Annotated in this window: 51 protein-coding genes and 1 tRNA gene (2 of these 52 only partly in view); 20 read left to right on the top strand and 32 right to left on the bottom strand. The window is 71.7% G+C overall.

The features are described from left to right. Window positions 1–291, bottom strand: the beginning of a protein-coding gene (locus EG812_RS22990; RefSeq protein ID WP_126712716.1) for a YxiH-YxzG fusion protein. Its footprint begins 624 nt before the window's first position; the window shows 291 of its 915 coding nt (coding positions 1–291); its start codon is at window positions 289–291; its stop codon lies off the left edge, out of view. 171 nt (window positions 292–462) lie between these two features. Beyond that, a tRNA-Thr gene (locus EG812_RS22985) sits at window positions 463–536 on the bottom strand. A gap of 125 nt (window positions 537–661) precedes the next feature. Between EG812_RS22985 and EG812_RS22980 the strand changes: the two genes are divergently transcribed. After that, window positions 662–2,482 carry a metallophosphoesterase family protein gene (locus EG812_RS22980; protein WP_233579591.1) on the top strand — a complete coding sequence of 607 codons (1,821 nt, stop codon included), beginning with the start codon at window positions 662–664 and terminating at the stop codon, window positions 2,480–2,482. A gap of 79 nt (window positions 2,483–2,561) precedes the next feature. On the opposite strand, the gene EG812_RS22975 is transcribed toward EG812_RS22980, so the two are convergent. From EG812_RS22975 to tmk, 7 genes are all read right to left on the bottom strand, one after another. After that, complete coding sequence (locus EG812_RS22975) at window positions 2,562–3,002, bottom strand: Rv0361 family membrane protein (protein WP_126712715.1); 441 nt, start codon at window positions 3,000–3,002, stop codon at window positions 2,562–2,564. 48 nt (window positions 3,003–3,050) lie between these two features. After that, a complete protein-coding gene (locus EG812_RS22970; RefSeq protein ID WP_126712714.1) occupies window positions 3,051–3,920 on the bottom strand; it encodes a PSP1 domain-containing protein in 870 nt (289 codons plus the stop codon). Window positions 3,921–4,027: 107 nt separating this feature from the next. Continuing rightward, complete coding sequence (locus EG812_RS22965; protein ID WP_126712713.1) at window positions 4,028–4,723, bottom strand: hypothetical protein; 696 nt, start codon at window positions 4,721–4,723, stop codon at window positions 4,028–4,030. Further along, window positions 4,723–5,025 (bottom strand): hypothetical protein, encoded by a 303-nt coding sequence (locus EG812_RS22960; RefSeq protein WP_013731078.1) that lies wholly within the window; start codon window positions 5,023–5,025, stop codon window positions 4,723–4,725. The genes EG812_RS22965 and EG812_RS22960 overlap by 1 nt, the downstream gene beginning before the upstream one ends. 1 nt (window position 5,026) lies before the next feature. After that, window positions 5,027–5,356: a YbaB/EbfC family nucleoid-associated protein gene (locus EG812_RS22955; protein ID WP_013731077.1), complete on the bottom strand. Its 330-nt coding sequence runs from the start codon at window positions 5,354–5,356 to the stop codon at window positions 5,027–5,029. A 132-nt stretch (window positions 5,357–5,488) separates the two neighbouring features. Beyond that, window positions 5,489–6,697, bottom strand: coding sequence for a DNA polymerase III subunit delta' (locus EG812_RS22950; protein WP_013731076.1), 1,209 nt, complete (start codon window positions 6,695–6,697; stop codon window positions 5,489–5,491). Beyond that, window positions 6,697–8,790: a dTMP kinase gene (gene tmk, locus EG812_RS22945; protein WP_126712760.1), complete on the bottom strand. Its 2,094-nt coding sequence runs from the start codon at window positions 8,788–8,790 to the stop codon at window positions 6,697–6,699. Before tmk ends, EG812_RS22950 begins: the two co-directional genes overlap by 1 nt. A 316-nt stretch (window positions 8,791–9,106) precedes the next feature. Between tmk and EG812_RS22940 the strand changes: the two genes are divergently transcribed. After that, entirely contained in the window at window positions 9,107–10,315 is a 1,209-nt protein-coding gene (locus EG812_RS22940) for an amino acid deaminase/aldolase (RefSeq protein WP_013731074.1), read from the top strand. 91 nt (window positions 10,316–10,406) lie between these two features. Here the strand turns inward: EG812_RS22940 and EG812_RS22935 are convergent, their stop codons facing one another. Next, entirely contained in the window at window positions 10,407–11,051 is a 645-nt protein-coding gene (locus EG812_RS22935) for a TetR/AcrR family transcriptional regulator (protein ID WP_013731073.1), read from the bottom strand. 222 nt (window positions 11,052–11,273) lie between these two features. On the opposite strand from EG812_RS22935, the gene EG812_RS22930 reads away from it, so the two are divergent. After that, complete coding sequence (locus EG812_RS22930; protein WP_013731072.1) at window positions 11,274–12,587, top strand: D-arabinono-1,4-lactone oxidase; 1,314 nt, start codon at window positions 11,274–11,276, stop codon at window positions 12,585–12,587. A gap of 325 nt (window positions 12,588–12,912) precedes the next feature. Next, complete coding sequence (locus EG812_RS22925; RefSeq protein ID WP_199743929.1) at window positions 12,913–13,833, top strand: DUF559 domain-containing protein; 921 nt, start codon at window positions 12,913–12,915, stop codon at window positions 13,831–13,833. Window positions 13,834–13,894: 61 nt separating this feature from the next. On the opposite strand, the gene topA is transcribed toward EG812_RS22925, so the two are convergent. The 6 genes from topA to EG812_RS22895 all read right to left on the bottom strand — a co-directional run bounded on the left by topA (window position 13,895) and on the right by EG812_RS22895 (window position 22,001). Continuing rightward, a complete protein-coding gene (gene topA, locus EG812_RS22920; RefSeq protein WP_013731070.1) occupies window positions 13,895–16,699 on the bottom strand; it encodes a type I DNA topoisomerase in 2,805 nt (934 codons plus the stop codon). Between the two features lie 377 nt (window positions 16,700–17,076). Continuing rightward, window positions 17,077–17,865, bottom strand: coding sequence for a hypothetical protein (locus tag EG812_RS22915; protein ID WP_126712712.1), 789 nt, complete (start codon window positions 17,863–17,865; stop codon window positions 17,077–17,079). Beyond that, a complete protein-coding gene (locus EG812_RS22910; protein ID WP_043722676.1) occupies window positions 17,856–18,398 on the bottom strand; it encodes a hypothetical protein in 543 nt (180 codons plus the stop codon). The genes EG812_RS22915 and EG812_RS22910 overlap by 10 nt, the downstream gene beginning before the upstream one ends. A 120-nt stretch (window positions 18,399–18,518) precedes the next feature. After that, entirely contained in the window at window positions 18,519–20,900 is a 2,382-nt protein-coding gene (locus EG812_RS22905) for a sodium-translocating pyrophosphatase (RefSeq protein ID WP_126712711.1), read from the bottom strand. Window positions 20,901–21,225: 325 nt separating this feature from the next. Further along, window positions 21,226–21,660 carry an ATP-binding protein gene (locus EG812_RS22900; protein ID WP_013731065.1) on the bottom strand — a complete coding sequence of 145 codons (435 nt, stop codon included), beginning with the start codon at window positions 21,658–21,660 and terminating at the stop codon, window positions 21,226–21,228. After that, the gene (locus EG812_RS22895; protein WP_013731064.1) at window positions 21,660–22,001 is read right to left on the bottom strand and encodes an STAS domain-containing protein; all 342 of its coding nucleotides are present in this window, start codon (window positions 21,999–22,001) and stop codon (window positions 21,660–21,662) included. The genes EG812_RS22900 and EG812_RS22895 overlap by 1 nt, the downstream gene beginning before the upstream one ends. 133 nt (window positions 22,002–22,134) lie before the next feature. Here EG812_RS22895 and EG812_RS22890 point away from each other — a divergent pair, with 133 nt between their 5' ends. The 4 genes from EG812_RS22890 (at window position 22,135) to EG812_RS22875 (ending at window position 26,197) form a co-directional block, all read left to right on the top strand. Beyond that, the gene (locus tag EG812_RS22890) at window positions 22,135–24,591 is read left to right on the top strand and encodes a DEAD/DEAH box helicase (RefSeq protein WP_126712710.1); all 2,457 of its coding nucleotides are present in this window, start codon (window positions 22,135–22,137) and stop codon (window positions 24,589–24,591) included. A gap of 126 nt (window positions 24,592–24,717) precedes the next feature. After that, entirely contained in the window at window positions 24,718–24,924 is a 207-nt protein-coding gene (locus EG812_RS22885; protein ID WP_013731062.1) for a hypothetical protein, read from the top strand. Window positions 24,925–25,016: 92 nt separating this feature from the next. Next, the gene (locus tag EG812_RS22880) at window positions 25,017–25,595 is read left to right on the top strand and encodes an LURP-one-related family protein (protein WP_013731061.1); all 579 of its coding nucleotides are present in this window, start codon (window positions 25,017–25,019) and stop codon (window positions 25,593–25,595) included. Between the two features lie 185 nt (window positions 25,596–25,780). After that, window positions 25,781–26,197 (top strand): hypothetical protein, encoded by a 417-nt coding sequence (locus EG812_RS22875; protein WP_233579589.1) that lies wholly within the window; start codon window positions 25,781–25,783, stop codon window positions 26,195–26,197. An 89-nt stretch (window positions 26,198–26,286) separates the two neighbouring features. Here EG812_RS22875 and EG812_RS22870 read toward each other — a convergent pair whose 3' ends face one another. Genes EG812_RS22870 through ssd form a run of 7 tightly spaced genes read right to left on the bottom strand, consistent with a single transcriptional unit; the run spans window position 26,287 to window position 31,569 of the window. Then, window positions 26,287–26,640, bottom strand: coding sequence for an Rv3654c family TadE-like protein (locus tag EG812_RS22870; protein ID WP_126712708.1), 354 nt, complete (start codon window positions 26,638–26,640; stop codon window positions 26,287–26,289). Further along, complete coding sequence (locus EG812_RS22865) at window positions 26,637–26,954, bottom strand: TadE family type IV pilus minor pilin (protein WP_050814681.1); 318 nt, start codon at window positions 26,952–26,954, stop codon at window positions 26,637–26,639. The genes EG812_RS22870 and EG812_RS22865 overlap by 4 nt, the downstream gene beginning before the upstream one ends. A gap of 47 nt (window positions 26,955–27,001) precedes the next feature. Continuing rightward, window positions 27,002–27,160 (bottom strand): DUF4244 domain-containing protein, encoded by a 159-nt coding sequence (locus tag EG812_RS22860; RefSeq protein WP_013731057.1) that lies wholly within the window; start codon window positions 27,158–27,160, stop codon window positions 27,002–27,004. A gap of 32 nt (window positions 27,161–27,192) precedes the next feature. Next, window positions 27,193–27,951: a type II secretion system F family protein gene (locus EG812_RS22855; protein WP_126712707.1), complete on the bottom strand. Its 759-nt coding sequence runs from the start codon at window positions 27,949–27,951 to the stop codon at window positions 27,193–27,195. Beyond that, window positions 27,951–29,219 (bottom strand): type II secretion system F family protein, encoded by a 1,269-nt coding sequence (locus tag EG812_RS29735; protein ID WP_233579587.1) that lies wholly within the window; start codon window positions 29,217–29,219, stop codon window positions 27,951–27,953. Before EG812_RS29735 ends, EG812_RS22855 begins: the two co-directional genes overlap by 1 nt. Then, a complete protein-coding gene (locus EG812_RS22840; RefSeq protein WP_013731054.1) occupies window positions 29,216–30,475 on the bottom strand; it encodes a TadA family conjugal transfer-associated ATPase in 1,260 nt (419 codons plus the stop codon). Before EG812_RS22840 ends, EG812_RS29735 begins: the two co-directional genes overlap by 4 nt. After that, window positions 30,472–31,569, bottom strand: a complete 1,098-nt coding sequence (ssd, locus tag EG812_RS22835; protein ID WP_126712705.1) for a septum site-determining protein Ssd — start codon at window positions 31,567–31,569, stop codon at window positions 30,472–30,474. The genes EG812_RS22840 and ssd overlap by 4 nt, the downstream gene beginning before the upstream one ends. Before the next feature lie 455 nt (window positions 31,570–32,024). Here ssd and EG812_RS29730 point away from each other — a divergent pair, with 455 nt between their 5' ends. Together EG812_RS29730 and EG812_RS22825 are read left to right on the top strand one after the other, a co-directional pair. Further along, the gene (locus EG812_RS29730) at window positions 32,025–32,732 is read left to right on the top strand and encodes a VHL beta domain-containing protein (RefSeq protein WP_233579586.1); all 708 of its coding nucleotides are present in this window, start codon (window positions 32,025–32,027) and stop codon (window positions 32,730–32,732) included. Between the two features lie 661 nt (window positions 32,733–33,393). Beyond that, the gene (locus EG812_RS22825; RefSeq protein WP_013731051.1) at window positions 33,394–34,200 is read left to right on the top strand and encodes an HAD family hydrolase; all 807 of its coding nucleotides are present in this window, start codon (window positions 33,394–33,396) and stop codon (window positions 34,198–34,200) included. 72 nt (window positions 34,201–34,272) lie between these two features. Here the strand turns inward: EG812_RS22825 and EG812_RS22820 are convergent, their stop codons facing one another. Beyond that, window positions 34,273–35,019 carry a Fic family protein gene (locus EG812_RS22820; RefSeq protein WP_013731050.1) on the bottom strand — a complete coding sequence of 249 codons (747 nt, stop codon included), beginning with the start codon at window positions 35,017–35,019 and terminating at the stop codon, window positions 34,273–34,275. Between the two features lie 423 nt (window positions 35,020–35,442). Between EG812_RS22820 and acs the strand changes: the two genes are divergently transcribed. The 3 genes from acs to EG812_RS22805 all read left to right on the top strand — a co-directional run bounded on the left by acs (window position 35,443) and on the right by EG812_RS22805 (window position 41,199). Continuing rightward, a complete protein-coding gene (gene acs, locus EG812_RS22815; protein ID WP_126712704.1) occupies window positions 35,443–37,437 on the top strand; it encodes an acetate--CoA ligase in 1,995 nt (664 codons plus the stop codon). A 285-nt stretch (window positions 37,438–37,722) separates the two neighbouring features. Next, window positions 37,723–40,128, top strand: coding sequence for an immune inhibitor A domain-containing protein (locus EG812_RS22810; protein WP_126712757.1), 2,406 nt, complete (start codon window positions 37,723–37,725; stop codon window positions 40,126–40,128). A gap of 138 nt (window positions 40,129–40,266) precedes the next feature. Continuing rightward, window positions 40,267–41,199: an alpha/beta fold hydrolase gene (locus EG812_RS22805; protein WP_126712703.1), complete on the top strand. Its 933-nt coding sequence runs from the start codon at window positions 40,267–40,269 to the stop codon at window positions 41,197–41,199. On the opposite strand, the gene EG812_RS22800 is transcribed toward EG812_RS22805, so the two are convergent. Further along, window positions 41,200–41,565, bottom strand: a complete 366-nt coding sequence (locus EG812_RS22800) for a UCP033725 family protein (protein ID WP_126712702.1) — start codon at window positions 41,563–41,565, stop codon at window positions 41,200–41,202. After that, window positions 41,562–44,534 (bottom strand): SseB family protein, encoded by a 2,973-nt coding sequence (locus tag EG812_RS22795; RefSeq protein ID WP_233579585.1) that lies wholly within the window; start codon window positions 44,532–44,534, stop codon window positions 41,562–41,564. The genes EG812_RS22800 and EG812_RS22795 overlap by 4 nt, the downstream gene beginning before the upstream one ends. 191 nt (window positions 44,535–44,725) lie before the next feature. On the opposite strand from EG812_RS22795, the gene mycP reads away from it, so the two are divergent. Beyond that, window positions 44,726–45,940: a type VII secretion-associated serine protease mycosin gene (gene mycP / locus EG812_RS22785; RefSeq protein WP_233579584.1), complete on the top strand. Its 1,215-nt coding sequence runs from the start codon at window positions 44,726–44,728 to the stop codon at window positions 45,938–45,940. Between the two features lie 100 nt (window positions 45,941–46,040). Here mycP and EG812_RS22780 read toward each other — a convergent pair whose 3' ends face one another. Further along, window positions 46,041–46,334: a WXG100 family type VII secretion target gene (locus tag EG812_RS22780; protein WP_013731043.1), complete on the bottom strand. Its 294-nt coding sequence runs from the start codon at window positions 46,332–46,334 to the stop codon at window positions 46,041–46,043. Window positions 46,335–46,355: 21 nt separating this feature from the next. Beyond that, entirely contained in the window at window positions 46,356–46,676 is a 321-nt protein-coding gene (locus EG812_RS22775; RefSeq protein WP_013731042.1) for a WXG100 family type VII secretion target, read from the bottom strand. A 321-nt stretch (window positions 46,677–46,997) separates the two neighbouring features. Here EG812_RS22775 and eccE point away from each other — a divergent pair, with 321 nt between their 5' ends. The 4 genes from eccE to rarD all read left to right on the top strand — a co-directional run bounded on the left by eccE (window position 46,998) and on the right by rarD (window position 50,722). Beyond that, window positions 46,998–48,758, top strand: coding sequence for a type VII secretion protein EccE (eccE, locus tag EG812_RS22770; protein WP_126712700.1), 1,761 nt, complete (start codon window positions 46,998–47,000; stop codon window positions 48,756–48,758). Window positions 48,759–48,771: 13 nt separating this feature from the next. Beyond that, a complete protein-coding gene (locus tag EG812_RS22765) occupies window positions 48,772–49,158 on the top strand; it encodes a phage holin family protein (protein WP_043719382.1) in 387 nt (128 codons plus the stop codon). Window positions 49,159–49,304: 146 nt separating this feature from the next. Further along, entirely contained in the window at window positions 49,305–49,784 is a 480-nt protein-coding gene (locus tag EG812_RS22760) for a GNAT family N-acetyltransferase (RefSeq protein ID WP_013731039.1), read from the top strand. Window positions 49,785–49,801: 17 nt separating this feature from the next. Then, the gene (gene rarD / locus EG812_RS22755; RefSeq protein ID WP_126712699.1) at window positions 49,802–50,722 is read left to right on the top strand and encodes an EamA family transporter RarD; all 921 of its coding nucleotides are present in this window, start codon (window positions 49,802–49,804) and stop codon (window positions 50,720–50,722) included. A 7-nt stretch (window positions 50,723–50,729) separates the two neighbouring features. Here rarD and EG812_RS22750 read toward each other — a convergent pair whose 3' ends face one another. Both EG812_RS22750 and EG812_RS22745 read right to left on the bottom strand, forming a co-directional pair. Beyond that, window positions 50,730–51,422: an anti-sigma factor family protein gene (locus EG812_RS22750; protein ID WP_013731037.1), complete on the bottom strand. Its 693-nt coding sequence runs from the start codon at window positions 51,420–51,422 to the stop codon at window positions 50,730–50,732. Next, window positions 51,419–51,913 carry a sigma-70 family RNA polymerase sigma factor gene (locus EG812_RS22745; RefSeq protein ID WP_232510732.1) on the bottom strand — a complete coding sequence of 165 codons (495 nt, stop codon included), beginning with the start codon at window positions 51,911–51,913 and terminating at the stop codon, window positions 51,419–51,421. The genes EG812_RS22750 and EG812_RS22745 overlap by 4 nt, the downstream gene beginning before the upstream one ends. A gap of 243 nt (window positions 51,914–52,156) precedes the next feature. Between EG812_RS22745 and EG812_RS22740 the strand changes: the two genes are divergently transcribed. After that, on the top strand, window positions 52,157–54,268 hold the full coding sequence (locus EG812_RS22740) for a PhoX family protein (RefSeq protein ID WP_126712698.1): 2,112 nt from the start codon (window positions 52,157–52,159) through the stop codon (window positions 54,266–54,268). Window positions 54,269–54,343: 75 nt separating this feature from the next. On the opposite strand, the gene EG812_RS22735 is transcribed toward EG812_RS22740, so the two are convergent. After that, window positions 54,344–55,126 (bottom strand): IclR family transcriptional regulator, encoded by a 783-nt coding sequence (locus tag EG812_RS22735; protein ID WP_013731034.1) that lies wholly within the window; start codon window positions 55,124–55,126, stop codon window positions 54,344–54,346. A gap of 154 nt (window positions 55,127–55,280) precedes the next feature. Here EG812_RS22735 and EG812_RS22730 point away from each other — a divergent pair, with 154 nt between their 5' ends. Next, window positions 55,281–56,483, top strand: a complete 1,203-nt coding sequence (locus EG812_RS22730; protein ID WP_126712697.1) for an MFS transporter — start codon at window positions 55,281–55,283, stop codon at window positions 56,481–56,483. 25 nt (window positions 56,484–56,508) lie between these two features. Here EG812_RS22730 and EG812_RS22725 read toward each other — a convergent pair whose 3' ends face one another. After that, window positions 56,509–57,245: the 3' portion of a polyprenyl synthetase family protein gene (locus EG812_RS22725; protein ID WP_126712755.1), read on the bottom strand. The gene runs 331 nt beyond the window's last position; 737 of the gene's 1,068 nt are visible here — the last part of the coding sequence; its start codon lies beyond the right edge, outside the window; its stop codon occupies window positions 56,509–56,511.

Genomic DNA, 57,245 nt, shown 5'->3' with positions numbered 1-57,245 from the left:
CTGGAGCTTGCAGAACGGGAGGTCCAGAGCGGCGATGGTGGTGACCGTCGTCGTGCTCGCGCCTTGGACGACCACCCGGGCGGAGACGGGTTGTCGGGCGCAGGACTCGGCCAAGCCTGCACCGGCCAGCAGCGCCCTCCGGCTGGCGGGATCAGCCCACAGCGAGATCACCTCGCCGGATGGGCCCACCGATGCCGTCACCAGGACGTCGTCAGCGACCGGGGACGCCAACCGCCCGTGGGCACGCAACCGGACCAATGGCGGACCACTGTGCCCTGCGGAGATCGTCATCGTCAGACGATAACCAGGGCTCCGCGGGCACGCCTCGCCGCTCGATGGCCATCACGGCGAGGCGGTCGCGGCGCGGGATGCGGGCTATTTGCGGACTGGCACGTCCGGCGGTGAGGTTGTCGACCTTGGGAAACGGCGAAGCCCAGGCCAATGACCTGGGCTTCTTCACCGAGCCGCCTGACGGAATCGAACCGTCGACCTACGCATTACGAGTGCGTCGCTCTAGCCGACTGAGCTAAGGCGGCAACGATCGCCTAGTGTACGGCACGCGCCGACGCCCAGCGGAGCGGGAGTACCCGCGTCGGCATACCGGACAGCCCGGCCCTTGCGGCTCGGCAGGTTCGAATCATCGCCCGCTACGCTGCGATGGATGGCCGACGATCACATCCCCCGCGACGAACCGGTCGACAGCCCGCCGGGCGGTACCCCGCAACCTCCGGCCGACCCGGCCGCCGCCACCGGGCGCGCCGCGCCCCTGGGTCCGTACGCCGAGGAGGCAGCCGGTGGGCGGGCGGCGCGGCGACCGCGCAGTACCGATCCGCTGGAGTTGGGGTTCACGCCGCGCAAGCCGGTGCCGTGGCTCGCGCCGCTGCTGCTGATCAGCACCGGTCTGCGTACGCTGCTGGCGATGTTGTTCGGGGCGTACCTGGACAAACGGGAGTTGCAGAAGGCCCTCGACTCGGAGATCGCCAAGCAGGTCGGCCCGGACGGCGGGCTCTGGCTGGATTATGTCGCCGACCTGGGTGACGGGTTCAATGCCACGTACTCGGTCGCCTACCTGCTCGCCCAGCCGGAGTTGACGGTGGACGGGCATCGGCTGCCGCGGGCGCAGACCCTGGTGATGGGCGGCGACCAGGTGTACCCGTCGGCCGCCTACGAGGCGTACGAGGACCGGTGCAAGGGGCCGTACCAGGCCGCGTTGCCGACCACCCCGCCGGAGCAGCCCAGTGTCTTCGCGGTCCCCGGCAACCATGACTGGTACGACGGACTCACCGCGTTCCTGCGGCTGTTCGTGCGTACTCGGGACCGGCACTTCGGCGGTTGGCGTACCGGGCAGTCCCGCTCGTACTTCGCCGCCGAGCTGCCCGCCGACTGGTGGCTGCTCGGCCTCGACGACCAGTCCGGCTCGTACGTCGACGATCCGCAGTTGACCTACTTCGACACGGTGGCCAGGAAGCTGGGGCCGCAGAGCAAGGTGATCCTGGCAGTGCCGGCACCCGCCTGGGTCAAGGCCGTCGACAGCCCTTCGGCGTACGACTCGATCGACTACTTCATCCGGACCATCATCGCGCCCACCGGGGCCCGGGTCCGGGTGTTGATCTCCGGTGACCTGCACCATTACGCCCGGTACACCGGCCCGAACGACCGCCAGCTGATCACCTGCGGCAGCGGGGGCGCGTACCTCTACCCCACGCACAAGTTGCCCGAGCAGATCGAGGTGCCGCCGCGCGACACCCTGGCCCGACGGTCCAGCCCTTCCCGGTCGTACGCGCTGGCCGCCCGTTACCCCGACGCGGCCCGCTCCCGCCGGTACGGCTGGGGGATCTTCGGTCGGCTGCCTCGCCGCAACCCGGGGTTCGCCACCCTGCTCGGCGTCCTGCACACCCTGTTGATGCTCTCCATCGCCGGGGTGGCCGACTTCCGGATCGAGGCGTCCGAGCAGCGTCTGTTCAGCGTTCCGCTGGTGTTGATGGTGCTGGTGACCGTGCTCGCGGCGGCCCTGTTCGCCAAGCCACCCAGCACCACCGGACAACGCAACGTGCGACATTGGGTTCTCGGCGTCATACATGGTCTGGCCCATGTCGGGCTGGGCGCGGCCGGCACCTGGGTCTGGTTGGCTTTGCCTTTCCACAACTGGTCCTGGCCGCTGCCGGCGGCTGCCGCAGCGGTGCTCTACCTGCCGGTTATCGGTCTGGTGGCCAGTCAACTGGTGGCCGGGTACCTGCTGATCGCCAGCGCGTTCGGGGTGAACGTCAACGAACTGTTCGCCGGTCAGGGCATCGAGGATGCCAAGGGTTTCGTCCGGATGCGTATCGACCCGGACGGCACCCTCACGATCTATCCCGTCGTCGTCGACCGGGTGGCCCGCCGGTGGCAGGTCAACCCCGACCACGCCCCGGAAGCCTCCTGGCTGACCCCTGCGACGCCCCTGACTCCCCGCCTGGCGGAACCGCCCGTCTCCCTCACCTGACCACTGCACCCGGGCGACAGCGGGCCGGCACCCGTAGGTGCCGGCCCGACAGCTGACCCGGGGCCTGCCGGCAGGCGACTCACTCGCAGATCCGCCAGTTGCCCTCCTCCTTGATCAGCGGGTAGACCCGGTTGGTGGCGCCGCCCTCGCTCGGGGTGTAGCGGACGGTCGCACTGCCACTGACATGGCCGTTCTGGTTGGAGAGGCTCAGCCCGACGATCTTGTGTCCGGTCAGGTCCGGCTGGGTTTCCTGCTGCCGCGTGAAGTCCGCCTCGCTGACCCGATCCCGGATCCGGGTGCAGAGTTGCTGATAGGCGGTCGGATAGTCGCGTTCCACAAGCGCACCGGCGAATGTGTTCACTGTGGAGCGGACCGGTCCGGTGGCATCCATCGCCACCCGGTAGATCAGGAAGGCGCCGACCGCCCCACCTGAGCAACAGAGTGCGAGCACCACACCCAACACGATGAACAGAACCCGCTTGGACTTCTTCGGCGGCACCATGGCCGGCTGATATGCCATGCGGGCAGGGTAGGAAGCCCGGACAAGCCCAAGATCGCAGCGGCCCGGTCACTCCCCTTGCGGCGACAGACCCCCCGGCTCTGCGGAGGAGGGCCTTTCGTCGTGTGCCATGCGGGGGCGACAGACATCGGCCAGCGAGCAGCGGTTGACCGACCCGTCACTGAGCTGCCGGACGGTGACGGTCTCGCTCGGCGGATGCCGGGACACGACTTTGCCCAGGCCGGAGGGGGTCTCGACGCGCTGCCCGCTCGCGGGGTACGTGCCGCTTGAGGCGTACAGCGGGTGCTCGTACTTCAGGCAGCACATCAGTCGACCGCAGGCGCCGGAGATGCGCAGCGGATTGAGGGGCAGATCCTGCTCCTTGGCCATCCGGATGGTCACCGGCTCGAAGTCGTTCAGGAAGGTGGCGCAGCACAGATCGCGCCCGCAGGAGCCGATGCCACCCTGCACCCGTGCCGAGTCCCGCGCGGAGAGTTGCCGCAACTCCACCCGACAGTGCAGGGTCGCGCCGAGGTCGCGGACGAGTGAGCGGAAGTCGACCCGGTGCGGGGCGGTGAAGTAGATGGTGCTCCGCTCACCGCCGTCGTCGCCCCGGCTGAGCACGTGGTCGACCGCCACCACCTTCATCGGCAGGCCGTGCTCGCGGATCAGCCGCTTCGCCGCGACCTTCGCGGCGGCCTTGCGGCGGCGCAGGTCCTCGTCGCGGCGCAGGTCCTCATCCTGCGCCAGGCCGGCGAGCTTGGGGAACCCGTCGGTGTCCTCGGTGACCCACTGCGCCGCCCACACGCACTCCGCCACCTCGGGTCCGTCGTCGGTGGGCACCAACACCTTGTCGCCCACCTGGGGGCGCAACTCGCCCGGATCGAGGTAGTAGAGGCGCCCGTAGCGCTGGAAGCTGACCGCACAGAGCATCCCCATGTCATCACCCTACGACGCTTCGGCGGGACCGTGCCGGTTCGGCGTCGCGATCGACCACCCGGTACGACCATCCATGGCTGGCCGGCCCCGGCCGGCGCGCGCCCCGCCTACCAACTGGCACGGATCGTGCGGGGGCCGTCGTGGAAGCCGGGTCGGGCCTGGGCGGCCGGCGGGCGCAGCACGGACTCGGCCATGCTCGGCCCCCACTGGCGGACCAGGGTCTCCGCCCCGTCGTACGCCACGCAGAGCACCGCCAGCAGGCGGGCGGCGATCTCGGCGGCGGCGACGGCACCCGGCGACGACGGCCCGGAGTGGCTCACCACCCGGGTGACCGAGGTGGCCGTGACGACAGTCACCGCCTCGGCCGAGCCGATCACCTCGGCGAGGGCCCGGGCGACGGCCAACCGGCTGCCCTCCACCCAGTCGGCGAGCGCCTCGGCGTAACCAGCGGTCGCCTCCAGCCTTCCCACCAGACTTTCGGGCCCTTCGTCGAGGTGGCGCAGCAGCACCGCCCGGGTCTCGCCGTACGCCGCCGCGGCCGGCCCGGACCAGAGCAGCGGGTCGGTCAGCGCGGCGCACGCCCGGTCGTACCCGTGGACGTGCCGGCGCACCGCCTGCCCGGCAGCGGCCAGCGGCCCGGGACGCAGGTCGAGGAAGTGTCGCAGCGCCTCGCCCGGCAGCACCTGCATCCGCCGCAGCAGCGGCCAGACCCGGTGCCCCTCGGGTGCGCCCGCGGCGAGCAGGGTGTCGACCCGGCGCAGCAGGTCGAGGCCCGGTTCGGCGAGCCGGTCGAGGGCGTCCATCAGGGCTCTCCGGCCAGCCGGCGGCTCACCGCGACGTCGGTGTCGGCGTACTGGTCCGCAGCTCGGCGTAGGGCGTCCGCGGTGGCCGCCAGGTGACCGGCGGCGGCGTACGCCTCCCGGGCCCGGTCGCCCGTGGCCGTCGTCCACTGCCGCAGCAGTGCCCGGCCGATCTCGCCTGGCCGGCCCGGCGCGTCAGCCCCGAAGGCCCCCTGGGCGGGATCACTGGCGGTGACCGAACGGGAGAGCGCGGTGAGGGTGGCGCTCGCGTCGTCGAGCCGGCTGGCCAGGGTACGCAGATCCATCTCAGGCCCCCGTCAGTGGCCGGTAGGCGGTGAAGGTCTCGTTGTGCAGCTTCTCCCGGGCCCACTGGGCGGCGTCTGCTGCGGCGGTGACCGCAGCCCGCACCGAGCCGGCCACGTCACGCGGCGCACGGTTGTGCAGCGGGCCGAGGAAGCGTACGTCGGTGATCCGGCCGCTGGCGGTGACGACCACCTCCACCAGGCCGTCCGGCGACCGGACGGTGACCTCGACCGTCGCCACGGCCTGGTCGAACTCGGCCTGGAGCGACTCGATCCGGCGGTAACGCCGGACCGCCTCCTCGATCCATGCCTCGTCGATCTCGCCCCGCGGCATCAGCGGACTCCTCCCCGGCTGCCCTCACTCTGCGTGCCGCCGCCGTCACCACGGCACACCGGACCGTACCGCACGTGAATTGCGCGTGTCGATGCCTGTGGATAACGGTCCGGCCGACAAGACCTGCCGCGGTCAGCCCTTCCAGAGGGCGAGCATCATGGCTTCGACGGCGATCCGGGGCTTGACGTTCGCCTCGATGGCGGTGCGGCAGGCCAGTACGGCTTCCAGTCGCCGCAGCGCCCCTTCCGCCTGCCAGCTGCGCGCGCCGGCGTCAGCCAGTTCGGCGGTGTCGGTGTGCACCGGCGGCACCGGTGCACCCATCGCCATGGTCAGCGCGTCCCGGTAGAAGGCGGCCAGGTCGACAAGCGCCCGGTCCAGCGCGTCCCGCTGGGCCCGGGTGGCTCGGGACTTCTGCCGCCGCTCCAGGTCCTTGAGTTGGCCGGCGGAACCCCGGGCGGCGCTTGCCGCGCCTCGACCGGTACCGCCCGCACCGAGCGCCGTCTCCAGCGCCGCGCGCTCCGCGGCGTCGATCTCCACGACCGCCGCCTCGGCTTCGGCCTCGGCCGCCTCGATCAGCGCGGAGGCCGCGTCGAAGGCGGCACCCACGCTTGTCAGCCGGCGCGGTACGGCGAGCACCGCCTCCCGCCGGGCCCGGGCCTGGGGGTCGCCGGCCAGCCGCCGGGCCCGTCCGACGTGACCCTGCGTGGCCGCCGCCGCCCATCGGGCCACGTCGGGTGCGATCCCGTCCCGCCGGACCAGCACCTCGGCCACCGCGTCCGCCGCCGGCTGCACCAGGGGTACGACCCGACACCGCGACCGGATCGTCACCGAGATGTCGTCCGGGTGGGTGGAGGGCGTGCAGAGCAGGAAGACCGTTCGGGGTGGCGGCTCCTCGACCGCCTTGAGCAGTGCGTTGCCGGCCGCCTCGGTCAACCGGTCGGCATCCTCGATGATCACGACCTGCCACCGGCCGCCGGACGGTGTGCTGGCCGCCCGCAGCACCAGCGCCCGCATCTCGTTGACCCCGATGGAGAGCCCGTCGGGAACCACCAGCCGTACGTCGGCGTGGGTGCCGGCCAGGGTGGTGTGACAACCGGGGCACTGCCCGCACCCGGTGCCGTGCTCACACTGCAACGCGGCGGCGAAGGCCCGCGCCGCCACCGACCGTCCCGAGCCGGGTGGCCCGGTGAAGATCCAGGCGTGCGTCATCCCGGCACCCGGGTCGGCTCCGCTCACCGCTTCCTGGGGCGTACGCAGCACGGCGGCTGCGGCGGCCGCGGCCCGGCGTAACGTGTCCACCGCCTCGTCCTGCCCGACCAGGTCGGCAAAGGCGTCCGGCATCAAGTCCGCTCCGTCGTCACCAGCTCCGTTGGGGATAACTCAGGCTGCACCGAGGTGTCCGGGCCACTCGCCGGCCCCGGGTGGTCGGCACCGCCGGGGGCGAGCAGTTCCGTCACCCGGTCGGCGACCCGCTCGGCGATCTGCTCGACCGGGTGGCCGGCGTCGAGAACCAGGTAGCGGTTCGGGTCGGCGGCGGCGAGGTCGAGGAAGGCGTACCGGACCCGCTCGTGGAAGGCCAGCGACTCGGCTTCCAGCCGGTCGGCGGCTCGGCTGCGCTCGGCCACCCGGGACAGCCCCGCACGCGGGTCGATGTCCAGCAGCACCACCAGGTCGGGCTTGAGCCCGCCGGTGGCCCAGGAGGAGAGCCAGGAAAGCTCGTCGACCGGCAGGGTGCGCCCGGCGCCCTGGTAGGCCAGGGACGAGTCGACGTACCGGTCACTGATCACGACGGCCCCCCGGGACAGGGCGGGCCGGACCACGGTGGCCACGTGATGCGCCCGGTCGGCGGCGTAGAGCAGGGCCTCGGCGCGTGGTGAGGGCGCCTCGTCGTCGGTGTTGTTGTCCAGCACCAGGGACCGGATGCGGGTGCCGACGCCCGTTGCGCCCGGCTCCCGGGTGACCACCACGTCCCGCCCTTCGGCGCGCAGCCGCTCGGCGAGCTGGGCCAGCTGGGTCGACTTGCCGGCGCCTTCGCCGCCCTCGAAGACCACGAAGAGCCCCGCCGAGACGAACGGCTCCGCCGGCATCAGCGGACGGCCCCGGATCGAACCCCACAGGTCGGCCAGGACCGGGACGCCCTTCTTGTCGTCCATCTGGCCGAACGCGCTGATCCCGGCGAAGATCCCGGCCGCGCCGGCGACGAGCAGCAGCAGGCGGGTGGCGGAGATCGAGATCCCCAGGTCGGCGATCTCCAGCTTCCGGGAGCCACCGACACCGGCGAGCAGGCTGCCCAGCGCGATCGCCAGGATCAGCACCAGTCGGGTGCCGATCTGCACCACCGCGAAGACCCGGCCGCGTACCTCGTCGGCGACCTCGCCGCCGAGCAGGGTGGTGCCGGAGAGGAAGGCCATCCCGGCGCCGGCGCCGACCAGGACCGCGCCGACCAGCGCCATGGACAGGTGGATGGCGAAGGCCAGGGTCATCACCGAAGCGCTGGCCAGCACGATGCTCATGCCGAACCAGCGACGCCGGGACATGTCCCGCACGATCATCGGGCCGAGCCCGATGCCGATCGCCAGGCCGAAGAAGATCGCCCCGAAGAGCAGGGAGAAGGCGGCGTCACCGGCACCGAGCGAGTTGGCGAAGAACCGGGACGTACCGATCACGATGCCGCCGCCGGCGAAGGCACCGAAGATGCCCAGCACCAGGCCACGGACCAGTGGCGTCTTCCCGATGTACCGCCAGCCCTCGTTGAACTGGCGCAGCATGCTCTGCTCGGACTGTTCCTGCCGCTGGCGCTGCCCCTGGCTGATCTCCTTGATGCCGAAGGCGACGACCAGGGCGGTGGCGAGCCGGGAGAGCGCGTTGAACCAGAGCGCGAGTTGGGCCGGCTCGGCCCAGGACGGCATCTCGCCGCCGGTGGCACCCCGGACGATGCCGTCCAGCGAGGCGAGCACGATCGCGGCGAAGATCGGCGTCAGGCCGTACGTGGTGATCAGGGTGAGCTGGTTGGCGGTTTCCAGCCGGGCGCGCGGGATGAGGTTCGGTACCGCCGCTTCCTTGGCCGGGATCCAGAGCAGCGTGACCGTCTCGATCAGGAAGGTGGCGATGGCCGCCCAGCTGACCACCCGGGCACCGCTGGCACCGGTCAGCGCGTACAGCGGGATGGAGGCGAACAGCACGAACCGCAGCAGGTCGCAGATGACCATGGTCCAGCGTCTGTCGAACCGGTCGGCGAACACGCCGGCGATCGGCCCGAGCAGCAGTGCGGGCAGCAGCCGGATGGCGATCACGCCACCGAAGGCGGCGCCCTTGGCGGTGCTGCCCTCCACCTGGGCGGCGGCGAAGATGCTTGTGGCGAGCAGGCCGAGCCAGTCTCCGAAGGAGGCCGCGCTGAGCACGATCCAGAGCCGGCGGAAGGGGCGGATGCGCAGTACCGAGCGGATGGCGGGGTAACCGGTCAGGTCGGCCTGGCCGGTCGTGCCGCCGGATCGGCCGGCCTGGCCGGTGGGTTGGTTCGTGGACGGCGACACGCCGGACGACTCGCCGTTGAATTGGCTTTCGATGGCCGTACCTCCACGTGCCGGCCCATCGCTGGGCACCCCCGGTGGAACACTCTAGACCTGCGGGGATCTGTCCCCGTCACGCCTCGCCTTGCCCGCCGAGCCTAGGCCGCTGTGGCCAACTCATGGCGCGCAGGCAGGACGCGAGGGTGTTTCGCATTCACCGTTTCACAGTTAGCGTGCACACGTGGCCACCGACAGCGAGAATCTGCGCCACCGGCTGGACCGGGCGACCCGGCACCTCGATCCCCCGTACGCCGTGGTCGACCTGACCGCCTTCGATGCGAACTCCGCCGCGCTCGTCGACCGGGCCGGCGGCAAGCCCCTGCGGGTCGCCAGCAAGTCGCTGCGCTGCCGCGAGTTGATCGCCCGTGCGCTGGCCCGCCCCGGTTGGCACGGGGTGATGGCGTTCACGCTGCCCGAGGCGATCTGGCTGGTGCGCACCGGCGTCACGGACGACGTGCTGGTGGCGTACCCCACCGTCGACCGGGGCGCGATTGCCGAGCTCGGCGCCGATCCGGCTCTGGCCGCCGCCATCACCCTGATGGTCGACGACCCCGATCAGCTGGACTTCCACGACACCGTGCGGTCGCCGGGGAGCCGGGCTGAGCTGCGGATCTGTCTCGACCTGGACGCCTCGTGGCGGCTGTTGGGCGGACGGGTGCACGTCGGCGTCCGCCGCTCACCGGTGCACAGCGCCCAGGCCGCCGGCCGGTTGGCCGCCGCGATCACCGCCCGGCCCGGCTTCCGGCTGGTCGGCCTGATGTCGTACGAGGCACAGATCGCCGGGGTCGGTGACGCGCCGCCCGGGCAGACGGCGCTCGGCGCGGTGATCCGGCTGGCCCAGCGCGGGTCGTACCGCGAACTGCTGGCGCGCCGCGCTGCGGCGGTGGCCGCCGTGCGCGACCACGCCGACCTGGAATTCGTCAACGGCGGCGGCACCGGCAGCGTGGCTACGACCAGCGCCGATCCCGCGGTCACCGAGGTCACCGCGGGATCAGGACTGTACGGGCCGACGCTGTTCGACGCCTATCGCGACTGGCGTCCCACCCCGGCGGCCTTCTTCGCCTGTGCGGTGGTCCGCCGGCCGGCACCCGGGCTCGCCACCGTGCTCGGCGGCGGCTGGATCGCCTCCGGATCGGCCAGCCGCAGCCGGCTGCCCCGACCGTGGCTGCCCGCCGGACTCAAGCTGGTCGGCACCGAGGGGGCCGGCGAGGTGCAGACCCCGCTGGCCGGTCGCACGGCCGCCACGCTGCGCATCGGCGACCGGGTCTGGTTCCGCCACGCGAAGTCGGGCGAGCTGTGCGAACACGTCAACGAACTGCACCTGGTGGACGGCGACGAGGTGGTGGCCACCGTGCCGACCTACCGGGGCGAGGGCCACGCCTTCCTGTGAAACCCGCCGCCAGCCGCTGGGGTACGCACCTGACGGGTTCGGCGGGCGGAGCGGGGTGACCGCAGGGCCGCGCCGGGCGGGAGGGCGGGTGTCAGGCGGGCTGGGCCGCGGGTTCCGCGGAATCGATGATCTGATCGTCGGCCGGCTTCGCGGGCTGCACGACCGGCCGGTGCCCGGCATCGCCCCGAGCGTCCACCTGGCGGTGCAGGTAGTCGCGGATGAGCGCCTTCGCCTCGACCAGCACCCGCTCGTCGCCGTCGGACGTACGCCGGAACGCGAGCTTGATCAGCGCGTCGGCCACCTCCACCGCGATTTCCAGATGGAATTGCAGGTCGGGCACGTCGGCGAGGCCGAAGCGCTCGGTGAGCACGCGCGCCAACTGGTCGGCGATCACCCCGTTGTTGTCGCGCTGCTCATCGAGCAGATGCAGGTCGACCACGTCGCCGAAGTGCAGGGTACGGAATCCGGGAACGGTGCGGTGCATGGTGATGTACTCGTCGATGCCCGCGTCGACCCCGTCCCACCAGTGGGTCAGGTCGTCCGAGGCGAAGCGCTCGTCGAGCCGCTGGAGGTACGCCTCCATCGTGCGCAGCGTCAACGCCTGCACGATCGCCCGCTTGTCCGGAAAGAACTGATAGACCGACCCGATCGCCACCTCTGCCCGCTCGGCGAGCAGGGTGGTGGTCAGCCCTTCGTACCCCACCTCGTCGACGAGTTCGGCGCAAGCGTCCAGCATCCGCTGGACCCGCGCGACACTACGACCCTGCACCGGAACCCGGCGCAGCGGCCCAGTCGTGGCGGCTGAAGTGGACACTCGCCACCCCCTCTCGACGGATGAACATATCTACAAGTCACCGGTTCGTGACTACCGGTACAACGAGCGAATCTCGATTGCGGTGTTTACCAGGAACAACGTTCCTGATATGAACTCGGTTCATATCCCTCTGAAGGAGCGCCGATGCCGGGAAGCAGCGCCAGCGACGCCACCGCCTGGTCGAACTGGGCCGGCAATCAGCACAGCACGGCGACGGTTCTGCGCCCCACCAGCGTCACCGAAGTCGTCGAGCAGGTCCGCTCCGCCGCCGAGACCGGTGCCCGGATCCGCCCGGTCGGCAGCGGCCACTCCTTCACCCCCGTCGCGGTCGGCGACGGTAGCCGGATGGACCTGGCCGGACTCGCCATCGACGTACAGGTGGACGTCGATCGGCGCCTTGTCACCGTACCGGCCGGGATGACCCTGCGGCAGCTCAACGCGCTACTGGCGAGTCACGGGTTGGCGCTGCCCAACCTCGGCGACATCGACGCGCAGACGGTGGCCGGGGCGATCTCCACCGGCACCCACGGCACCGGCGCGGCGTACGGCGGGCTGGCCACCTTCGTCGCCGCGCTGACCCTGGTCACCGGCACCGGCGAGGTGCTGCACTGCTCCGCCGACGAGCACCCCGACGTGTTCGACGCGGCCCGGATCTCGCTCGGCGCGCTCGGCGTACTGGTCGAGGTGACGCTGCGCTGCGTGGACGCCTTCGTGCTGCGGGCCCACGAACGCCCGGCCGCCCTGGACGCCGTACTGGCCGACCTGCCCGACCTGATCGGCACCCACGATCACGTCGAGTTCTTCTGGTTCCCGTACAGCAGCCAGGCCCAGCTGAAGGTCAACGACCGGGTGCCCGACGACGATCGCCCGCTGCCCCGCTGGCGCGGCTGGCTCGACGACGACTTCCTGGCCAACACCGTTTTCGCCGGCGCCTGCCGGCTCGGCCGGGCGATGCCGGCCCTGGTCCCGACGATCAGCGCCGTCTCCGCCCGCGCGCTCAGCGAACGCGTCTACACCGGCCGCTCCGACACCGTCTTCTGCACCCCACGCCGGGTCCGCTTCGTGGAGATGGAGTACGCGCTACCGCGCGACGCCCTGCCCGAGGCGCTGGACGCCCTGCGCCGGATCATCGACCGCCTGCCGTTCCGGGTGCTCTTCCCGGTCGAGGTCCGCTTCACCGCCGCCGACCAGATCTGGCTGTCCCACTCGTACGGGCGCGAATCGGCGTACGTCGCCCTGCACCAGTACGTCGGCATGCCCTACGAGCCGTACTTCCGCGCCTTCGAGCAGGTGGCGACCGAGCTGGGCGGCCGCCCCCACTGGGGCAAACTGCACTGGCGCGACGCTGCCTCCCTGGCCGACGCCTACCCCCGCTGGCACGACTTCCACCGCATCCGCACCCACCTGGACCCCCACCGCACCTTCACCACCCCCCACCTCACCGCACTCCTCGGCTGAGCCGATCTGAATCTTGGTACGAAACCGCCCTTGGAGGGGCACTTTCGTACCAAGATCTCGTGGCTGTCCACAGGGGCAGCGCGACGGGAGCGTGGGTGGGCAGGGTGGGGGTGTGTGGGGACAGGGTGAGCAGCGGGGTGGGAGTGGGGCCGGATGGGCGAGGCGTGGACCCGGGGCGGCAGAGGGCGGGGCGGCAGGGCACAGGGCGGCAGGGCACAGGGCGGCAGGGCACAGGGCGGCAGGGCACAGGGCGGCAGGGCGCGGATCAGCAGAGGGCGGGGCGGCAGCAAGCAGGTGGGCGGGAGACAGGTGGGCGGGGAGTGGGTTGCCGGGGGATGAGGCGGGTGAGCTGAACTGGTTGTTGTTTCATCAGGAGCAGGTGGTCAGCCTCGACCAGGCTCGGCGGTACCTGTCGCCGAAGGCGATTCGGCACCGGGTCGACGTCGGCCGCTGGCGGCAGGTGCACCGGGCTGTCTATGTCACTCACAACGGGCCGATCGTGCCGGCGCAACTGCCGTGGATCGGCGTTCTCTGCGCCGGACCGGCGGCGGTGCTCGGCGGCCTGACCGCGGCACGTGCGTGGGGCCTGCGCAGGTACGACGACAAATTCGTGCACATCCTGCTGCCGGCGAACCACCGGACCCGGAGCATGCCGCCCGGTGTCCGCGTACACCGCACCACCCTGCTGCCGGCCGCGGACATCCTCGACGTGGGGCAGCCCCGCCGGACGATGCCGGCCCGGTCGTTGGTGGACGCGGCGCAGTGGGCACCGAGTGATCAGGAAGCTCGGGCGATCATCGCTGCCGGATTCCAGCAGCGCCTCGTCGGTGGTGACGACGTACGCCAGGTGCTGGATCGTCTTCCCCGCGCCCGCCGCCGCGCCCTGATCGCGCAGACCGCCACCGATGCGGTGGGCGGTGCGCACTCCCTGCCCGAACTCGACTTCCTGCGCCTGGTCCGGCGCGCCGGGCTGCCCGAGCCCACCCGACAGGCTGTCCGCCACGACGCCACTGGTCGACGCCGCTACCTGGACGCCTTGTTCGAGGAGTGGCGGGTGCATGTGGAGATAGACGGCAGCCAGCACCTCGACCCGGCCACCGCCTGGGCAGACATGCGCCGACAGAACGATCTGTGGCGCAGCGGCGACCGGGTGCTCCGCTTCCCCGCCTGGGCCATCCGCCACCACCCCGCCGACGTCATCGCCCAACTCCGCGCCGCCCTGCTCGCCGCCGGCTGGCGCCCTTGACGGGAGATCTTGGTACGAAACCGCCCTCCCAGGGGCATTTTCGTACCAAGATCGCCAGTGGTCACTCCGAGCGCGCGGAGGTGGCCTTCTTGGGGGCGGCCTTCTTGGCGGGGGTGGCCTTCGCGGCCTTCGCGGCGGTGGCCTTGGTGGCCTTGGCCGGGGCTTTCTTCGCGGTGGTCTTCTTGGCGGTGGTCTTCTTCGCTGCGGTCTTCTTGGGGGCGGGGCCCTTGGCTCGCTTTTCGGCGAGCATCTCGGAGGCTTCCTCCAGGGTCAGTTCCTCCGGAGTCTGGCCGCGCCGCAGGGAGGCGTTGGTCTCCCCGTCGGTGACGTACGGGCCGAACCGGCCGTCCTTGATGACAAGCGGCTTCTCGGTCAGCGGGTCGGCACCCATCTCCCGCAGCGGTGGGGCGGCGGCCCGACGCTGACGGGTCTTCGGGGCGGCCAGCAGGGCCAGCGCCTCGTCGAGGGTGACGGTGAACATCTTGTCTTCCGAGTCCAGCGAACGGAACTCGTCGCCCCGCTTGACGTACGGGCCGTAGCGGCCGTTGTTGGCGAACACCTCGGCGCCGTCCGGTGCCACGCCGATCAGGCGCGGCAGGCTGAGCAGCTTGAGCGCCTCGTCGAGGGTGAGCGAATCCGGTGACTGCGAGCGCAGCAGGGACGACTTGCGGTCCCCGCTGGCCACGTACGGGCCGAAGCGGCCGGACTTGAGCAGGATCGGCTCGCCGGTCGCCGGGTCGTCGCCGAGCTTGCGCTCGCCCCCACCGCCGAGGAACAGCTCGTGCACCTTCTCCGGGGTCAGCTCGTCCGGCGCGAGGCCCTCGGGGATCGGCGCCCGGTCGCCCGGGGTGCCGCCCTCCTCGCCCTCCGCCTTCGGGGCGGGCTGCTCGCCGGGCAGCGCCCGCTGCAGGTACGGCCCGAACCGGCCGACCCGCACCACCACCTCACGACCTTCGTCGTCGGTGAACAGCGGGATCGAGTTGACGCTGCGCGCGTCGATGTCGCTGAGGTTCTCGGTGACCAGCTTCTTCAGCCCACCGGAGCGGGCGATGTCCTGGTCGCCGGCACCGTTCGTGGTGCCGAAGTAGAACGCGGTGAGGAAGTCGACAGCCGCGTGATCACCACCGGCGATCTCGTCCAGCTCGTTCTCCATGCTGGCCGTGAAGTCGTAGTCGATCAGGCGCGGGTAGTGCCGCTCCATCAGCCCGATCACCGCGAACGCCAGGAACGACGGGATCATCGCCTGGCCGCGCTTGAAGACGTACCCGCGGTCCTGGATGGTCTGCATGATCGAGGCGTACGTGGACGGACGCCCGATGCCCAGCTCCTCCAGGGCCTTGACCAGCGACGCCTCCGTGTAGCGGGCGGGCGGCTGGGTGTGGTGGCCCTGGGCGGCCAGCTCGTCGGCGGTCAGCGGCTGGTCCTTGACCAGGTTGGGCAGTCGACGCTCGGCGTCCTCGGCCTCGGCGTTCTCGTCGTCGCTGGACTCGACGTACGCCCGCAGGAAGCCCGGGTCGGTGATGGTCTTGCCGGTGGCGCCGAAGTCGGCCTCCTCACCGGCGGTGGTGGTCGCCCGGATCCGCACCGACACGCTGGAGCCGACCGCGTCGGTCATCTGCGAGGCGATGGTGCGCCGCCAGATCAGCTCGTAGAGCTTGTACTCCTCGGCGGAGAGCTCCTTGGCCACGTCGCCCGGGGTGCGGAAGTTGTCCCCGGCCGGGCGGATCGCCTCGTGCGCCTCCTGCGCGTTCTTCACCTTGCCGGTGTAGCGGCGCGGCTCCGGCGGCACGCTGCGCTCGCCGTACAGCTCGACGATCTGCCGGCGGGCCGCCGCGATGGCGGTCTCCGACAGGTTCACCGAGTCGGTACGCATGTAGGTGATGTAGCCGTTCTCGTAGAGCCGCTGCGCGGTGCGCATCGTCTGCTGCGACGAGAACCGCAGCTTGCGGGCCGCCTCCTGCTGGAGCGTGGAGGTGATGAACGGCGCGTACGGGCGGCGCCGGTAGGGCTTCTCCTCGACCCGGGTGACGGTGAACGGTCGCCCTTCGAGACGGGCGGCCAGCCCTCGCGCACCGCTGGAGTCGAGGTGGACAACGCCTGCCCCGGCGCGCACCTTGCCGGTGGTCGGCTCGAAATCCTTGCCGGTGGCGATCCGGTCGCCGTTGAGCGCCACCAGGGTGGCGTTGAAGGTGCGCGGGCCCTCGCCCGCGTTCGCGACCGCCAGGGTGGCCAGGATGTCCCAGTACTCGGCGGTGCGGAAGGCCATCCGCTGCCGCTCACGCTCGACCACGATCCGGGTCGCCACGGACTGCACCCGGCCCGCCGACAGCTTCGGCATGACCTTCTTCCACAGCACCGGGGAGACCTCGTAACCGTAGAGCCGGTCGAGGATGCGTCGCGCCTCCTGGGCGTCGACCAGGCTGCGGTCGATCTCGCGCGGGTTGGCCACCGCCGCCTGGATGGCCGGCTTGGTGATCTCGTGGAAGACCATCCGCCGGACCGGCACCTTGGGCTTGAGGGTCTCCACCAGGTGCCAGGCGATCGCCTCGCCCTCGCGGTCCTCATCCGTGGCCAGGAAGATCTCGTCGACCTCCTTGGCCAGCTTGGTCAGCTTGCTGATCTGCTGCTTGCGGTCGGCGGAGACGACGTAGAGGGCGTGGAAGCCGTTGTCCACGTCGACGCCGAGCCGGGCCCACGGCTCGCCCTTGTACTTGGCGGGCACATCGGCGGCGTTGCGCGGCAGGTCGCGGACGTGCCCGAAGCTGGCCTCCACGACGTACCCCGGGCCGAGGTAGCCCGAGATCGTCTTGGCCTTCGCCGGCGACTCGACGATGACCAGACGGGTGGTTCCAGCGTTGCTCGGCACTTCGGTTTCGACCTCATTCCCACTCGATGGCCGCGCCTGTCCGGTTCGGGGCACGCTCGACCCCCCGATACCCGGCGGTCCGGATGTCCAACGTAACGCGCCGTCCGTGTTTCGGGTTTCGCGGGCGGCAATCCGCTACGGACGATCCATGCTCACGCCGAACGGCGTCACCGTACACCCTGGGTAGGGTGTAAAGCGTGCCACTGTGACCATGGCAGCCCCTCGGTGGAGGTGGAACCCGGCCGTTTCTCCCGGTGTGCGCTGACGCCCGGCTGTCCCAGATCGGACAGCTGTCGGCCGCCCGGTCCGGACCGGCCGGACTTCGAGGAGCCGGTCAGGTCCGGCGAAAGCGGGGCCCGGCCGGGACGCACGGACGGTCAGTCGCGGACCGGCCAGGCGCCGGGCGGCGCGGCGGGTGGCGGTTCGCCGACCAGTTCCGCCAGCCGCAGCACCCGGCGTCGACCGCTGATCCGGTACGCAGGCCCGCCCGCGCCCGGTTCGACAAGTTCGCCGACCAGCCCGGCCGCGGTCAGGGCCGCCCCGACCACCGACCAGCGGCCCGGATCGACACCCCCGAGGTGCAGCAGGATCTCCGGCGGGTCGACCACCCCGGCCGCGGCGAGCCAGAGCCGCAGCCGTCGGCCGTCCAACTGGAAGCCGGCCGGTGGCTGCTGCGTCGGGCCGCGCAGCCACGCCGCCGCGAGCGGCACGATCGCCCGGGTGTACGCGGTCCGCACGGCGTAGCGCTGGTCCTCGGTCGGCGTCCAGGTGGCCCGGACCCCGCGCTGGGCCAGTTCGGCGACGAGCACGTGCACCCGCCACCCGGCGTCCACCACCACCGACAACCGGGCGGTACCGCCCATCCGGTGCACCTCGCCGGGCCCGGCGAGCAGGCCGGCGAGGTCGGCGACCGAGGGTTCGGCGGTCTCCGCGCCGAAGAAGACCAGTTGCCGGTCCCCGACCGGCGTCCGTGTCTCCCGGGTCCGCGCCTCCCCGGCCCGTGTTTCCTCGTCCGGTGCCTCCCCGGCGGGTGTCTCCTCGGTCGGATCGGAAGCGACCGCCCGTGCGCGGGGGCGTCGGGCGGTCGGTGGTGCCGCAGCAGGCAGCGGGAAGGACATCGGCAGCGGTTGCGCCGCCGATGTCTCACCGGAGCCGCTCAATGGCATTCGGGCACCTCGTCGAAAGCGCGCTTCAACTCCTCCGAGTTCAGCCGGCTGGTGTCCAGCGCGCTGGCGTCGTAGTCCTGTTGCAGTGTCTCCACCGCCGTCTGCACGCCGTCGTAGAAGACGCGGGGCTCACCGGTGCTCAGCCCGTCGATCGTGGCCCGGGCCCGGCCGTAGGCGTCGCGCATGGACGCGAGGGAGGCCCGGAAGCCCTCGGATATCTCCGCGCCGTTCTCGACCGTGGGTACCCCGGCCTGCTCCACCTTGCGGCGAGCATCCTCACTGGCCTGTTCGGCACCGCCGAAGAGCCGGACCAGGTTCTCCTTTGCCTGCGCGGGAGTGGTCTGCGCGGTCATCTGCTGGTCGGTGCTGCTGGTCAGTTTGCTGATCTCGGCCCGCCACGGGGTCAACGCCGAACACACCGAGGCGGCCCACGCCCGGGGACTGGGACCGCTGGACCCACAGCCCGCCAACAGAACCGACGTAGCCAGGACCACCGTCAGCATTCTGGCGGCGTCCGCCCGGCACGTACGCATGCGTTGCAGCGTACGGCCTCCGCTGCCGGTCGGCACCGGTCAGGCGGACCGCCCCGCAGCGACGACCGGTCCCCGGGCGACGGTGTCGCCGCCCGGGGACCGGTGATGCCGACCGCAGGGTCAGGCCTTGATCTCCGCCGGGCGCGGGTCCGCGGTGCCGGATCCGCTGTCGGAGCCCTCGTCGAGCGCGATGCTCTTGCGCTTGCTGAACACCACCGCCGCGACCACGATCAGCGTCGCCACCACCGCGATGGTGACCCGCAGACCGACGTTGCGGTCGTCGCCGATGCTCCAGGCCACCACGGCCGGCGCGATCAGCAGCGACACCAGGTTCATCACCTTCAGCAGCGGGTTGATGGCCGGGCCGGCGGTGTCCTTGAACGGGTCACCGACGGTGTCGCCGATGACCGTGGCGGCGTGCGCGTCGGAGCCCTTGCCGCCGTACGCGCCGTCCTCGACCATCTTCTTGCTGTTGTCCCAGGCGCCACCGGAGTTGGCCAGGAAGACCGCCATCAGCGTGCCCGCCCCGATCGCACCGGCCAGGTACGACGCCAGCGCGCCGGGCCCGAGGCCGAAGCCGACCGCGATCGGTGCCATGATCGCCAGCAGACCGGGGGTCATCAGCTCGCGCTGCGCGTCCCGGGTGCAGATGTCGACGACCTTGCCGTACTCCGGGCGCTGCGTGCCGTCCATGATGCCGGGCAGCTCACGGAACTGGCGGCGGACCTCCATCACCACGGCACCGGCCGAGCGGGAGACCGCGTTGATGGCCAGGCCGGAGAAGAGGAACACCACCGCCGCACCGATGATCAGACCGACCAGGTTCTGCGGGTTGGCGACGTTCAGCGCACCCAGAATCTCGGCACCGACGTCGGTCACCCCGGCGTCGGCGTACGCGATGCGCAGCGTGTCGGTGTACGAGCCGAACAGCGCGGTCGCGGCCAGCACCGCCGTGGCGATCGCGATGCCCTTGGTGATCGCCTTGGTGGTGTTGCCCACCGCGTCCAGCTCGGTGAGCGTACGGGCGCCGTGCTCGTCGATGTCGCCGGACATCTCGGCCACGCCCTGGGCGTTGTCGGAGATCGGGCCGAAGGTGTCCATCGCCACGATCACGCCGACGGTGGTGAGCAGACCGGTACCGGCCAGCGCCACGGCGAACAGCGACAGGGTGATCGAGCCGCCACCGAGCAGGAAGGCACCGAAGACACCGGCGGCGATGAGCAGCGCCGAGTAGACCGCCGACTCCAGGCCGACGCTGATGCCGGCGAGGATGACCGTCGCCGGGCCGGTCTGCGAGCTCTTGCCGATGTCCTGCACCGGACGGCGGTTGGTCTCGGTGAAGTAGCCGGTCAGCGCCTGGATGGCGGCGGCCAGCACGATGCCGATGACGACCGCGCCGATGACCACACCGCGCGGGCCGAACGGCGGGTCGCCGCCGTCCACGCCGAGCGCGGTCCGCCAGTCGTCGCCGAGCTGCGCGGCCCAGGACGGCTGCAGGTAGACGAAGGTGGCCACCCCGACCAGCACCGCCGAGATCAGCGCGGACAGGTAGAAGGCCCGGTTGATGGCAGTCAGACCGTTGCGGTCGGAGGCACGCAGCTTGGTGATGAAGACGCCGATGATGGCGACCAGCACACCGATGGTGGAGATGATCAGCGGCAGCACCAGGCCGTCGGTGCCGAACGCGGCGCGACCGAGGATCAGCGCGGCGACCAGGGTGACCGCGTACGACTCGAACAGGTCGGCGGCCATGCCGGCACAGTCACCGACGTTGTCACCGACGTTGTCGGCGATGGTGGCCGCGTTGCGCGGGTCGTCCTCGGGGATGCCCTGCTCGACCTTGCCGACCAGGTCGGCGCCGACGTCGGCGGCCTTGGTGAAGATGCCGCCGCCGACCCGCATGAACATGGCCAGCAGCGCGGCGCCGAAGCCGAAGCCCTCCAGCACCGTCGGCGCGTCACCCCGGAAGATCAGCACCACCAGCGCGGCACCGAAGAGGCCGAGCCCGACGGTGAGGAAGCCGACCACGCCACCGGTCCGGAAGGCGATCTTCATGGCCGCTTCCCGGCCGCCCTCCCGCTCCCGGGCGGCGGCGGCCACCCGCAGGTTGGCCCGGGTGGCCAGCCACATGCCGGCGCCGCCGATGAAGGCGCTGAACAGCGCACCGACCACGAAGAAGAGCGAACGGCCGATCTTCACCGCGGTCTCGCTGCCGTCGGTCTGGTGCACCGGCAGCAGGAAGAGCAGTACTACGGCGATCACCACGAAGATCGCCAGGGTCCGGAACTGCCGGATCAGGTAGGCCGAAGCGCCCTCCTGCACGGCCCCGGAGATTTCCTGCATTTTCTCGGTGCCCTTGCCGGCGGCCAGCACGGCCTTCGTCAACGCGGCGGCGAAGGCGAGCGCTACCAGCGCGATCACCGCAGCGATGACGACGTACGTGACATTGGCTCCGGTGAGGGAGATCGCGCCGCCGCCCTCGGCGGCCAAGCTGTCGGACATCTGTGTCCTCCTGTGCCGAACAACGCGCCGGCCGGTGGAGACGCACCGACCTGCGCCTGGATGCGAATTTCGCAAGTGCGCGCTGAGCCACCCCCGGTGGACCCGCGCCGCCAGGCCCAGCCGCGCTGGTTGTCCGAGGGATCACTTGCTGACAACCCGCGTACTCTAGCCCTCCGCAGTGTCCGAGGTCACAGCGAGGTGGCGGCGCGCCGCGATGATCTTCGTCGCTGTGTTATGAGGCGGAATCTGATATAGGGCCGGATCCATGACGAAGCCGCCGCATTCCCTGCTCAGGGAAGGCGGCGGCGTCAGCGAATCAGTTCGGCTAGCGGTTCAGCGGCCAGACCATCCGGACTTCGGTGCCGATGCCGTCGTCGACCGGGCGCACCTGGAGGTCCTCGACGAAACCGGCGAGCAGGGCGAAGCCCACCCCGGTGGTGAGGTCGTCCTCGTTGAGCGACTCGTTTGCCAACTGGTCGGCATCGAGCGCGGCCAGGCCGATGCTCGCCTCGATCGGCGCCCGGTCGACCACCCGCACCGCGTACGTCCCGGAGTCGGACATCTCCACAAGCACCGGTTCGGCCACTCCGTACTGGCGGTGCAGGGCGACCGCGCGGGTGCACGCCTCACCGATGGCCAGGCGTACCTCGTCGAGCAGATCCTCGCGGACCCCGGCCCGCCGGGCGACCGCCACCCCGACCAGGCGAGCGGTACGCACGTGCACCGGCGCCGGGGAGAAGGAGAGCCGTACCGTCGCCATCACGCGCCGGCGCCGGTCGCTGCTTCGACCGTGGGATGCAGTGGGAACACCTGGTCCAACGCGGTGATCCGGAAGATCTTGAGCAGCGGCTCCTTGTCGCAGACCAGGGAGAAGGTGCCGTCGGCGGTCCGCAGTCGCTTCAGCGCGCCGACCAGCACGCCCAGCCCGGTGGAGTCGAGGAAGTCGACCCGTCCCAGGTCGACCACCACGTGCCGGGCACCGGAGTCGATCAACTCCAGCAGCCGCTCGCGCAGCCGAGGGGCGGTGTAGACATCCACCTCACCGCCGACCTCGAGCACCGTGTGCTCGCCCACGGTGCGGGTCGCCAGCGACAGCTCCATCGGTCCTCCCTCGACGCGGCCGTAAGCTCATTGGGCATCTAACCACTACCCCCGAGGCCTCCCGACGACTCACCGGGGGCCGGACTCGCCGCACCGGTGGGTCAATTTCCCATTTCCGAACACCAGTGCGAGAGTGCAGGACGTGACCTCGGCAGCCAGCGTATCCGCCGGCCGGGACCGTGAGCCGGGCCCCGCCCCGATTCCGGCCGCCGCGCCCGGCGACCTACTACGCCAGCTGCGGCGACGGCACGCCACCGATCCGGTCACCCATGTCGAACGGGTGCCGTCCCGGGCCGGGACGCCGGCACCGTGGCCGGGCTGGGCTCCGGAGGAGCTGCGCACCGCGTACGCCCGACGCGGGGTGAGCGCGCCCTGGCGGCACCAGGCCGAGGCGGCCGAGCTGGCCCACGACCGGCGACACGTCGTCGTCGCCACCGGCACCGCCTCCGGCAAGTCGCTGGCGTACCAACTGCCCGCGCTGGCCACCCTGCTCGCCGATGCCCGCGCCACCGTGCTCTACCTGGCACCGACAAAGGCGCTCGCCGCCGACCAGTTGCGCGCCGTCGCCGAGTTGGAGATCGAGGGCGTACGCCCGGCCTGCTACGACGGTGACACCCCCCGCGCCGAGCGGGAGTGGATCCGACGGCATTCCCGGTTCGTGCTGACCAACCCGGACATGCTGCACCACGGCATCCTGCCCGGCCACGCGCAGTGGTCGGGATTCCTGCGCCGGCTGCGGTACGTGGTGATCGACGAGTGTCACGTCTACCGGGGCGTGTTCGGCTCGCACGTCTCCCACGTGCTGCGTCGGCTGCGCCGCCAGTGCGCCCGGTACGGCAACACCGCCGGCCCCACATTCGTGCTGGCCTCGGCGACCTCGGGCGATCCGGCGGCGACGGCCGGTCGACTGGTCGGCCTGCCGGTGACGGCGGTCACCGAGGACACCTCGCCCCGGGCCGGGGTGACCTTCGCGCTCTGGGAACCGCCGCTGCTGCCCGCCGAGGCCTCCGCGTCGTCACCCACCACCGCCGCGCCCGCGCCGCGCCGTGCTCCGGACGCCCCCCGACCCACCGCGCCGCCCGGTCCCGACGCCGAGCCGGGCGACCTCACCCAGGTCCGTCGGTCGGCGCTGCGGGAGACCGCCGACCTGCTCGCGGACAGCGTCGCCGCCGGCGTGCGGACGCTGGCGTTCGTACGGTCCCGGCGGGGCGCCGAGGTGGTGGCGACCAGCGCCCGGCGCAGCCTCGACGAGGCGGTGCCCGGGCTCGGCGACCGGGTGGCCGCCTACCGCGGCGGCTACCTGCGCGAGGAACGGCGGGCGCTGGAACGGGCGCTGCTGCACGGCGACCTGCTCGGCCTCGCCTCGACAAATGCCTTGGAGCTGGGCGTCGACCTGGTCGGCCTGGACGCGGTGTTGATCTGCGGGTACCCGGGCACCCGGGCGTCGCTGTGGCAGCAGGCCGGCCGGGCCGGACGCTCCGGGCAGGAGGCCCTCGCGGTGCTTGTCGCGCGGGACGACCCGCTGGACACCTATCTGGTGCACCATCCGGAGGCGCTCTTCGGGACGCCGGTGGAGGCCACCGTGCTCGACCCGGCCAATCCGTACGTGCTCGGGCCGCAGTTGGCCTGCGCGGCGGCCGAGGCCCCGCTGACCGCCGCCGATCTGGAACTCTTCGGCGACAGCGCGAAGGAGACGGTCGAGGCGCTGGTCGAGGCGGGTGCGCTGCGGCAGCGGCCGACCGGCTGGTACTGGCGGCACCGGGAACGGCCCGAGGTGGATCTGCGCGGCGAGGGGGGTGCCCCGGTCTGCGTGGTGGAGGCGGCGACCGGCCGACTGCTCGGCACCGTCGACGGCGGCTCGTCGCACTTCCTGCTGCACGCCGGCGCGGTCTACCTGCACCAGGGCGTGTCCTACGTGGTCGACTCCCTCGACCTGGAAGACGGTTGCGCGCTGGTCCACCCCGAGGAGCCGGACTGGTCCACCCACGCGCGGGACGTCACCTCGCTGTCGGTGGTGTCGGTGCGCTCGTACGTCGACGCCGGGCCGGTCGGGCTGTTCCTCGGCGAGGTGGACGTGACCAGCCAGGTGGTGTCGTACCAGCGGCGACGCATCGCCACCGGCGAGGTGATCGACACCCGGCCGCTGGACCTGCCGACCCGGGAGTTGCGTACCGTCTCGGTCTGGTTCACCCTTTCGCCGGAGTCGCTGGCCGAGGCGGGCGTGGATCCGGCCGACGTGCCGGGGGCGCTGCACGCCGCCGAGCACGCCGCGATCGGGCTGCTGCCGCTGCTGGCCACCTGCGACCGTTGGGACATCGGTGGGCTGTCCACCGCGGTACATCCGGACACCGAGGCGCCGACGGTCTTCGTCTACGACGGTCACCCCGGTGGGGCGGGTTTCGCGGAGCGGGCGTACGGCACCGCCGCCGCCTGGCTCCAGGCCACCCGCGCCGCCATCGACGAGTGCGGCTGCGAGACCGGCTGTCCGTCCTGCGTGCAGTCACCCAAGTGCGGCAACGGCAACAACCCGCTGTCCAAGCCGGGCGCCGTCCGGGTGCTCGACGTGGTGCTGAACAACCTGCCGCACTGACACCAGGCATAAAACCCCGGGCGTACGGGCAAGAACGGTGGGAGCGCTTCCATCGATGCTCGTCGGGCTGCGCTCACTGTTCACTGTTCGCCGTTCGCTGTTCGCCCGCGTACGTGAGGAGGGGCCGTGGCCGACACCATCGCCGAGACCGTCGACCTGCTCTACACCATCGACCAGGAGAAGCTCAGCGTCGATCAGCAGATCGCCCTGAGCACGGCGCTCGCCACCCTGGCGCAGGCCGAACGGCTGGATCAGATCAACGAACGGCTGCGCAGCATCCAGCAGCTGCTCACCAACGCGACGCACCGGTCGACCGTCGACGGGATTCGCTGAGCCGCCCCTCAGCGCCGTCCGCGTCGTGCCCGCTCAGTGCCGCCGTTGCCGGGCTGTGCGACACTCCGGCGCATCAGAGTTGAGGAGACTTCATGCAGCTCGACAGCCTGCAGTCGCAGCACCAGTTCCACGTCCGCCAACGCATCCGTCTCATGGTCAACCAGTACGAGGTCCACAGCGTGGCCCCGGACGGCACCGAGGGCGGCCTGCTGGCGTTCGCCCAGCAGAAGCGGCTCGCCTTCAAGGAGCAGGTGACGATCTACACCGACGACTCGAAGCAGCATCCGCTGCTCGGGTTCAAGGCCCGACAGCGCCTCGACCTCGCCGCCACGTACGACGTCACCGACCACGCCGGCAACCCGATCGGCCTGTTCCGCAAGGACTTCGCGCAGTCGCTGCTCCGGTCCACCTGGCACGTCGAGCAGGCCGGCCTACCCGCCGTCACCGGCCAGGAACGCAGCATGCCGGTGGCCCTGCTGCGCCGCTTCGTCGACTCGCTGTCCTGGCTGCCGTACCACTTCGACTTCGTCGCCGGCGGTCAGCCGGTCTTCTCGGTGATCAAGAAGTGGGGCCTGCGCGACCGTTACGTGGTCCAGATCCAGCACCCGCAGATCGACCGTCGCCTGGTGATCGCCATGGCGATCGCGCTGGACGCCCTCCAGAGCCGCTGACCGTTGCCGAGGCGACTCCTTCGCCGCGCACAGTCCCGGGCGAATTGCCCGGTCCCGCCTGCGCCCCGAAGGAGTCGCCCCGGCACCCGCCCCGTCGTGCCTCGGGGACGCTGCCGCTTGATTCTCATGTTGGTTGAGACCTAAGGATCGTCGCGTCAGCCAGGTGACGATCAACGGGAGCGATGATGGACCTCGACAATCCGGTGCTCAAGCTGTGCCAGGACGGGATGCGGGCGGAGGCGGAGGGCCGACCGGCCGACGCGCGGGCGTTGTTCGAGCAGGCCTGGTCCAGGCGTACCGACAGCTACGACGCCTGCGTCGCGGCGCACTACCTGGCCCGGCAACAGGACGACCCCGAGGAGATCCTGCGCTGGAACCAGGAGGCCCTGCGGCAGGCTGATGCGGTCGGTGACACCGCAGTCAGCGCCCTGTACCCGTCGCTGCACGTAAGCGTGGCCTTGGCGCACGAACGGTTGGGCGACCCCGGTGCCGCACGCGCCGCCTTCGAGCGAGCGGCCGAACACGTCGCCGCGTTACCGGCAGACGAGTACGGCAACCAACTCCGTACGGCCATCACCGACGGTCTCAGCCGATTGAGCTGACCCCTCCCCCAGCCTGCGATCGTGGCACCCGCAGGCTGTTCGCGGCGCTGGCCGGCCTTGCCTCAGGATGGCCGCCAGCGTGCTGATGATCAGCCGCGCAGCGGCCCGGCTCGGGAGGTCACCGTGGCGACCCGGCGCAGCCCGGGCAGCGGCTCCACGGTCAACTCGGCGGTGACCAGGACGTCCAGCCCGTCGAGGTGACACCGCACCAACCCGGCACCGTTCGCGGCGACGATCTCGGCAGCCCGCGCGCATGCCGTCGGCTCGTCCTGCAGGGCCCGGGCGGCACCGGCCAGGGCGCCGAAGTCGGCGGCGACCCGGGCCTGTTGGCGAGCCATCCGGGCGGCGCCGACGCCGGCACCGAACAGGCCGGCCAGGACGAACACCAGCCCCGCCGCCAACAGGCAGATGGTGGCCCCGCCACGATCCCGTTCGGTCCTCACGGTTGTGGCTCCGGTACGCCCGGCTCGGCGACCGCCACCGCACCACCCACCACGGTGATCACTGGAAGGTCACCGCCGAGAACCCGTACCGGGGCGCGGACCGTCGCGCGGACCAGTTCACCCTCCACCACCACGGTGACCGACGCGCCCGGTGGGGCGTACCGGTTGCCGGCGCGTGTGCCGTCCTCGCCCCGGGAGGCGGCCAGCGCCGCCTCCCGGGCCGCATCCAGACAGGCCGACTTGGTGCCGACCGCGTTGACGGCAGTCAGGCCGGTGAGCAGGAACAGCAGCAGCGCCGGCAGACCGGCCGCCATCTCGGCGGTGAACGAGCCTCGGTCACGACCGGCCAGCCGGCGCCCGGTCACTTCAGCGCCCGGTCGATGACAGCAGCCAGCGCCGACTGCACGCTGTCGGACGTCAGTACCTTGAGCAGGATGCCGCCGAAGGCCACCGCCGCGAGCGTCCCGACGGCGTACTCGGCGGTGTTCATGCCGGCGTCCCCGCGCAGGCGGGCGAGCATTTTGCGCACTTGGTCGTCCCTTCTCGATGGATTCACAACACGTCGCCGAGCACGGCGACGATCACCGGCACCAGGCCGGCGAGAATGAAGGCGGGCAGGAAACACAGGCCCAGGGGCAGCACGATCAGCACGCCCGAGCGGCGCGCAGCCGCCTCGATCGTGGTGACCCGGTCGGCACGCAGGTCATCGGCGAGTCGCACCAGGGCCCCGGCCAGGGCGGCCCCACTGCTTGCCGAACGAACGGCGGCGGTGGCGATCCGCTGCCCGCCCGGCACCTCCGCCAGATGCGCCCAGGCCTCCTGCGGCAACCCGCCGAGTTGCAGCGTCCGGCCGACCCGCCGGAGTTGGTCGGCCAACGGGCCCCCGAGCGCGTCGGCCACCGCGATCACCGAACGCTCCACCGGTGCGCCGGCCCGCAGTGCCGCCGCCATCAGATCGGCGGCCAACGGCAGATCCGCGGCGGCCCGCAGCCGCCGGTTCCGGACGGCGGGCAGCTCGATCCGCCGCAGCTGCCGATCCAGCAGCACCGCGGTGACCAGCGCCGCCACCACGCCCGGCCATCCCTCGACCAGTACCGCCACGGCCACCCCGGACAGGGCTGCGGCCAGGCGGATGCGGTCCAGTCTGCGGCTGGTGGGTGTACGGGCGGAGTCGGGTGCCCGGTCGACGGTGGCGGGGTCGTGACCGGTCAACCGGCGTAGTCGTCGCCGGGGACGGCGTCGGCTGACAGCCATCGCGGCGAGCAACGCGGCGCAGGCCAGGCAACCCACTGCCAGGGCGTTACCCGACATCAGCTTCCTCCGTCCGGCACCGTGCCGAGGCGGTCCGCCCAGAGCAGCCCGACCACCTGTAGAGCGATGGCAGTGACCGCGCACGCGCCACCGATCGGGGTGTGCAGCAGGACCTGAAGCGGGTCCGCCCCGATGCCGTAGCCCAGGGCGATGCCGCCCAACGGCAGGGCAGCCAACAGCCAGGCCGTCGCGCGAGCTCCGGCCGCTTGCGCGGCAGCGGCAGCCACTGCCCGGTCGGCCGAGCGTGCGTCGGCTTCGATCCGCTCGATCAGGTCGGCCAGCGGTGCCCCCGTACGATCCGCGAGCCGCACCGCCGCCTGGGCCAACTGCCCGGGACGGTCCGGCGCAGCAAGGCGGCCAGCCGACTCGGAGAGATCACCCGTCGAGGTGCTGCTTCCCGGCACCACCGGGTCAGGCAACACCGGCTTGTCCGGGCGCTGTGCCCTTGCCGTCGGCCCGGTCGCCGATGCCGCCAACTCCCGACGGACTGTCGACACCGAGCGGACGAGCCCCAACGCCTCTGCCGCAACCGGCACCGGCAGCCCGGCCCTCAGGTCCGCCGCGAGGGCGCACAGCTGGTCCAATCGCTCCCGCCGTGCCCGAACCCGGAGCACCGCCACGCCACGTCGGTGCCACGCCCGCACCGCCAGCGCCCCGTACCCGCCGCAGGCGACCGCCGCCACCGGCCCAGCGAGCAGCCCGGCGACCCCGGAGCCGACCAGCAGAAAAAGGAGCAGATAGCGCGGCTGCAAGGTCGGCCGGCGGGACGCTCCGGTGGTGTCCGCCCGCATCGCCGCCGACCGGCTCGGCGGGCTCGACGGGCTCGACACCGGCCGCGTCGGCGGATTCGACACCGGCCAGGTCGGCGGGCTCGCCCCCGGCCGCAACCCGCGCTCGGAGTCATCGTCCGTCGGGCCAGCAGCTCCCAGGCCGGAGCCGTTCGGCACGAAGGGCGTACGGCTTGAGGTCGGCGGACGCCGGCTTCCACGCCATTGCGGCGGCCGGGTCGAAGCCGACGGTCCGGCGGTCGACGCGCGGGCATCGACCCGCTCGCGTACGGCGCAATCGCGACCGGCGGGTCGCACCGCGGGTGGCTGTGCGATCGGCGCGTCGTCGGCCTTGCGCAGGGCGACGATCCAGTCCACGAGCGCCTCGTCGCCGTCCACCCGGCGTGAGCGAACCGTACGAAGCACCAGCTTGCGGACCGGCAGCGCCACGACCGTGATCAGGCCCAGCAGCGCCGGCATCCACCAGGACAGGCCGCTCATCTCGACGCTCCGGGCTGCGTGTCGTCCCGCGGCGTCGCCGCGCCCGGTGCGAGGTGCTCGTCCGGCCCCGCCGATCCGGGCCAGGGCTCGTTCAGGATCGGCGGCACCGGCACGTCCCGGCTGCGAATCAGGGCGGCCAACGCGGGTCCGGCCGGGCCGACACCGCGGCCCCGAACCCAGGCCGGCACCGCCCTGACCAGCCGCTCAGGCCCCTCGGGCAGCAGCAGGCAGATCGACTCCAGGGCCCGCCCCTGCGCAGTACGCCGGATCTGGACCACCACTTGCAGGGCCGCGGCCAGCTGGGCGTGTAACGCCGGACGGGGTAACCCGCCGAGCAACCCGAGCGCCTCCAACCGGGCCGGTACGTCCGACGGAGCGTTGGCGTGCAGTGTCCCGGCACCACCGTCGTGACCCGTGTTGAGTGCCGCGAGGAGGTCGACCACCTCGGCACCACGGCACTCACCGACCACCAGGCGGTCCGGCCGCATCCGCAACGCCTGCCGGACCAGCTCGCTGAGGCCGATCGTGCCCTGCCCCTCGACGTTCGCGGTACGGGCCTGCAACCCCACCACGTGCGGATGCAGCGGCCGCAGCTCCGCGGCGTCCTCGACCAGCACGATCCGCTCGGTGCCCGGCACCAGGCCGAGCAGCGTGTTCAGCAGGGTCGTCTTACCGGACCCGGTTCCACCGATCACCAGGTAGGCGAGCCGGGCCGAGACCACGGCGGCGAGCACCGCGGCAGCCGGCCGCGGGACCGCTCCCTGAGCGACAAGTTCATCCAGGTTGAACGGCCGTTGCCGGAAGGTGCGCAGTGACAGGTAAGGGCCGTCGGTGGCCACCGGCGGCAGTACGGCGTGCAGCCGGGTGCCGTCGGCCAGCCGCGCGTCGGCGCAGGGTGAGCCGTCGTCGAGGCGGCGACCGGCGCCGGCGGTGAGGCGCTGGGCGAGCCGACGGACGTCGTCCACGGTGCCCACCGGTACCGGCACCTGGTGCAGCCCCTGCCCCCGGTCGACCCACACCCGGACGCCGTTGACCAGCACGTCGGTGACCTCCGGGTCGGCCAGCAGCGGGGCCAGCGGACCCGCACCCACCAGGTCGTCGCGCACCTGGTCGGCCATCCGCAGCAGCGCGGTGTCGCCGAGGACGGCAGTGTCGGCCTCGGCGCGTACCGCCGAGACGATCGTGGCCGGGGTGACCGGCGTGGCGGCGGCGGCGATTCGCTGCCGGACCCGGGCCGCCAGCGGTTGCCCGGTCATGCCGCACCCGCAACCGTTCGGCCGGTCAGGTCGGCGACGATCCGCTGGCAGAGTTCCGCGAGCGGGCCGCGTCCGCCGGCCGCCGGGGCCTCGCCCCGCTCAAGCCCGCGGCACAGTCCCGGCTCCGGACGGAGCGTCCCGGCCAGTGGCAGGCCGAGGGCCCGAGCCACCTCCGCTGCACGAAGTCGCCCCGGAGCCGGCCCACGGACGATTACCGACAGGTCCTGACAATTCGGCGCGGCCACCGCCACCACCCGCGCCGCGGCGGCCGTCGCCCGAAGCTCGGCCGGCACCACCACGAACACCCGGTCGGCTGCCTGCAAGGCGGTGACCGCCGCGTCATCGAACTGTCGGGGCAGGTCGACGACCACGAAGTCCCGGCCACGCCGGGCAGCATCCAGGGTGGACGCCATCGCCTCGGCCGGCACGGCCACCGGGTCACCCCGGTCCCAGGAGAGGACCACCAGGTCACCTCGGCTCGGCAGCGCCCGCACCAGTGCCGGTGGATCGACCCGCCCGTCGGCGCCCGACAGCGCCGGCCACCGCAGCCCTTCCAACTGTTCCCAGCCGAGCACCAGATCGAGACCGCCGCCGAGTGGATCGGCGTCGAGCAGCAGAGTCCGCAGCCGCCCTCGGGCGGCGGTGACCGCGAGCCCGGCCGCCAGGATGCTTGCTCCACCTCCACCGCGCCCACCCACCACGGCGACGACTCGGGCCGCAGCTGTGCCGTCGGCACCGCATTCGGCGAACCGATCGACAAGCCACGGCTCGGCCGCCGGCAGCACGGCCACATGTTCCGCGCCGAGCAGGTCGGCGACCTGCCAGCCGGGATCAAGGTCCTCGGCCCGACCGACGAGCACCAGCCGGGACCGTCGGGGCAGCCGCGCCCGCAGGCAGGGCTGCGCCTGGTCGGCACCGACCAGCACCAGCGGAGCCGGCTGCCACCGGGTACGGGCAGCAGCCGGATCGGCGGCGACCTCCACCTCGACGTCACCTGCGGCGGCGAGCCGGAGCAGGTCGTCGAGCAGGTCACCGTCGGCGGTGACCACCAGCGGCGGTCGCCGGTGCGGCGGAACGGAGGTACGGGACGGCATCGCGGCCTCCAACGGTCGGCGCGGGTTCGCTGGGCCGAACCTTGCCTCCCGTGGCGCGACGAGCACCGCCCCGAACGCCTGCCCTGTGGACAACCAACGCTTGTGTGGACAACGCCCGCAACGCTCGTTGATCTGCTATGCGTACGCGGATGCTGACACACCGTCCACTTCGGTCATACCCCCATGGCCAAAGTGATGCTCACCACGCATAATCGACGTTCCTCTGCCGTCGGCGAGACGGCAATCCTCGCCGGATCGGGGTCATGACTCAGCCGCAAGATCACGACCACGCACGCAGGCAGCCGCGTCTTCGGATCGGTCCGTGGCTGCCCGATCCCGACTCGGACACCATGCCACCGACACGCCTCGCCAGCTCGGCGACACCGGCCGGGCCGGCGCTGTCGACGCCCCCGAACCTCTCCGGCCACCAGCCGTCGGCATCCCCATCCGAGCCGATGGTCGTACCGATCGATCCGACACCGCACCCCACCGACCGCCGCTCCCACCGGCTCATCCTGGCCGGTGTGGGTACCGCCGTGCTCGGCCTCCTGCTGACCGCGCTCTGGCCGACCACCCCGCCGCCACCGGTCGCCGAACCACCGACTCCGCCCGGCCGATTCGGCTGGCCTCATGCTCCCGACCTGCCGTGGCCACCCCCCGGCACCCAGACACCCTCCGCCCCGCAGGCCTCGTCGTCCGTGGGCGGCGTCTCCTCCACCCGCCCGATCGCACCCAGCCAGGTGTCGTCACCCACCCGATCGCCGTCGGCGGCGGCAACCAGGACCAGCCCGGCCGCCACCCGCACCGCCAGCCCCGCCGCGCCCAGCGCGTCACCAAGCCGGACGGTACGACCGACCCCGAGCCCCCGACCAGCCGAACCGCGAGAACTGACACCGTTGCCACCCTGGCGGGAGCGGGATCTGCGCTCGGTGAGCGGTGGCCAGGAAACCAGCATCGAGTTCGTCAACCACAGGTCACGGTCGGTGATCGTGTACTGGCTGGACCACCACGGCCACAGGCGGCAGTACGCGGCACTCGAGCCGTCCGAGTCGTACCGGCAGCACACCTACGTCGGGCATCCGTGGGTGGTGACCGACCGCCGAGGCAGGTCACTGGCCTGCTTCGAGCCCACCGCCAACCCCGCCCGCGCCGTGATCCGCTGACCGGGAAGGCCTTCCCGCTCGGGAAAGCGCGGCATGTCAGGAAGACCATGGAGACAGCCGACCGTCCAGCTGCCCGGTCCTTCACGATCGTCGTGATCGCGACGGCACCAGCATCGACCTGAGCCACCTCGTCGACGCGTAAATCGGCGGTACGGCCGCCTGCCTCGACGGGCGGCTGGGCGCGACCCGTCCGGAGCGGTGGAGGGCGTCCTAGCCGCCTTCGATTCCTCTGCTGCTTCTCTGCTGCCTCTGCTTAGCGAAACGCCGTCAGATGCGGGCGCTGACAATCTCGGAGACGAGCTGTGACCTGCGGTGCAGCGCTTACCTGCCAAAGGGACGACCCCCGTCGGGGGGAGACGGGGGTCGTCGGAGGTTCGGCTCCGGGGGGGTCGAGCCGAACCTGCTCAGCGGTCACGGGGGGGTGCAACCGCCGAGAGTCTGCCGGTCGTACGCGATATGAATACTCGCCTTGTGGACAAGTCTGCCTGAGTGAACCTGTGTACGTCGAGTGGTGTAGCCTCCACTCCCTGCGAAATCCTGTTCGCAGAGTGTGACCGCGATCACCGTCTGCAAGCATGGTGGGGGCTGCCCCGCAGGTCCGAGGGGCATTCGGCCCCCGGGCACCCGCCGACCATAGACCATCGGGCTAGACTTTCGCGCCGTGGGCCGAAGTGCCGCTTTCTTCGATCTCGACAAGACCGTCATTGCCAAGTCGAGCGCCTTGGCGTTCGGTCGGCCGTTCTACCGGGATGGCCTGATCACTCGGCGTGATGTCGTCAAGTCGGCGTACGCGCAGCTGATGTTCCGGCTGGGCGGCACCGACGAGCAGACCATGGCCCGTACCCGCGACTACCTTGCCGCGCTCTGTAAGGGCTGGCAGGTGGAGCAGGTCCGTCAGATCGTCGCCGAGACGCTGCACGAGCTGATCAACCCTTATGTGTACGCCGAGGCTGCCGCCCTGATCGAGGAGCACCAGGCAGCCGGTCGGGACGTCGTGCTGGTCTCCGCCTCCGGTGAGGAGATGGTGCGCCCGATCGGGGTGCTGCTCGGGGTCACCGACGTGATCGCCACCCGGATGGCGGTGGTGGACGGGCGGTACAGCGGCGAGGTCGAGTTCTATGCGGCCGGGCCCAGCAAGGTGGAGGCGGTGCGCGAGCTCGCCGCCGAGCGCGGGTACGACCTGGACGACTCGTACGCCTACTCCGACTCGTACAGTGATCGGCCGTTGTTGGAGTGTGTGGGCCACCCGACCGTGGTCAATCCGGATCGGCAGTTGCGCAGGCTGGCCGTCGAGAACGCCTGGCCGGTGCTGGAGTTCCGGCACCCGATTCCGCTGGGTCGCCGGCTGCGGGAGCGGCCGGCGGTGCCGGTGGCCGCGGCCGCGATCGGGGTGGGTGTCGGGGTGGCGATCGGTATCGCCTGGTACGGCCGCCACCGACGCACCCGCGCCTCGACCACCCCGGCCTGAGCCCGCCGGCCCGCGCCAACAGTCCGGCCAACGACGCCAGTCCGGCCCGCCGCACCGGGCCCGCTACCAAGTTCAGCTCGCGGCCAGGACCTCGTCGCCGATCTCGGTCAACTGGTCGGCGCCCACCTCGACGGCGGCCATGTAGTGCCGCAGCCAGGACCGTAGGCCGTCGGGGGTGCCGGTAGCAAAGGCGCCGGCCGCGCCGACGTACTCCGGTTCGCGCTCGCGGTGGCCGACGTCGATCGCGAGCAGGCCACGCGGATCGAATCCGCTGGAGAGCAGCACCAGACGGGCGGCACCGCGGGCCACCACGCCGGACGGGCCGGCGAACGGACGCAGGTTGAGCAGTTCCCCGTGTACGACGGCGGCCAGCACCAGTGGTGGGACCTTCGTGCCGCCGGCGACGAGCCCGACCAGGGCGTCCAGCCGGGCGGAGACCACCGGATCCTCGACCGGGCGGCCCAGTTCGGCCGCGCCGACCACGTCCCGGCTGGCGAGCACGTGCAGTTTCGCCAGCACCTGCCGGGGTGCTCTGGGCCAGCGGTCGCTGAGCCCGGGAAGTGCCCCGGCGACCCGCAGCGCGCCCTGCAGCACCGGGTCGGTCACCGTGCCGGCCCGGACCGCCTCGCGCTCGTGGACCCGGCCCTCCAGGGCGGCGCTGGCGACCGCGGATCGCAGGCTCACTTCGGCGGCGACCTGACCGCCGTGCCGGCGCAGCGCCCGGTGACCGAGCGCGGTGTCGAAGCGGATCCGGGCCTGCTCGACGGCGTCGGCGACGTCGGCGAGCGCGAGCAGCGGTGCGAGCGGGTCGGTCGTCACCTCGTCACGCTATCGAGCCCGCTGGTCGGCCCGTGCCCCAGTCACCGGCAACGCGACGGGCACCACCCGCGCGCCGTGCCCGGACCGACCGCGCGCCGTGCACCGACCGACGCCCCGCGGCGCGCCCCGACCGACACCGCGCGTCGTGGACCGACTCCGGGCGGTTGTCTGCGGCAACCCGCCGCCGGGAGCACCGGCGGCGTTCATCGAGAGCGTTTTGCACCTCGGCGCGCGAGAGGGTCCACTGGGCGACGCAGGCGGGTGGGTTCCGTCGCGATGGTCGGCAGCCCCGGCTAACCTGCCCCGGAGAGGCGCAGGTCACCCCGACGACGAGGAGCACCGCATGAGCGAGCGGCAGCGAGTGGATCATCAATACAGCGCCGGGTTGCCTCATGACGGCACGGAGCGAAGCGGAGTGCTGGCATGAGCGAGGCGTTGGCCAATCTGCTGAACGAGACGCGCCAGTTCCCGCCGCCGGCGGAACTCGCCGCCGACGCCAACGTCACCGCTGAGGCGTACGCCGAGGCCGAGGCCGACCGGCTGGCCTTCTGGGAGCGCCAGGCGGGGCGGCTGGCCTGGGCGCGGCAGTGGGACCAGGTGCTGGACTGGTCGAATCCGCCGTTCGCCAAGTGGTTCGTCGGCGGGCAGCTGAACGTGGCGTACAACTGTCTCGACCGGCATGTCGAGGCTGGTCGGGGCGACAAGGTGGCCATCCACTGGGAGGGCGAGCCGGGCGACACCCGCACCATCACCTACGCCGACCTGCACCGGATGACCTGCCAGGCGGCGAACGCGCTCACCGATCTCGGGGTGGTCGCCGGTGACCGGGTGGCGATCTACATGCCGATGGTCCCGGAGGCGGCGGTCGCGATGCTCGCCTGCGCCCGGATCGGTGCCACGCACAGCGTGGTGTTCGGCGGGTTCTCCGCCGAGTCGCTGACCAACCGGATCCAGGACGCCTCCGCCAAGGTCGTCATCACCGCCGACGGCGGCTACCGGCGGGGCAAGCCGTCCGCGCTCAAGCCGACCGTCGACGAGGCGGTGGCGAACTGCCCGTCGGTGGAGCACGTGCTTGTGGTCCGCCGGACCGGCGAGTCGGTCGACTGGTCGCAGCGGGACCACTGGTGGCACGAGACGGTGGAGCAGGCGTCGACCGAGCACACCGCCGAGGCGTTCGACGCCGAGCACCCGCTGTTCATCCTCTACACCAGCGGCACGACGGCCCGGCCGAAGGGCATCCTGCACACCACCGGTGGCTACCTGACCCAGACGTCGTACACCTCGCACGCGGTTTTCGATCTGAAGCCGGAGACCGACGTCTACTGGTGCACCGCGGACATCGGCTGGGTGACCGGCCACTCCTACATCGTGTACGGTCCGCTCTCCAACGGCGCGACCCAGGTGATGTACGAGGGCACCCCGGACACCCCGCACAAGGGCCGGTTCTGGGAGATCGTCGACCGGTACGGGGTGACCATCCTCTACACCGCGCCGACGCTGATCCGCACCATGATGAAGTGGGGCGACGACATCCCCGCTGAGTACAGCCTCTCCACGCTCCGGCTGCTCGGCAGCGTCGGTGAGCCGATCAACCCCGAGGCGTGGATGTGGTACAGGCAGCACGTCGGGCGGGGCGAGCTGCCGATCGTGGACACCTGGTGGCAGACCGAGACCGGCAGCATCATGATCTCGCCGCTGCCGGGGGTGACCGCCGCCAAGCCGGGTTCGGCGATGACCCCGCTGCCCGGCATCAGCGCCGACGTGGTCGACGACCAGGGCCAGTCGGTGCCCAACGGTGGTGGCGGCTACCTGGTGTTGCGGGAGCCGTGGCCGTCGATGCTGCGCACCATCTGGGGTGACGACAACCGGTTCATCGAGACGTACTGGTCGCGGTTCGGTGCGGGTGCGAGCGGCACCGGTGGCGACGAGTGGATCTACTTCGCCGGTGACGGGGCGAAGAAGGACGACGACGGGCACGTCTGGCTGCTCGGTCGGGTGGACGACGTGATGCTCGTGTCGGGGCACAACATCTCCACCACGGAGGTCGAGTCGGCGCTTGTCTCGCACCCGTCGGTGGCCGAGGCGGCGGTGGTGGGTGCCACCGATCCGACCACCGGTCAGGCGATCGTCGCGTTCGCCATCCCGCGCGGCAGCACCGACATCTCCGGTGAGGCGGGCGAGCAGCTCATCGCCGACCTGCGTAACCACGTGGCGAAGACGCTGGGGCCGATCGCCAAGCCCCGGCAGATCATGCTGGTGCCGGAGTTGCCGAAGACCCGGTCGGGCAAGATCATGCGTCGGCTGCTGCGGGACGTGGCGGAGAACCGGTCGCTTGGTGACGTGACCACGTTGCAGGACTCCTCGGTGATGGAGTTGATCGCCTCCGGCATGGGTGGCGGCAAGTCGGACGAGGACTGACAGGCAGGCGTACCTCTCGACGGGTGGTGGTCCGACGCGGACCGCCACCCGTCGATGTGTCTGGCGGACCTGCGGGATGGCGGGTGGCCGCCGGCACGGGTTGTGACAGTGGAAAGGCCGGTAAGCAATTCACTGCCATAAAATCGATGGCTACCCCTTCCCAGGGGCCCCACTAGTGCCTAAGTTCACCAGTGGCTCCATATCCGTAGGGGCCGATCTCACCGGCTTGCAACCCCCGATGGGCCGGTTCCCTCAATCCGGAGGTACCACGTGCGGAAAGTCGCAGTGGGTCTGCTCGGGCTTACGATGACGGCGACAGGGCTGACGGTCGGAGCTTCGGCCGCCGCCGCGCCGATTGCGGAGCCGCCGACGGCCGCGCCGTCGATCGCCGAGCCCGCCCACGCCGAACACGACCTGCCGAACCCGCTGGAAGAGAAGCGTCGCGCACTGCGTCAGGAAGGCCTGAGCGAGGTGCTCTCGGGCCGTGTCAAGACGGAGCGGATCAACGGCAGCACGGTGGCCAAGGTCGGCGACCGGGCCGTCCGTGGTGGCAAGGCCGGCCGTAACGCCAAGACCCCCAAGGGCGGCAAGGGCCCGACCGAGAAGCAGTACGTCGAGCTCTCCCGGGAGAAGACCGACCAGATCTTCGTCATCCTGGCCGAGTTCGGTGACGAGCGGCACCCAAACTACCCCGATCAGGACACCGACCCCGACGTTCCGGGTCCGATCCGGTTCGACGGGCCGATGCACAACGAGATCCCGCAGCCGGACCGGCGGGTCGACAACTCGACCGTCTGGCAGCCGAACTACGACGCCGACCACTTCAGGAAGCTCTACTTCGGCACCGCGCCGGGCGACGAATCCGTGAAGCAGTACTACGAGGCGCAGTCCTCGGGTCGCTACAGCGTCGACGGCGTGGTCAGCAACTGGGTCAAGGTCAACTACAACCAGGCCCGGTACGGCCGCTCCAACGGCTACCCGTGCGACTCGATCGTCTGCTCCAACGTCTGGGCCCTGGTGCGCGACGCCGCCAACCAGTGGGTGGCCGACCAGAAGGCCGCCGGCCGCACCGACGCGCAGATCGCCGCCGACGTCCGGGCGATGGACCAGTGGGACCGTTACGACCACGACGGTGACGGCGACTTCAACGAGCCCGACGGCTACATCGACCACTTCCAGATCGTGCACGCCGGTGGCGACATGGCCGACGGTGACCCGATCTACGGCGAGGACGCCATCTGGAGCCACCGCTGGTACGCGTACGCCTCCGACCAGGGACGTACCGGCCCGCCGAACTTCCCGGCCGGCGGCACCCAGATCGGCGACACCGGCATCTGGATCGGCGACTACACGATCCAGCCGGAGAACGGCGGTCGCAGCGTCTTCTACCACGAGTACGCCCACGACCTGGGCCTGCCGGACGACTACAACGTCATCAGCGGCGGCGACAACAACAACGAGCACTGGACGTTGATGGCGCAGAGCCGCCTCGGTGCCAAGAACGACGGTGGCATCGGTGAGCGCGGCGGTGACCTGGGCGCCTGGAACAAGCTCCAGCTCGGCTGGCTCGACTACGAGGTGATCGTCGCCGGCCAGAAGCGCACCCTGGTGCTCGGCCCGCAGGAGTACAACACCAAGGAGGCCCAGGCCGCCGTGGTGGTGCTGCCCGAGCGGGAGTACACCTTCGACAACGGTGCGCCGTTCGAGGGCAGCAAGCAGTTCTTCTCGGGCAACGCGGACGACCTGAACAGCACCATGACCCGGACGTTCGACCTGACCGGCAAGTCGTCGGCGACGTTGTCCATGAAGGGCCGCTACAGCATCGAGGCGGAGTACGACTACCTGTTCTTCGAGACCTCGATCGACGGTGGTCAGACCTGGACGCCGCAGCCCGGCACCGCCGACGGCCAGCCGCTCAAGGAGATCTCCCCCGGCCGCTTCGCGCTGGACGGCAGCTCCGACGACGAGTGGGTGGACGTCACGATCCCGCTGGACGGGGTCGTCGGCAACCAGGTCGGCTTCCGGCTGCGGTACCAGACCGACGGTGCGGTCTCCGAGGGCGGCTTCTTCGGCGACGCGGTCACGCTGACCGCCGACGGGGCGACAGTCTTCACCGACGGTGCCGAGGACGGCGGAGCCGGTTGGACGCTGGCCGGTGGTTTCGAGGTGGTCGAGGAGAGCTACACCCGCAAGTTCGCGAACTATTACATCGCGGGCACGCGGCAGTACATCTCGTACGACAAGTACCTCAAGACCGGCCCGTACTTCTTCGGGTACGCCAACACCAAGCCGGACTACGTGGACCACTACGCGTACCAGGAGGGTCTGCTGATCTCGTACTGGAACACCCGGTGGGCGGACAACGACACGTTCGCGCACCCGGGTGAGGGCCGGAACCTGATCATCGACTCCCGGCCCCGGCCGATCTACAACCTGACCGGCCAGCCGTGGCGGGCCCGGATCCAGGTCTACGACGCGCCGTTCAGCCTGAAGAAGGCGGACTCGTTCACGCTGCACCTCAACAGCCAGCCGCAGTACATCCGCGGTCAGGCGGCGCAGCCGCTGTTCGACGACACCAAGCAGTACTGGTTCCCCGAGTTGCCGAACCACGGTGTGAAGCTCCCGGCCACCGGCACCAAGATCCAGGTGCTGGAGCAGAAGGGCCTCAACACCAAGGTCCGCTTCTCCTGAACCACCGACGCGACACCACGATGCCCCGGGCAGGTGACCTGCCCGGGGCATCGCCGGTGTCCCAGCGCTCCTCGGCCCACCTCACATCGCCGACGCCGCCGGACCGGGCCACCGGCGGCGGGGTCATAGGCTGTCGTCATGACCGAGCAGCGCGGCGATGCCGTTGACGAGTCCTGCGTCCTCACCGAAGGGCCGTGGACGCACCGGTTCGTCGGCGCGAACGGCAGCCGGTTCCACGTCGTCGAGGCGGGCACCGGGCCGATGGTGCTCTTCCTGCACGGCTTCCCCGAGCACTGGTGGGCCTGGCACCGGATGCTCCCCGAGATCGCCGACGCCGGTTTCCGCGCGGTCGCCGTCGACCTGCGCGGCTACGGCGCCAGCGACAAACCACCCCGGGGGTACGACGGATACACCCTCGCCGCCGACGTCGCCGGGATGATCCGGGCGCTCGGTGAACGCTCGGCGACAGTGGTCGGCACCGGTGCCGGCGGCATGGTGGCCTGGACCGTGGCATCGTTCCATCCCACACTGGTACGCCGGCTGGTGGTGCTCGGTGCGCCACACCCGCTGCGGTTACGGGCAGCCATCTTCGCCGATCCTCGTGGACAGTTCGCCGCGTCCACCCCCACGCTGAAGTTCCAGCTGCCCCGCTACGAACATGTCCTCACCCGCGACGAGGGCCGGGCGGTGGAGGAGATCCTGCGCCGCTGGGGTGGGCCCCGCTGGGTCGCCGGCCCGGACTTCGCCGACTACGCGCGGCGCTACCGGCAGGCCATGCGGATCCCGCAGGCGGCGTTCTGCGCGCTGGAGGGCTATCGCTGGGCGTTCCGGTCGGTGCTGCGGCTGCACGGCTACCGGTTCGTCAAGCTGATGCAGCGACCGCTTGTCGCACCTACCCTGCACCTGCACGGCGCGCTGGACGTGGCCTCGTTGCCGCGTACCGCCCAGGGTTCGGGCCGTTACGTCAGCGGGCCGTACGAGTGGCGGCTGCTGGACCAGGTCGGCCACTTCCCACACCTCGAGGCCACCGAGCTGGTGCTGGGCGAGATCCTGCGCTGGGCGAAGTCGTGATCAGACCCGCTGCTCACGCAGGTCGGTGACCTCTCCGACGGGCGCCCAGCCCTGATAGACGCCGAAGTCGAAGGCCTCCAGCCGCATCGCCTGCGCCACCGGCCAGCGCCCACCCGTGTACTCGACCCGCAACCAACCATCGTGCTCACCGAGCACGATGAACGGCTGCCCCTTCCAGGTGCACGTCGTACGCACGTACGCCAGTTCCTCGACCTCGGTGGCCGGCACCACCCGGACGTACCGGCCGGGCCGCACCTCGACGAAGCTGTCGCCCGGCTCCGCCTGGTACAGCCGCACGTCGCCGCCGTCCGGGCTGGCCTGGTACTCCCGGCCGCGCCAGCGGGCCACGTAACCGTCGCGGTTCACTGCTCACCGACCTCACGCCAGCCGAGCGTGTCGGCGTCGAAGACCGCGACCAGCCGCTCGGTGCCGTCCGCACCGAGACGGAGCAGCTGTGCGCCGTGTGGCAGCCGGACGCTGTCCACCTTGAACTCGGCAAGCACCTCACTGCTCTCCCCCGGCGCGAAGCCGTTGCCCCGGAACGGGGCGCGTTCGATGACCCAGCCTTCCATCGCCCGCATCGCGGCTTCGTTCTGCCCACCGTAGGGAATGCGGTAGAGGCTCGGCCGGTGCGCCGGCCACCGCAACACGTAGATCTCCTCGGCGTCCGGCGCGAACGGCGACTCCGGATGGTTGAGCCCGAGCGCGCGGTAGAGCTGTGCCGGCGTGGTGAGGTGGGCCAGTTCGGTGGCCCGGTGCACGAAGCCGGAGACCCGGTCGTAGCCGCGTTCCAGGTAGTAGCCCAGTTGACTGGGTGCGATCGCCTTCTGCATCACGATCGGGCGGGTCGGGTCGGCCGCGGACGTCGTCTTCTGTGGACTGCTTGTCGACGCGGGTTTGTCGACGCTCGGTTCCGGCTCGTTCTCGTCGCCGAGCCCCAGCTCCGCTGCCCAGTTGGCCAGCCCGACGATCTGCTCGCCGGGCAGCTTCGCGCCGACCGGGGTGCCGGGGTTGACCGCGAACGACCACGACAGGTCGGGCCAGGAGCGAATCAGCTGGACGAAGCGGACCTTGATCGTCTTGGCTGTCGGGTCGGCGTGGTCGGCGAGTCGCTGCGACGAGGTGTAGACCACCACGAACGTCTGATCGTCCAGGTCCACGGTCGGCCAGATGTACCCCGGGTCGCCGGGGCGGCTGCCCGGGGCGGAGTCGGCGGCGACCGGCATGAGCACCCACGCCAGCAGCAGCGTCGACAGGAACGTGTCGGTGTTCGCGGCCCCCGCAGCGGCGAGCAGGTTCTCCTCCACCTCGTTGGCGGGCTCGAACCCGGCCGCCGTCGGTGCGGTCGGCTCCGGGGCGGGATCGACAGGTGACGACGACACGGCCGCATCGGGGGCGGCCATCCGCTGCGTCGTCGCCGCAGCCTCCTCGAAGCCCGGCTCGACGGCGCTCGGGGCGTCGGCGGCCGTACGCGACGGTGACGGGTCGAACAGCGAGGACCCGTTCGCCGGCGCGGGCGCGGGCGCGGGCGCGGGAACCGGGGCGGTCACCTCATCCGCCACCGTCGGTACCGCCGCCGTCTGCTCCGCCTGCGCCGGAAACAGCGTGGTCGTCGGCTCCGTCTGAGCCGGGAACAGCGTCGTCGGCTCCGCCTGATCCGGAGACAGCGACACCGTCTGCTCCGCCTGCGCCGGGAACACCGTCGTCCGCTCCGCCTGATCCAGAGACAGCGACACCGTCTGCTCCGCCTGCGCCGGGAACACCGTCGTCGACTCAGCCTGCGCAGGGAACAGCGTCGTCGTCGGCTCGGCCTGCGGCGGGAAGATCGGCGCTGTCGGCTCGGTGTCGACGGGAGCAGCTGCGGGCGTACCGGTCGCCGTGGTTCCGGCTGCTGAGGCGTAGGGCGGTGCGTCTCGGTCGACGTCGGGCTCCGGCGGCGTCGTCAGGTCGCGGGCCTCGATGATGGTGCCCTCGATGACGATCGGCGTGAACCCGCGCCGCGGTGCCGGCGGACTGGAGACCGGTTCCGCCACCGACGGGGACGTCCCCTCGTCAAGTTCCGTCGACTGCCGGCGAGGCAGGGCCTGGGTGGCGTCCGCGGCGGTCGGGTCGCCCTGTGTCGGGCCGGTCAGGTCAGCCGGCGGGGTGAACCGCAGACGCTGGGTCGGATCCTGCGACAGGCCGGCGGACGGCCGCAGGGGCTGCGTCGCCTCACCGTTCGACTCGGGCCGGGGCACGCTGCCAGCCTGAGCGTCCTGGCTGAAGTCGAAGGCTCGGGTGTTGCCATCGGTCGCCGGCTCGGGGGCCGCGCCTCGGCGGGGAAACGGCTGCCCGCTCCGGGCGAATCGGGAAGGCGGGGTGGCCCGCTCGGTTCGGGACGCCGCTCGGCTGGACGCCGGCTCGAAGAAGGACCGCCGGGTCGTCTGCTCGGTGCCGGCGTCTGCGGGCTGACCGTTTGTCGAAGCTGCGGGCGGCTCCGCGATGACCGGCCGGCTGTGACCCGGATGGCCGGACGCCTCCCCGCGCGCCGGCATGGGCTGGCGTGGCGGCAGGGTGCCATCCGGCCGCGCGCCGGCGGCGAAATCCGTACGCGTGCCACCGCCGAGACCCGAGCGCTCGGTGCCCAGCGAGCGTGGCCGGTTGCCGGCGTACCCGGGCCGTTGTTCTGCGCCGGGCGGCCCGACGTGGCCGCTGCCCGGATAGCCCGCTGCCTGGCCGCCGGCCGGTTGGCCGGTTGCCCCGGGTCCCGTGCCCGGTGCGGCGACGGGAACCTCCGGGAGTTGGAACGGTGTGGGGACGCCCCGGGAGGGCATCGGTGGGCGCGGCGGGGCCGGGGGTGGCGGTGCGACGGTCGCGGGCGGATTCGCCGCGCCCGGGTCGGATTCGCGGAGGCGGCTCAGCGCCTCGACCCGCTCCAGCCTGGCTCGGGCACCGACGGTACGGCCGGGCAGGCGGACGTCACCACGGGACAGTTGGGTGACGTACCAGGCGGGCAGGTAACCCTCGATGGGCAGCCCGGGATTCACGGCCAGCCACCACTCGTGGTTGGGCCAGCCGGTGGCCAACTCGGCGTAGCCGGTGCGTCGGGCGGACCCGCCGTGCTCGCCCAGACACGCCCGCATCGCCTCGACGGAGGTGAACGCCAGCACGTGGGTACGGCCGCCGGTGGTCCAGGTGCCCCAGCCCACCGGCGCGGACCCGGCGACGGCCGACACGGCAATCGGCAGGAGCAGCTCGATGCTGGACAGGATGCGGAAGTAAAGCTGCTGGTCACTGCTGCGTAGCGCGTCTCGCAGTGCGGCTTCCGCCTCGGTGGCCGGCTCCCAGTCGGTCACGGCCACCCCCTCCTCCCGGGCCCAGGCCATAGGTGTCGGTTACAACCTACAAGGTCACACCAAGATCACAATGACAAGGCTGGCCGGGATCCGGTCCGGTATCGCCCGACCCGCTAACATCCCGTTCCGGTGTCGACACGATACGGAGGCTGTCGATGTCCCGGTACGGTCCGCGTCCCTCTTTTCCGGGTATGGCGGCCGCTCTGCTGGCCGTTTCCATGACCGCCGCACCTGCCATGGTGACGGACCCGACAGCGGTCACCGTGGCGCTCGCGTCGGCGGTCGCGGCGGGCAGGGCGCCGAACTGCGCAACACCGCCCGCGCCGGCCCGCTCGGTGTCCGCGGTTCCCTGGCCACAGCAGCGGTACGCGCCGGAGCGGCTGCACTCGTTGGCGACCGGAGCCGGGGTGACCGTGGCGGTGGTCGACTCGGGGGTGGACCGACGTCACCCGCAGCTCGCCGGCCGCGTACTCGGCGGCACTGACCTGCTCGATCCCGGCGGCGACGGCACGCGGGACTGCGTCGGCCACGGCACCGGGGTGGCGAGCATCATCGCCGCCGTACCCCACGACGGCAGTGGCCTGCGCGGCCTGGCACCCGCTGCCCGGATCCTGCCGGTGCGGGTCAGCGAGCAGCAGGTCGTGGACGGTCAGGGCACCGGTCGCACGGTCGCCCCGGACGACTTCGCCCGCGCCATCCGCTGGGCGGTCGACCACCACGCCGACGTGGTGAACCTCTCCGTCGTCCTGTACGCCGACCACGCGGCGGTACACGACGCGGTCGACTACGCGCTCGCACGGGACGTGGTCGTGGTCGCCGCCGTGGGCAACCTGCACGGCAACGGTGATCCGCGCCCGTACCCCGCCGCGTACGAGGGGGTGCTCGGCGTCGGCGCGATCGGCGCGGACGGCGTACGGGCCGACTTCTCGCAGGTCGGCTCCTATGTGGATCTGGTGGCACCCGGGTCGGACGTGCTGATGGCCGCTCCCGGGCAGGGCCATCATCGGGCCGAAGGGACCAGCTACGCCACCCCGTTCGTGGCCGCCACGGCGGCCCTGCTGCGCGAGTACCACCCCGAGTTGAGCGCCGAGGAGGTGGCCGGGCGGCTCCTGGCCACCGCCGACCCGGCGCCCGGCAACGGGTACGGCGCGGGTGTGTTGAATCCGTATCGGGCCATCACCGAGACCGCCGGTGGCGCGGTGGCCCGCTCCGCCCCGGTCATCGCCCTGGCCGACGACCGCCCCGACCCGGCGCTGGTCGCCCAGCAGAACCGGCGGGCGGACGCACGGCAGCGGGCCGCCCTGTTGGCCACCGTCGGTGGGCTGGTGGTGGTCTGCATCGTGCTGGTGGCCCTGGTCGTGCCCCGAGGTGTCCGCCGTCGCTGGCGTCCCGCCGACCCGAGCTGAGCAGAGACGCCCGCCCCGGCTGAGGGGTCACGCTCGGCCGAGGGACAACGGCACGTGCATAGGCGACGCCGCCCGGAGTCCGGGCGGCGTCGCCTTGCGGTCACCGGAACAGGCCGACGTTCTTCTTCTCGGTGTCGAGGTAGTCGGTCGCGGACTCGTCCACCGCGAGCTTGATGTCACGCAACATCGCCTGGAGGTCCTGCGAGGCGTTGCGCCACCGGGCCTGCCGCTGCTCGTACGCCTGCTGGGCCTCACCGGACCAGCTGGCCACCAGCGGGGCGGCGTCGCGTTCCAGTTGCCCCAGCTGCGAGTCGAGCGTGTTCAACGCCCGCTGGATGTCCGCGCTGGCCTGTTGCAGCGCGGCGAAGTTGACGACCAGCACACCGTGCTCCATCGGATTCCCCCTGAAGGTGGTCTAGAGCGGCAGCTGGATGCCGCCGCGGTTGGTGGCGGACACCCGGCTGGCCGCCTCGGCGTCCGACGCGTCGTAGTGCACGCCGGCGGTGCGGATCGCCCCTGCGGTCTCGCGCAACGCCCGCTGCAGCGCCGCCTGATCCTGCGACCACTGCTGTTTGACCTGCTCGAACGAGCGGCCGCCGGCTCCGCGCCAGGCCTGCTGAAGAACCTCCAGCTGAGTCAGCAGCCCGCTGAGCATCGACTGCAAGGACTGGTCCGCCTGCTCGAACTTCGCCGCGGTCTGCTGCATCACCGCGGCCTGTGCCTGGGTCTGGGACACCCCGACGTCTCCTTTGTCTGCTGGCTCGTGGCTGGCCCTGCAAACGCACACCCACGGGCACCGGAGGGGCTGCGTGCCGTGAGATCGGACCATTGAAGTCTCGTCGCTGACGGTAGCGGCACCGTCGCTGTTGTGCTACCCCGTCCCGTTCCCCTGTGGACAACGCGGATCCACCCAGCTCACTACGATGGGCGGCAGTCAGGTCGCGGCGGGTGACCGGCCGAGGAGGGTGCGGTGGCGATGACGGGCGTCCCGGTCGCGCCTGGACGCCCATCGCCCGGCGGATCACCCGCGTCCGAGCAGCGGGTCACGCCCGCGACCGTGTCGACCGGGCCCGGCGACCGCTGGCGAGATCACCGGCCCCGAGCCGGACAGATCGTCGCCACCCAGGTGGCGCTGGCGGCACCCGTCGCGGCCCTGGGCCGGGGTCTGCCCGCGATGCTGGCCGCCGCGCTGGCCGGGGCGTTGCTGTTCCTCGCCTGGTGCCGGGTCCGCCGGCGGTGGCTGTACGAGTGGTTGAGCATCGGTCTGGGCTACGCCACCCGGCGGCGCACGGTCACCCCGGACGGCGGACCGGCGGCGCTGCTCGACCTGGTGGCTCCGGACACCGTCCGCCATCCGGTCGAACTGGCCGGGTCATCGGCCGTGCTGCTGGAGGACCCCGGCGGTGTGGTGGCGCTGCTGGATCTCGGCGACCGGGCCGACCTGCTCGGTGACGGCGGTCAGCAGCTGCCCTCGCCCGCCTCGCTGCTGCCGGCCGACCCGGGCGATGGTCCGCCGGTACGCGTCCAGCTCGTGCTGTCCGCGACGCCGGTGACGGGGGCCGGTGGCGGCCCGGCGGCCACCTCGTACCGCCAGCTGACCCAGGGCCGGGTGGCGGGCTGGGAACGAGCGGTGCTGGCCGTCCGGGTGACGCGCGCCGAAGGCTGGTCGGAGCAGGCGTTACGAAGCACCCTCGCCAGCACCGTACGCCGGATCGTCCGACGCGCCCGGCCGCTGACGGTACGGCCGCTGGGTGAGCCGGCGGCGCTGCGCGTCTTCGCCGAGCTCGCTCACCACGACGGGCAGCCCGTCCGGGAGTCCTGGCAGGCCGTGCGGTCGGGTGGGCTGCTGCAGACCACGTTCCGGCTCCGCCGGTGGCCTGCCCCGGAGGCCGCACGCCACCTGGTGTCGCGGCTGTTGCAGCTGCCGGCGACCGCGGTGACGGTGTCGCTGCACGCCGATGCGACGGCGACCACCGGCCTGACCGTACGGATCGGCGCGTCGACGCCCGCCGAGCTGTCCGCTGCGGCGAGGGCGCTGCGCGCGCTGGTGACGGCGGCCGGTGGGCTGGTGCAGCGACTCGACGGAGCGCACCTGCCGGGCTTCGCCGACACCCTGCCGCTGGCCCCGCCGGTCCCGTCCGCGACCGGCGAGGGCACGGGGCTGGAGCTGCCGTACGGCTCAGCCGGCCTGGTGGTGGGCGCGAACCGGCACGGCAGCCCGGTCACCGTCCGACTGTTCCGGCCGGAGAGCACCCGCGTGATGATCGTCGGCGGGGTGCGGGCCGCCCAACTGGTGACCATGCGGGCGATGGCGCTGGGCTGCCGCGTCGTCGTCCAGACCACCCGTCCACAGCTCTGGCAGCCGTTCGTACGCGGTGTCGGCACTCCGGGCGAGCCGATTCCGCTGCTCCCGCCCGGCCGGCAGGTCGAGACCGGTCCGGGCACGCCGCTGTCTCCGGTGCTTGTGGTTCTGGACGCGCCGCCGCCCACCGGCGGTCCCCGGCCGGGTGCGGCCTGGCAGACCACGCTGCTGGTCCGGGACGAGTTGACGCCCGCCGACGCGGACGCGCTCGGCCGGTCCGACCTGGCGGTGCTCCAGCCGTTGAGTCGTACGGAGGCGGGGATCGCCGGTGCCGCGCTGGGGCTCGGTGACTCCGCCGACTGGCTGACCCGGATCCGGCACGACATGGTGGCCGTGGTGAACCGTCGTGCCCTGCGCTGGGCGGTGCTCGCCGGCACCGCGTTGGAGGCGCAAGTGGTCGGCCGCCCGTCCCGCGACTCGACGCCTGAGCGGGTACCGCCCATCGCCCGGCCGTGACACCATGCCCGCCATGGGTTTTCTGAAAGGTCTACTGATCCGGGTCGGCGCCACGGCGGTGGCCTTCTGGCTCGCCACCCTGGTCATTCCCGGCATCTCTCTGGACACCGCGTCGGCCGGCGAAACGGTGCTGACGCTGGTCCTCGTGGCGGTCATCTTCGGCGTGGTGAACGGGGTCCTCCAGCCGATCATCAAGACCGTGGGCTGCGGCTTCTACCTGCTGACTCTCGGCCTGATCGCGCTGGTGGTCAACGGTCTGCTCTTCCTGCTGACCGGCTGGATCGCCGACCAGGTCGGGCTGCCCTTCGAGGTGGACGGCTTCTGGCCGGCCGCCGTCCTGGGTGCGCTCTTCGTCGGCGTCGTCACCTGGATCCTCGGCGCCGTCCTCGACCGCGACTGACCCCCACCCCGCACCGGCCACCAACGCCGAACCGACCAGCCGGACAGGTGCCGCTCACCGGACGAGCGGTACCTGTCCGGCTGGGCAGACCAGATTGCGGGATCTGGCTACCGAACCCGACCGCCGTACGGACTACCGTCGCAGGGGTGTTCACGCTGACCCGCGACGACGGCTTCACGATCAGCACCGATCCGGACCGGCTGGACCTGGACCGGGTGCACCACTGGCTCAGCACGGACGCCTACTGGGCGATCGGGCGGGACCAGGAGACGGTGACCCGGGCGTTCGCCGGCTCGATCGGGTACGGCGTCTACCGGCCGGTCGACGGCCGCCAGGTCGCCGTGGCCCGGGTGATCACTGATCGGACCACCTTCGGCTACCTGTGCGACGTGTACGTCGACCGGGCCGAGCGAGGTCGCGGCCTGGGCAGCTGGCTGGCGGGCGCGGTCCGCGACCATCTCGCCACCCTGGGCGTACGCCGGATGTTGCTGGCCACCTTCGACGCACACGGGCTCTATCAGAAGCTCGGCTTCACCACGGTCGACGGCGAGCGCTGGATGGAGTGGGACCGTCGTCACGACTCGGCAGTGAGCCCGCTCACCGGCAAGGATCAGTCGGCCGGTTAGGCCCTTACCGTAAAGCCGTGACGCCGCTCCGCCTCGGATATCTCTACGGGTTCGCCGCCTACCTGATGTGGGGCTTCTTTCCCCTCTACTTCAAGCTGCTGCGTCCGGCCGGCCCGCTGGAGATCCTCGCCCACCGGGTGGTCTGGTCCGTGGCGTTCGTCGCACTGCTGCTCGGCGCGATGCGCAACATCGGATTCCTGCGGGCCCTGCTGCGCCGGCCGCGCGCCCTGGCGGGGATCGCCGCGGCCGCCGTGCTGATCGGGTTGAACTGGTTCACCTACATCTACGGGGTCAACTCCGACCGGGTGGTGGAGACCGCCCTCGGCTACTTCATCAACCCGCTGGTGGTGGTCCTGCTCGGGGTGGCGGTGCTGCGGGAACGGCTGCGTCCGGCCCAGTGGTGGGCGTTGGGCATCGGCGGGCTCGCGGTGGCCGTACTCACCGTCGACTACGGCCAACTGCCCTACATCGCGCTGATCCTGGCGCTCACCTTCGGCGGGTACAGCCTGGTGAAGAAGCAGCTCGGGCTGCCGGCCGCGGAGGGTCTGTTCGTCGAGTCGGCAGTGCTGGCGTTGCCCGCCCTCGGCTACCTCGGCTGGCTCGCGGCCACCGGCGAGATGGCGTTCGGGCAGGTGTCGACGGGACACACCCTGCTGCTGGTCATCGCCGGCGCGCTGACCGCCATCCCGCTGCTGCTCTTCGCCGGGGCCGCCAACCGGCTCCCGCTGAGCTCCCTGGGCATGCTCCAGTACGTGGCCCCGATCCTCCAGCTCGGCTGCGGGGTCCTGATCTTCCACGAGCCGATGCCCCCGGCCCGGCTGGCCGGCTTCGCCCTGGTCTGGCTCGCCCTGATCGTCTTCACCGCGGACGGGCTGCGCCAGGCCCGGCGGACCCGCCGCCAGCCGCCGGTCACCGTGTCTCCGGCCGCTGTCAGCTGATCAGTGCTCAGGGCACGTCGTAGGCCAGCACGACGGTGCCGTCGGCCCGGACCAGTTCCAACCGGACCAGTTCGGCGTTGGTGAACCGGGTCGCGCCACTGATCCGCAGATCGTCGCCGGGCGCGGCCAGCCAGGAGCCGATCTGCTCCTGCGAACCGTCGGCGGCATGCGCCACCAGCCGGAACGCGTTCGCCTTGCCGTAACCGGACCGCTCGTCGTACCCGCAGGTCATGGTGACCTCGGTGCCCCAGTTCGTGCCGGTGAGCCCGATCTCGGCGTGCAGCGGCACGGAACCCGCCACCGGACGCATCTGCACCATCCGCACCTGGGCCAGCGGCGCGTTCGGCTCCTGCCCGGGCAGCATGGTGGCCGTACCGAAGCCGACGACCAGGGCCAGCGCGGCAGCCGCCAGCCCGATCACCGCGTACCGCAGCCGGTTGGCCTGCCGTTCGCGGCGGCGACGTTCCCGCGCGGCGCTGAGCAGCTCGGGCACCCGGGGGTTCTCCGGCGGCGGCAGGAACTGCTCCAGGCTGGTCGGATCCAGCCGGCCGAGCAGGCCGGGCAGCACGGCGATCTCGGAGATGGACTGCTGGCAGGCCGGGCAGTCGACCAGATGGCGTTCGTAGGCGGCACGGTCCGCGGGAGACAGGGCACCCAGCACGTACGCGCCATCGTCGTACGCGAAGTCGCAGCGGCTCATCCAGTCACCCCCATCTCGGCAAGGACCAACCGTAGTGACCGCAGCGCGTAATGGGTTCGGGATTTCACCGTCCCCGGCGGGACGCCCAGCCGGGATGCCGCCTCGGAGACCGAGCGCCCCTGGTAGAAGCACTCGACAAGCACGTCGCGGTGCGACGGGCTGAGCCGGTTCAACGCCTCGGCGACCGTCCACGCCTCGACGGCACGTTCCGTCTCGTCGACGACCTCGGGCGGTTCGGGCAGCTCGTCGGTGTAGATCTCACCGACCCGGGTGGAGCGGCGTCGCCAGGCGTCGATGGCCAGGTTCCGCGCGGTGGTGAACAGCCAGGCCCGTACCGAGCCGCGTCGCGGGTCCAGCGACTCCGGATGGCGCCAGGCCCGGAGCAGCGTCTCCTGCACCAGGTCCTCGGCGCGCTGCCGGTCGCCGTTCACCAGGCGCAACGCGTGCGCGTACAGCGCGTCGGCATGTTCGTCATGCAGGGCACGCAGCAGATCCGCGTCGTGGTCGCTGATGGTCCTCTCCTCGCTCTCGCCGCGAGCGGGCTCGGCGTTACGAGGGTTGATACGTGCGGTCACCCCCAACAGTTCAGCCCCAGCTCAAACCTGCCCTCCGGCGCGGATTTCATCGCCGGTTCAGACAGTGGCCGACCCGCGCTCACCGGGCGCCCCTAGCGTCCGGCGGGTACGCGCCGGTGGGTTGCGCCGGTGCGCACCGACCCCAGGAGGCTCCCCCTCATGAGCGACCGTCCCCGGCCGCTGCCGCTACTGGGCACCACCCGCCACGGCAGCCGTGACGCCATGACCTGTCTGTACCGCTGCGCCAACGCCTGCGACCACCCCGTACCCAACACCTCCGACAACCCGTACTTCGGCGATCTGGTGCACGCGGAGGTCTCCCGTCGCGGTGTGGTCCGCGCCGGTGCGGTCGGCGCGATGGTGCTCGGCTTCACCGGTACGCTGCCCGACACCCCCGCCGCTGCCTCGGCGGCAACCAACTCGCCGGCACGGCCCCCGACCACCCCCACCGGCGGCAAGGGCATCGGCACCGGCGCGCTGACCTTCAAGCCGATCCCCCCGAACACCCTGGACACCTTCGTGGTGCCCAACGGCTACGACCACGCCGTGCTGATCCGCTGGGGCGACCCGGTGGTGCCCGGTGCCCCCGCCTTCGACCTGCGCAGGCAGACCGCCGCCGCGCAGGCCAGGCAGTTCGGCTACAACAACGACTTCGTCGGCGTGCTGCCGCTGGACAAGGGCGGCAAGCGGGCGCTGCTCGTGGTCAACCACGAGTACACGAACGAGGAGCTGATGTTCCCCGGCTTCACCAGCCATGAGGCGCTCACCGTCGAGCAGGTCAAGGTGGCGATGGCGGCGCACGGCATGTCGGTGGTGGAGATCGAGCGGGTCGCCGGCACCGGTCAGTGGCGGGTGGCCGGTTCGGGCCGCCGCCCGTACAACCGGCGGGTCGACGCGTTGAGCAGCACCTTGGAGCTGACCGGCCCGGTCGCCGGCTCGTCGCTGGTGAAGACCGCCGCCGACCCGAAGGGCCGCCGGGTGGTCGGCACGCTCAACAACTGCGCCGGTGGGGTGACCCCGTGGGGCACCGTGCTCTCCGGCGAGGAGAACTTCGACCAGTACTTCGTCGGCGGTGACGCCGCGCCGGCGGCCGACAAGCCCCGGCTGGCGCGCTACGGCATCACCACCACCGCCCGCTACCGCAGCGGCAGCCGTCGGTGGGAACGCGTCGCCGACCGCTTCGACCTGGCCAAGCACCCCAACGAGGCCAACCGGCACGGCTGGATCGTGGAGATCGACCCGTACGACCCGGACAGCCGTCCCCGCAAGCACACCGCGCTGGGCCGGTTCAAGCACGAGGGCGCCAACGTCATCGTGGCTCGCAGCGGTCACGTGGTCGTCTACATGGGCGACGACGAGCGCTTCGACTACCTCTACAAGTTCGTCTCCGACAAGAAGTTCATGACGGGTGACTCCTGGGTCGCCCGCAAGCACAACCTGACCCTGCTGGAGTCGGGCACCCTCTACGTCGCCCAACTCGACCAGACCAGCGCCGCCGAGATCGACGGCTCCGGCACGCTGCCCAGCGACGGCGCGTTCAACGGCGGTGGCCGCTGGATCAAGCTGGTCAGCGGCAACCGGTCGTACGTGGACGGCATGAGCGCCGCCGAGGTGCTCACCTTCACCCGGCTCGCCGGAGACCAGGTCGGTGCGACCAAGATGGACCGTCCGGAGGACGTCGAGCCGAGCCTGCACACCGGCAAGGTGTACGTCGCGCTGACCAACAACACCAACCGTGGTGTCGGCAGCAACCCGATACCAGACGAGGCCAACCCGCGCACCGCCAACCGGCACGGCCAGATCCTGGAACTGGTCGAGGACCGGACGGATCACACCGCCGAGACGTTCACCTGGTCACTGCCGATCGTCTGCGGCGATCCGGCGGACCCGTCGACCTACTTCGCCGGGTACGACAAGACCAGGGTCTCCCCGATCTCCTGCCCGGACAACGTGGCCTTCGATGCCACCGGCAACCTCTGGATCTCCACCGACGGCAACGCGCTGGGCAGCAACGACGGCCTCTTCGCCACCGCCACCGAGGGCCCGGAACGCGGCCACCTGAAGCAGTTCCTCACCGTGCCGCGTGGCGCGGAGACCTGCGGGCCGTTCGTCACCGGCGACAACCGCTCCCTCTTCGTGGCCGTGCAGCACCCGGGTGAGATCACCGGTGCCACGGTCGACAACCCGGCCTCCACCTGGCCGGACGGCGACTACGCCAAGCCGGGCGTGGTGGTCACCTGGCGGCTGGACGGCGGACCGGTCGGTAGCTGACCCCGCCCCGGCATCCGCGCCGGCCGCTCCCACGGCCCTCGTCCCACCAGGACGGGGGCCGTCGGGCTGTAGCGGTCAGTTGTCGGTGGCGAGGCTGTCGGCGATCGCGCGGGCGGCGGTGAGCAGCTTCGTCCGGACCACCCGGGCGGAGGTCATCATCTCGCTGGCCGGCAGCGCGCAGGCCAGCACGGTCCGGCGCTCCATGTCCTTGTCCGGGCTGATCAGCACCGCCGCGCACGCCACCCCCTGGCGGAACTGCCCCAGCTCCAGTTGCATGCCACGGCGCTCCCCGGCAGCCAGGTCGGCCTCGAACGCCTCCGGGGTGCTCAGCGTGGTGCTGGTGAACGGCCGCATGCCGTACTCGCGCAGGTAGCGGTGGCGTTGTTCGGCGGTGAGCGTGGCGAGCAGGGCCTTGCCGAGAGCTGTCGCGTGTGCGCCCTCGTCGAACCCCGGCACGAGATCCTCCAGATAGGGCGATCGGTGGCCCTCCGCGACGGCGGTGATGGCGACCTGCCCGCCGACGAACCGGCCGAGGTAGTGGCTCCAGCCGGTCTCCAGGGCGACCCGGCGCAGTGTCTCCCCGACCGCCGGCGAACCCCGGAACGCGGCGACCAGCTCGCGATAGCGGTCGGCCACCTCCAGGCCCACGATGTACGTCCCGTCCTCCCGACGGATCACGTAGCCCTCGTACGCGAGGGTCCGCACCAGGTGGTATGTGGTGGCCACGGTCAGCTCGCAGCGTCGGGCGATCTGTTTCACCGTCAGCCCGCGTGGGGCACGACCGACCGACTCGAGCACTCGCAGTGCGCGGGACACGCTCCGGATCAGGTCCGAAGGCTCCGCCAGGGGGTCACGCACAACCACCTCCGCCACCAGGGACTTACACCATATGAAAAAGCGGCCCGAGGCGAAATCCCTGATCGGATGGATGACGCAGGTAATCGGCACACGTGAAGTGATCTCGGTTGCACTTTGTGTCGCCGCGTCGGCGCTCGAATAGGTTGATCTCACCATGCCCGACACTGCTCCTCTTCCCGACACCACGGCCGCCACCAGGCCGGTCCGAGCCAGCGCGGTGGCCGTCGTGGTGACCATCGCCTGCGTCCTGCCGGTCTTCCTGGTCGGCGGTCTCGCCGTGCAGATGCGGGAGGACCTGCACTTCTCACCCGCCGGGCTCGGACTGGTCGTCGCGGTCTACTTCGGGGTGGGCGCGCTCGCCTCCGTACCGTCCGGGGCTCTGGTGGAGCGTTGGGGCGGTGCCGTGGTGGCCCGCGCCGGCATCCTCGTCTCCGCCTCCTGCCTGCTCGCGGTGGCGGTACTGGCCCGGTCGTACCCGGTGCTGCTCGCCCTGCTCGCAGTGTCCGGCACCGCGAACGCGCTCGGCCAACTGTCCAGCAACGTGCTGCTCGCCCGGCACGTACCGGCACGGCGACAGGGCCTGTCGTTCGGCATCAAACAGGCCGCCATTCCGGTCTCCACCCTGCTGGCCGGGGCCGCGGTGCCCACCTTCGCCCTCACCGTCGGGTGGCGCTGGGCGTTCGTGGCCGCCGCCGGGGCCGCGCTGGCCACCCTGCCGGCCGTACCGGCGCAGCCGGCGCAACCCGCACGCCGCTCGGTCCGTGGTGCCGGGCGCGGGACGTTTCCGCTGGTGGTGGTCGGCATCGCCGCGACGCTCGCCGCCGGGGCGGCGGGCGCGCTTGGCACCTTCGTGGTGGACGCCGCCGTCGACCGGGGACTCGAACCGGCGCTGGCCGGGCTGACCCTGACCCTCGGCAGCGCGGCCTGCGTCACGGCCCGGGTCGGTCTCGGCTGGCTGGCCGACCGCCGCTCCGGCGGGCACGTCACGATCATCGCCGGCAATCTCGTCGTCGGGGCGATCGGGCTGGCCCTGCTCGCGATGGCCGGCTCCGCCCCGCTGGTGGTCGGCGTACTGCTCGGCTTCGCCCTGGGCTGGTCCTGGCCCGGGCTGATGAACTTCGCCGTGGTCCAGCTGCATCCGCAGGCGCCGGGGGCCGCCACCTCGATCACCCAGACCGGGGTGTACGCCGGCGGTGCCCTCGGTCCGCTGACCCTCGGCCCGCTCGCCGCCGCAGCCGGCTACCCGACGATGTGGCTCACCGCAGCCGTCGCCATGCTCGCCGCCGCCGCGCTGATGCTCACCGCCACCCGTCTGCTGTCCGCCCAGCGCCACCCGGTGGCCACCCGCCCGGCCTGAGAGGTGCCGGAGGATCGACGGCGGGTCAGCTGGTGCGGTCGGCGATGTGGTCGCAGAGCGATTCGAGGGCCCGCCGGGCCGGGATCTGCGGCAGCGGCGCCAGTTGGGCGCGCGCATCCTCGGCGTAGCTGCGGACGGTCTCCCGGGCGCGCTTGAGCGCCGCGGACTCGCGGAGCAGACCGAGCGCCTCGGCGTGCAGCGCGTCGTCGGTCAACGCGCCGGTGGCCAGGATCTCCCGCAGCCGCACCGAGGCGGCGTCGGTGTCGTCCGCCGCCAGGGCGTAGAGCACCGGCAACGTCGGCACACCCTCCCGCAGGTCGGTGCCGGGCGTCTTGCCCGACTCCGTGGACTCGCTGGCGATGTCGAGCAGGTCATCCGAGAGCTGGAACGCCACCCCGATGGTCTCGCCGTAGCCGGCCAGCGCCGCCACGTGCTCCGGCGTGGCGCCGGAGAACAGGCCACCGAAGTGCGCGCTGGTGGCGATCAACGAACCGGTCTTCTCCGCGATCACCCGCAGGTAGTGCGTCACCGGGTCGTCGCCGGCCCGAGGCCCGACGGTCTCGGCGATCTGACCGTGCACCAGCCGGGCGAAGGTGCGTGCCTGGAGGCGTACCGCCTCGGGGCCCAGCTCGGCCGCGACGTCCGCGGCCCGCGCGAAGAGGTAGTCGCCGACCAGGATCGCCACCGAGTTGGTCCAGCGGGAATTCGCACTCGGGGCACCCCGGCGCACCGGCGCCTCGTCCATCACGTCGTCGTGGTAGA

The sequence above is a fragment of the Verrucosispora sp. FIM060022 genome, assembly GCF_003977705.1.
Taxonomy (GTDB): domain Bacteria; phylum Actinomycetota; class Actinomycetes; order Mycobacteriales; family Micromonosporaceae; genus Micromonospora; species Micromonospora gifhornensis.
The sequence above is the reverse complement of the archived record's forward strand: the minus strand, read 5'-3'. Positions and strand labels throughout refer to the sequence as shown.

Excerpts from the sequence above, each read along its gene's own strand:
- EG812_RS22980 (WP_233579591.1), top strand. The coding sequence starts at position 662 with ATGGCCGACGATCACATCCCCCGCGACGAACCGGTCGACAGCCCGCCG.
- EG812_RS22975 (WP_126712715.1), bottom strand. The coding sequence starts at position 3,002 with ATGGCATATCAGCCGGCCATGGTGCCGCCGAAGAAGTCCAAGCGGGTT.
- EG812_RS22970 (WP_126712714.1), bottom strand. The coding sequence starts at position 3,920 with ATGGGGATGCTCTGTGCGGTCAGCTTCCAGCGCTACGGGCGCCTCTAC.
- EG812_RS22965 (WP_126712713.1), bottom strand. The coding sequence starts at position 4,723 with ATGGACGCCCTCGACCGGCTCGCCGAACCGGGCCTCGACCTGCTGCGC.
- EG812_RS22960 (WP_013731078.1), bottom strand. The coding sequence starts at position 5,025 with ATGGATCTGCGTACCCTGGCCAGCCGGCTCGACGACGCGAGCGCCACC.
- EG812_RS22955 (WP_013731077.1), bottom strand. The coding sequence starts at position 5,356 with ATGCCGCGGGGCGAGATCGACGAGGCATGGATCGAGGAGGCGGTCCGG.
- EG812_RS22950 (WP_013731076.1), bottom strand. The coding sequence starts at position 6,697 with ATGCCGGACGCCTTTGCCGACCTGGTCGGGCAGGACGAGGCGGTGGAC.
- EG812_RS22935 (WP_013731073.1), bottom strand. The coding sequence starts at position 11,051 with ATGCTGGACGCTTGCGCCGAACTCGTCGACGAGGTGGGGTACGAAGGG.
- EG812_RS22930 (WP_013731072.1), top strand. The coding sequence starts at position 11,274 with ATGCCGGGAAGCAGCGCCAGCGACGCCACCGCCTGGTCGAACTGGGCC.
- EG812_RS22915 (WP_126712712.1), bottom strand. The coding sequence starts at position 17,865 with ATGCCATTGAGCGGCTCCGGTGAGACATCGGCGGCGCAACCGCTGCCG.
- EG812_RS22910 (WP_043722676.1), bottom strand. The coding sequence starts at position 18,398 with ATGCGTACGTGCCGGGCGGACGCCGCCAGAATGCTGACGGTGGTCCTG.
- EG812_RS22905 (WP_126712711.1), bottom strand. The coding sequence starts at position 20,900 with ATGTCCGACAGCTTGGCCGCCGAGGGCGGCGGCGCGATCTCCCTCACC.
- EG812_RS22900 (WP_013731065.1), bottom strand. The coding sequence starts at position 21,660 with ATGGCGACGGTACGGCTCTCCTTCTCCCCGGCGCCGGTGCACGTGCGT.
- EG812_RS22895 (WP_013731064.1), bottom strand. The coding sequence starts at position 22,001 with ATGGAGCTGTCGCTGGCGACCCGCACCGTGGGCGAGCACACGGTGCTC.
- EG812_RS22880 (WP_013731061.1), top strand. The coding sequence starts at position 25,017 with ATGCAGCTCGACAGCCTGCAGTCGCAGCACCAGTTCCACGTCCGCCAA.
- EG812_RS22875 (WP_233579589.1), top strand. The coding sequence starts at position 25,781 with ATGGACCTCGACAATCCGGTGCTCAAGCTGTGCCAGGACGGGATGCGG.
- EG812_RS22865 (WP_050814681.1), bottom strand. The coding sequence starts at position 26,954 with ATGGCGGCCGGTCTGCCGGCGCTGCTGCTGTTCCTGCTCACCGGCCTG.
- EG812_RS22860 (WP_013731057.1), bottom strand. The coding sequence starts at position 27,160 with ATGCTCGCCCGCCTGCGCGGGGACGCCGGCATGAACACCGCCGAGTAC.
- EG812_RS22855 (WP_126712707.1), bottom strand. The coding sequence starts at position 27,951 with ATGTCGGGTAACGCCCTGGCAGTGGGTTGCCTGGCCTGCGCCGCGTTG.
- EG812_RS29735 (WP_233579587.1), bottom strand. The coding sequence starts at position 29,219 with ATGAGCGGCCTGTCCTGGTGGATGCCGGCGCTGCTGGGCCTGATCACG.
- EG812_RS22840 (WP_013731054.1), bottom strand. The coding sequence starts at position 30,475 with ATGACCGGGCAACCGCTGGCGGCCCGGGTCCGGCAGCGAATCGCCGCC.
- ssd (WP_126712705.1), bottom strand. The coding sequence starts at position 31,569 with ATGCCGTCCCGTACCTCCGTTCCGCCGCACCGGCGACCGCCGCTGGTG.
- EG812_RS29730 (WP_233579586.1), top strand. The coding sequence starts at position 32,025 with ATGGTCGTACCGATCGATCCGACACCGCACCCCACCGACCGCCGCTCC.
- acs (WP_126712704.1), top strand. The coding sequence starts at position 35,443 with ATGAGCGAGGCGTTGGCCAATCTGCTGAACGAGACGCGCCAGTTCCCG.
- EG812_RS22805 (WP_126712703.1), top strand. The coding sequence starts at position 40,267 with ATGACCGAGCAGCGCGGCGATGCCGTTGACGAGTCCTGCGTCCTCACC.
- mycP (WP_233579584.1), top strand. The coding sequence starts at position 44,726 with ATGGCGGCCGCTCTGCTGGCCGTTTCCATGACCGCCGCACCTGCCATG.
- EG812_RS22780 (WP_013731043.1), bottom strand. The coding sequence starts at position 46,334 with ATGGAGCACGGTGTGCTGGTCGTCAACTTCGCCGCGCTGCAACAGGCC.
- EG812_RS22765 (WP_043719382.1), top strand. The coding sequence starts at position 48,772 with ATGGGTTTTCTGAAAGGTCTACTGATCCGGGTCGGCGCCACGGCGGTG.
- EG812_RS22750 (WP_013731037.1), bottom strand. The coding sequence starts at position 51,422 with ATGAGCCGCTGCGACTTCGCGTACGACGATGGCGCGTACGTGCTGGGT.
- EG812_RS22740 (WP_126712698.1), top strand. The coding sequence starts at position 52,157 with ATGAGCGACCGTCCCCGGCCGCTGCCGCTACTGGGCACCACCCGCCAC.
- EG812_RS22730 (WP_126712697.1), top strand. The coding sequence starts at position 55,281 with ATGCCCGACACTGCTCCTCTTCCCGACACCACGGCCGCCACCAGGCCG.